The following is a 52,284-nucleotide window of genomic DNA, read 5'->3' as shown; positions in this document are numbered from 1 at the left end:
AGACAGCCCGTAGCCCCCGCTCCTGCTCCCATGCCCGTCCGTGGTCTTTGGTAAGCCGTCTGGTTACGCGATGAACTTATTTTACCGGCTTCTTTAATAGCTGGATTTAGTGTCTATATTCTCCTAAGCGTTGTGTTCACAGCGCTTTTTTAGCGATCGCCATTTATCCGCAAGTAATTAAAGTTCCCGTCGTCCCTCCAGGGCCCGAGCCAGGGTAACCTCATCGGCATATTCCAAATCTCCCCCCATGGGTAAACCAAAGGCAATGCGGGTAACTTTGGTAAAAGGTTGCAGTAATTTACCCAGATACAAAGTGGTGGTTTCCCCTTCCACGCTGGGACTAATGGCTAAAATCACCTCGGCAATTTCCGGCTGACTAACCCGATGTAATAGGGGCTGAATGGTCAACTGCTCCGGGCCAATGCCGTCCATGGGGGAAATTACCCCGCCCAAGACATGGTACTTGCCCCGAAATTCCCTGGTTTTTTCCAAGGCAATTACATCCCTGGGATCACTGACCACACAGATAACACTGTTATCCCGTTGGGGATGGCGACAAATGTCACAGACGGGCTCAGCGGATAAATGGAAGCATACCTGGCATTGCCCCACCCTTTTTTTAGCGTCGAGGAGGGCTTGGGCTAAGTTTTCTACCTCCGCATCGGGGCGCTTGAGGAGGTGGAGAGCAAGACGTTGGGCCGTTTTTGGTCCCACACTGGGGAGCCGTTGCAATTGTTCAATGAGACGGGCTAGGGGAGGAGTGTAAATGGCGCCAAGACCTCCTGGTGCGAGAGAAATTTTACTAATGGGGTCAAGTAAATAGCCGTAGAAACCAAGAGCTGATGGGCAATGGAATCGACGGCCATCTTCCACATATATTGTGCTACGCTATCGCCAATTATCGGCAAAACTTTCCGGGGTAATGTTTAATTCAGCGTAGATAGACCACCTGTTTGAACTTTATCCATTCCTTGTCCACCCGTATTTCCTATGCCTCAAACCAAAGCCCACCTGAGAGTGACTACCCATTCCTGGCCCGGAGGTTTTCTGGCTGGGGAAGTACGGGCCGGGAACTATGAATGGCAATTTCACTGGAATTTTCGGGGGGGCAAATTGCGAGTACAGCCTTCCCTTGGGCGATCGCTCATTTTTGAGCCCCTGGGACGTTTTTTAGAACGGAGTGATTATCAATTGGAGCCGGGGGGTGACTATGAATTCATTCTCCGCAGTCGGCTTTAGAGATTGCTTGAAAAGCCCCCTGGCCCTGAAGTTTTGGGGGAAACTGGAGAAAAATCCCCCAGAGTTGCGGTCGCCTTAGTGGGTAAGCTGAGACTTTGCCAACAGGCTCTAGGCTCGACTTTGTCTATTCAGGAAGCATAACAAAGTAGACGAGACCAGGTATGGAATAACCGGGCAGGAATTTTTACCACATGAGTCTTGTCTGAAGATGTCGGAAAAGTCTGGAATTGCCATAATCGCTTCCTGACCAAGGCTAAAGCATCCACTTGACAACATGGGCATGGCTTGAGCGTACTGGGTCTCTATAGATACCCCCAGCTGCAATCTGTTTTCCCCAGCAGCAGTCTATTCTACCGTCTAATCCCAACAGTAGCGTGCCAGTGGGGATAAACTCTGCCGGCCCCGTTGTTTATATCGTTAAACGCTCGTTGCTAGTCCCACATAACTGACTTAAAATTCTAAAATTTTAGAGGGGGTATTCCATAATTCAAGTTGTACTGATAGCATTGCCGACGGGATAGGGCATTTCTCCTTTTTTTTGAAATTGCCTACGCTGATATCGCCATTTTAGCTTCTCTTTTCTGATAGAAGAGCGATATCACAAAATTACTAAGGAGTTCTAATTGGGCCAAGACTTCCATCAGCATTTCCGTCATTGGACAAATATTCGCCATTTATGATCTTAGTCAAGATCGCAGTCTATTGTCCCAAGCAGATTAATACCGGTAAAACACCCCCTTAAAAATTGTCAGAAATAGTTTGGGTGGGGAACTCATTGGGGGGAGCAATTATGCCATTGGTGCGGCGGAACTGGTCAATCTCTTTGATTAAGGCTCCCTCAGATTTTTGGCTAATCAAATAAAACTTGAACTCCTGATCTTGGCTAAGGTAGGCTGCGTGGGCTGCACCATTCTCCACTAGGGGGCGGAAACTTTCATCCCGGGCTACATATAACTGGAAGAAAGGCACCATCACCGCAGAACCGTAGGCATGGAGCAAGTTAGGGTCGGGCAAGTTTAAGTTAACTGCTTCCACTGATTCCACTACGTTTTTGATGTTGGCATCAATTTTGGAGAAGTCCACATGAGCTTGCCCCTCCATCAGTGTTAGGTACTTGTCCCGGCTGGCTAGGCGAGGAAAAGAACGGGCCTGCTCCAACACAAAGGGGGTGGCGGGATCATAACTTCCCCCCAGCAGTAGCACAGGCACAGTTACCCGATGCAACCCTGATACGCCGAAGAGGGCACTATTGACCGGATTAGCCGCTAGCACCGCTACTACCCGGGGATCGCGAAAGTCGTAGTCAGACCTGGGCAGGGTCAAAGCATCGCACTGTAGTAGGAGGGCGGTATTCGGTACCCCTTGGCCAATGGTACACTCCGATTCTAAAAAGTCCCAATCAATGGTGGCTCCGGCCACGGCCAAAGCCCCATAACCACCAAAGGAGTGGCCACCCACCCCCACTTCCGTTAGGTTAAGGCGATCGCCAAATTCACTGGCATTACGGCGTTCCAACTCATCGATGACATAACTGATGTCCTTGGGTCGGTCAATAAATTCCGTGGGATAGTAACCTTGGCGAGAAGTGCGGTTGAGCAGAGCCTGGGCCTGGAGAATGTCACTACCGGGGTGTTGGGGCAGAGCCACTACAAAACCATAGGAAGCCATTTTTTCGGCGGCAACATCGAAATCTTCAGGGCGAGAGGCTAAACCATGGGAAAAAACTAAAACTGGAGTTTTACCCGGTTTCCAGCGTTGGGGACGGTACACATCCACATAAAAACGACGGTTACGACTTTGGTCAGTTAACCACCAGGTTTCCTTGGGAGCCACACCGTAGGGGCCCATTTCAGTGGGGTCAGGCAAGACGCTAAAGTCAATCTCCCCTTCTGAAGCGGCTTCAATTTCCGAGAGGGCAATCATTTTCTGGATAAAGTGTTGGGACGCATTGACTAACAGTTGGGCTGCCCTGGCCCTCTGTTCTACGACTTCCCCTTGGAAATGAATGTCGGTGGGATACTTCCTAATAAAATTGATCAGGCTTAATCCCCCCTCGGGATCCTGAGCAGCCTGGACGATCGCCGCCCGAATGCCATATTTGGAGTTAGCTCCCCAAGGCGCATTGAGAATAAACGCGGCCCGAGCTAAGGAATCTTCCCCCAGACTAGTGTTAAAAAAGTTGCTGAGCACAACGGGGTCCACCTCTGCCCGGAGCCCCATGATTTCCCTTAATTTGGTTAATTTTTCTTCGGAGGCTCCCACTAGGTTGAATAAAAAGCTGAGATTGGAGTCCACAGTGCCATCTTGCACAAATCGTTCCAGGGATTCCACCCGCACTGTCAACTTAATGGGCCCGTAGGTAAAAAAGATATTTTCTGCGGTTTTGCCCGGCAATTGGACGGCGATCGCCGTGAGAGTTCCCAAACAAATGGACTGCAACCAACGACGGAGGTTTGAGGGGAAGGTGACCATGGAAGTCATATTAGGATTAATAAGGGGCGGGAACAACCAAGTTGCTGGACTGGAGCAATAGGCAAGAAACCTGAGCTAATTCTAGGCAATTTTTTTGCCATTGCCCCTAACGTAAAGTTATTTTTTTCTTCGTTACCTTTTGTTACCTAAAATTCAACAGAGGCAATCTAGACTGGACCTTTTGTCACCGTTGCTCCGTCCACGGAATGGGGGATAATCTAGACGAGATCATTAGGGACCCTGACTATGCAAAAAGCCGACGAATTTGCCATCCACCTGTTTTTGGCCAATGGCCATCGGGAAGAAGTCCGCTTCATGACCATTCAAGATTTTCAAAAATGGTACAGCAACGAAGTTGTGCCCAAGCACGACTCCCAGGAATTTATCAGTGTGCCGATCAAAAATATTCAAGGCGAGTACATGGTGGTGCGACCTTCGGCGATCGTTGCCATCCGGGTGGAACCAATTTTCTTTGGCAGTGTGGAGCGCATGTAATCCATTGTGTATAATCTTGATACAGAATGGGGTTTTGCACTTCCCTTGATGCCCCCATTACCGTGAACGTGCATGGATCAGTCCCTAACCCAAGATCGTCCCCTAGCGGCAGTGTTTCGACGCTTAGGCAGTGAGTTGATGCCCCCGGTGGTGGAAACTTTTGATCGGAGTAAAACAATTTTTTTTCCTGGGGATCCGGCGGAACGGGTTTATTTTTTGCTCAAGGGAGCGGTTAAGTTATCTCGGGTCTACGAAGCAGGGGAAGAGATCACCGTCGCTCTGCTGAGGGAGAACAGTGTTTTTGGGGTATTATCGTTAGTTACAGGGCAACGTTCTGACCGTTTTTATCACGCAGTGGCTTTTACTCCGGTGGAGTTGCTGTCTGCCCCCATTGAACAGGTGGAACAGGCTCTCAAGGAGCATCCCGATCTCTCATTGTTAATGTTGCAGGGCCTTTCTTCCCGCATCCTCCAGACGGAAATGATGATTGAAACCCTAGCCCACCGGGACATGGGTTCTCGTTTGGTTAGCTTTTTGTTGATCCTCTGTAGAGATTTTGGTGTACCTGCCCCGGACGGCATTCGCATTGACCTCAAGTTATCCCACCAGGCGATCGCCGAAGCCATTGGTTCCACCAGGGTAACGGTGACCAGGCTCTTGGGGGATTTGCGGGAAGGCAATATGATCTCCATCACGAAAAAGAAAATTACCGTGCATAATCCCGTTGCTCTCAGTCAACAGTTTACCTAGCCACCCCCTATGACCAGTGCCTATATTCTGGTTCTTTCTGTCCTGGTCCTGGGCGGGATCATTGCTGCGCTGGGGGATCATTTAGGCAGTAAGGTGGGGAAAGCTCGCCTACGCTTGTTTACACTACGACCCCGACAAACGGCAGTGGTGTTGACAGTGATTACTGGTACCCTAATTTCCGCTTCCACCCTAGGTATTTTGTTCACTTTTAGTAAATCCCTGCGGGAAGGGGTATTTCAACTGGATGATATTTTGGGTCAGTTGAGGGTGGCCAAAGCAGAATTGGAGCAGGCTAGCCAAGCCAAAGAGGAGATTGAATCAGAATTGAGTGCAGTACGCCAGGAGCAAAAGTTAGTACAAGAGCGGAGTCGAGAGTTAGACCGTAATTACACCAGGGCATTGCAACTGTTGCGTCGGGTATCCCAGCAATCCCGAAATTTGCGCCAGGAAGTGACTAATCTGTCGGCGGAAAGGGCGGAGTTAAATCAACAAAAGGACTCCCTATTGGCGGAAGCCACGGAGCTCCAGAGTCAAGTGAAGTTGCGGGACCAGGAATTGTCCAAACGCCAGGAACGCATTGCTCAACAGGAGAAAGTCCTTGCCCGCCAGCAGGAACAGGTGAAGTCTTTGGAGCAGAGGTTTGCTTCTTTGGAAGCCCAGCGCCAACAACTACAGGCGGAAATCAATCAACGGGACACCAAAATTGATCAACTCGACCAGGCGATCGCCGCTAAAGATAATGACATCCAGGTGCGGGAAGAAAAATTACAGGGGCTAGAAACGGAACTCAGTTTTCTGCAAAGGGAAGTGGAAGAACTAGAGCGTTATTACCAAGATTACCAAGAATTACGGGGGCAACAAATTGCCATTCTGCGGGGTCAGTTATTGGCCTTTGGTGGCCTAAAGGTGGTAAGCACCGAAGCTGTCAGTGCTGCGGTGGACCAATTATTACGTCAGGCCAATCGCACCGCTCTGCAATTGGTCAAAACCCCCAATATGCCAGTGCCCGATGAACCCATTGTTCGGGTGACCACAGCCCAGGTAGATAGCATTAAAAACCAACTGCAACCAGGGCAGGAATATGTTATTCGGGTACTGTCGGCGGGGAACTATGTGCAGGAAGAAAGGGAAATTCGCGTCTTTTTCGACGTGGTGCCTAACCGTCAAGTTTTCCGAGAATCTGAAACCATTGCCACCATTTCTCTCGAATCCTCTGACTTTAGCGAAGTTGATGTCCAAAAACGGATTGATTATCTCCTCGCTGCCGCCCAATTCCGAGCTCGTCGGGAAGGCATTCTGGGACCCATTCAGGTGGAAGATGGACGCATTAAAACCCTAATTGATTTTATTGAACAACTCCGTCGCCAATCTGATAATCCCCCCAATGAGGTGCGGGCGATCGCCGCTGAAAATACGTCGGTGGTGGGACCGCTAAAAATCAGGATTATTGCCCTGAGGGGCAATGAAATTGTCTTTGAAAACTGATGGGCAAACCTGGACACCATCCCCTTGCGATCAAGAGCCGGACTAGCTACCAGAGGGTATTTTTCGGGTCAATCTGACGGTCATCCATGGAGGGGGTTCTGATCGGTGGCGGTGGTGGCGGCGGAACTGCTCTTCGCTCAGCAATACCCGGTGGCGGCGGGGCCTGGGCGGTGGTTAACTTTAAAAAAGCTTGACGTAGGAGGGGCAGACAGTTGTCCCAGGTGACCTCTTTGTTCACCGGCTCCAACAGATGGTAACGCTTGAGTAACTCTTGAATTTGCCCTAGGGTGCTTTCCGCGCCTCGATAGTTCACTTCAATTTCCGAAACAATTGGTTCCGAATTACGCAGAGGATCCCTTTCTACTGCGGCGATCGCCCGACGAACAGCGGAAGTCAACTCACTGCGATACTGGCGTCCCGCCACCCGCCTTTGTTCCTCCACTCCCTTAACACTGGAAGCATAGAGGGGAGGTAAACGATTGAGGGCATAGGTAGCCACCTCAGTTAGATTGAGATAATTTCTCAGATTTTTGGGGTAGAAACGCAGTTGCTTATCAATTTCCTCATAGACCAACGTTTCCATAACATTGACATGAACGCCGGGATTGATGGGGGCTGAGGACTCGGAGGCGAGAAAATCCATGGCAGAGAGTTGGGGAAAGTGACAACTAGACGAGAAAAAGTATCACAGAGGAGCGGGGGAAAATACAGGGCAAATACATTCCTGGATTCAAGTAGCACTCCGATTTTAGCTGAATTAAGGGATTCTCGGCGCAGTCATTCAACACAATTTAACTGGTGTGGGATAATGGGACACTGCGTCATTTACCTAGGCCCATTATGCGATTGTCCCAGATGCTCTTTGTCACCCTCAGAGATGATCCAGCGGATGCGGAAATCCCCAGTCATAAACTGCTGGTGCGGGCCGGGTTTATCCGTCGTTTGGGCAGTGGTTTGTACGCCTATTTACCCCTGATGTGGCGGGTGTTGGAAAAGGTGAAGCGCATTGTCCAGGAAGAAATGAATCGCACTGGAGCCCAGGAATGTCTACTGCCCCAACTGCAACCGTCGGAATTGTGGAAAATGTCGGGACGGTGGGACACTTACACTGAGTCCGAAGGCATTATGTTCGCCCTACGGGATCGGCTGGAACGGGAATTAGGCCTGGGACCCACCCACGAAGAAGTAATTACGGCGATCGCCAAGGAAATGATCCGTTCCTATCGTCAATTGCCGGTGAATTTATACCAAATTCAGACCAAATTCCGGGATGAAATTCGTCCCCGTTTCGGTTTAATGCGGGGGCGGGAATTCATTATGAAAGATGCTTATTCTTTCCACTGCGACGAAGCTAGTTTAAAGTCAACCTACGAGGCCATGGACCAAGCCTACAGAAATATTTTTAGCCGTTGTGGCCTAGACTTCCGAGCGGTGGATGCAGATTCTGGGGCGATCGGTGGTTCCGGCTCCCAGGAATTTATGGTGCTTGCGGATGCAGGGGAAGATGAAATTCTTTACACCGAAGATGGACTGTATTCCGCCAACATTGAAAAAGCGGTGTCCCTCCCTACGGATGCTAAACCGTCTCGTTTTAGTACCTATAAAAAAGAACCAACCCCTGACACTGCCACGATCGCCAAGATGTGCCAATGCTTGGGTTGTGATGCCAGCAATGTGGTGAAAAACGTTTTATATCAAGCGGTGTACAATGGGGGCAAAACGGTTTTGGTACTGGTGAGCATCCGGGGTGACCAAGAAGTTAACGAAGTCAAATTAACCAATGAGTTAACTAAATTAGCTTCCCACTACGAAAGCACTAATATTTTGAGCTTGACCGTTCCTGACGAAAAGGAACAACAAAAATGGGCGGCTAAATCTTTGCCTTTGGGCTATATTTCCCCTGGCATTAGTGATGATTACATTGCGAAAAATGCATCGGTAGCTGACAAATTTCTCCGGCTGGTAGATCAAACCGCAGTGGATTTAACTAACTTTGCCACCGGGGCCGATGAAGTTGACTATCATGTCACCGGAGCTAACTGGGGTAATGACTTTTCCCTCCCCAAACTAGTGGTGGATGTGCGTAAAGCCCTGGTCGGAGATCGCCCGGTCCATGATCCCAATGGTGAATTAAAAACTGCCCGGGGCATCGAAGTGGGGCACATTTTCCAATTAGGTACTAAATATTCCCAAGCCATGGGGGCTACTTTTACCAATGAACAAGGGGAAGAAAAACCTTTAGTGATGGGTTGTTACGGCATTGGGGTTTCCCGCTTAGCCCAGGCCGCCGTTGAGCAGAGTTACGACAAAGATGGCATTATTTGGCCCACGGCGATCGCCCCCTATGAAGTGGTCATTGTGGTCCCCAATGTGGGGGATGGGGAACAAATGCAGGTGGCCGAGCAAATTTACGCAGAATGCCAAGCCGCCGGGGTGGATGTCCTGCTCGATGACCGCAACGAACGGGCCGGGGTCAAATTTAAAGATTCCGAACTAATCGGCATTCCCTATCGGGTGGTTACCGGCAAATCCCTCAAACAGGGACAGTTAGAAGTAGTCAAGCGGGCCGATAAAAGTGTGCAAAATCTGGCGATCGCCACCGTTGTCCCGACCTTAGTCACCTCGATCAAAGCAGACAAAAAAGCTAGTTAAAATTACCTAGCTCCCTGGTCAGTCCAGTTGTAGAAATAGCACCCTTTGGCGTCAGCTCTTTAGGGAAAAATGCTATGGTCAATGTGTCTTGAATATCTTGAATCACTTTTTCCAGAGGGTAGGTTGTGATGAAATCTTTACTGCGGGGAATTGCCCTATCGGTGTCGGTGTTAATGGCCACAGGGGGCTATGGATTGACCACTTCAGCCCAGGTAGCTCCAGGGGATGACATACCCACCGTGGAAGAGGCCTTGGATACCCCTGATGTAGATGACATCACTGACCAACCCGACCAATTGGTCACCTGGGTATGTAAAAACGGCAGTAAAAGTGTTGCAGTAGAAGTTAAAGAACTGAAGGGTTGGCAAGAAACCGTCAACCCAGACCAAACTTGGGAATGCGAACAAAATATTCCCCCCGTTCAGCCTGATGATGCCACTTTTTCCTGTGAAACTAACGCCACCATGGGACTAATCACAGTCTTCTGGCTAGAAGGGAAAGGCGGTAAGGCAGAAATGACAAGCTGGATGAATAACTTAGCCAACAATCAAAATATGGTCTGTACCCACGGAGAAAGTAATCCCTTCTGGGAATAGGGTTTTCTTTTGCCATTGGCCTGAGCTTGGGGGGAAGTGGTTTTCGTCCTTTGGTAACAACTTCCCCAGCTCCAGTTTGTTAAAGTTAAGGCACTGACTATTAACAACTTTCCATGGCAATTCATCTGAAGGCATCACATTTAGGCGTGGCCGTGCTTCTACTCCTCTTCGGTGGGGCGATCGGTGCCGCTGGGGGGGGTTATCTTTTGTCTTCAGGCCAAAACCATTCCTCCCTCGATTCTCCTGTCAATACCAGCCCCCAAAGTCTGACTCCTGTCCCCGTCGAGAGTAATTACCGCAGTGCCCTCCCCCTGCCTCTGCCCCGCTCTGCCCAGGATGATCAGGAGTTAAATTTCATTGCCCGGGCGGTGCAAAAAATTGGTCCCGCAGTGGTCAGAATTGATGCGGAAAGGAGCGCTTCTCCCCAGAGTGGCCCCATGGGAGACCAACCTTTTTTCCGTCGCTTTTTTGGTGAAGAAGTCCCCGCCAACCCCGACCCCAGGGAACAGGGGACAGGTTCTGGTTTCATTTTGAGCCCTGACGGAGAAGTTTTGACCAATGCCCATGTGGTGGAAGGGGCCAGCACTGTTAAAGTGACCCTCAAAGATGGTTCTGTCCTGGAAGGCAAGGTAATGGGGATCGACACCATGACCGATGTGGCCGTGGTAAAAATTGAGGCGGAAAATTTGCCTGTGGTGGAAATTGGCCAGTCCGATCGCCTGCAGCCTGGGGAATGGGCGATCGCCATTGGTAATCCTTTAGGTTTGGACAACACTGTTACCGTTGGCATTATCAGTGCCCTGGGGCGTTCCAGTTCCGAGGTGGGGGTACCGGACAAACGGGTGCGTTTCATCCAAACCGATGCGGCCATCAATCCTGGTAATTCCGGTGGTCCCCTGCTCAACGCCAAAGGGGAAGTGATTGGGGTTAACACCGCCATCCGAGCCGATGCCCAGGGACTAGGATTTGCCATTCCCATCCAAACGGCCCAAAATGTGGCGGAAAATCTGTTTACCAAGGGCAAAATGGAGCATCCCTACCTTGGCATTCACATGGTTACCCTCACCCCAGAAATGACTAAACAGTTACGAGCAAGTGGGGAATTGCCAGCAGGGGTGACAGCGGACACAGGGGTTTTAATTGTTCAAGTCAGTCAAGGTTCTCCGGCGGCCCAGGCCGGGTTAGCCCCAGGGGACATCATTCTCGAAGTGGGGGGCATGGGGGTTAAAACCGCCAGTGACGTTCAAGAACGGGTGGAAGTGAGCCAAATCGGTGAACCCTTGGCGATCGCCGTTAAGCGTGGCCAAAAACCACAAATGATTGCGGTGCGACCGGGACCTTTTCCTGAAGACTTGGGCCAATAGAATAAGAACCTCATCAGTCCTTGGGATTTTTGGCAAACTAACGACTTTGGAAAATGTTTTGCACCATAGTTTGGGGTAAGGAAGCCGCCTGTCCATTCAGCTCATCCATTTCTCCACTGTCCAATTGCCAACCCAAGGCTCCCAGATTGTCCTGTACCTGCTGGCAGTTTTTTGCCCCTGGAATGGGCATGGTGCCCTGGCATATACACCAGTTCAATGCGACCTGGGCCATGGTTTTTTCCTGCTCCGTGGCGATCGCCTGGAGAGTGTTCAGTAAGGGCTTAATTTTGGGCAATAACCGCCGAAACAATAGGCCACGAATGCCTGGCGGGAAAGGCCCTTGGGGGCCATATTTGCCAGTCAACAGTCCTAGGGTGAGGGGACTATAGGCAATTAATTTAATGTCCAGTTGATCACAGAGGTCTTTCAAACCCAATTTACTAACGGGATCTGTGGAAAGCAAAGAATATTGCACTTGCAGACTGGTAATTCTAATGCCCTCATTTTGGCAAAAGTCATGGGCCTTTTGCAGACGTTTGGGGCCAAAGTTCGATAACCCTAAAGCTTTAGCGTCGCCCCGTTGACAGAGTTGAGCCAAACCCCTGAGCAGTGCCTGTTCTTGCCAGGGGGCATAGTTGGCAGTGGACCAATGGAGTTGCACCAGATCAATGGGTCGCTGTAGTCTTTCCCTAGAAGTAATGCCGGCCTTAACCATGGCCTGCGGTGTAAGTCGCCACGGGTAGGGAGCCAATTTGGTGGCCAGGCAAATTTTGTCCTGATTTGCTCCTCCATAGGCCTGGGAAAATTGCCCCAATAGTTTTTCACTTTGCCCTTGGAGTCGACCGGTGCCGTAGGAATCGCCAGTGTCAAAAAAGGTTATTCCCGCCGTCACACATTGCTCAAACACCCGTTGCAGTTCCCCGTCCATAGAGGGTTGGTAGCCCCAGAGCAACTTGTTACCCCAGGCCCAAGTGCCACACCCCATGGTGGGCCAAATGATCGGGGAAGGTTCCGTGGTGCTAACTGTCATCAGAAAAATGGGCTTGCAAGCTCGCCCTTGAGAGCAACTTCATTGTTTAGTCAAAATTAACGTTTGACTAACTTTTTGCGGGCCACTTTCCGCAGACGGATGGATTCCGGGGTAATTTCCACCAACTCATCGGGGCCAATGTATTCCAAAGCCCTTTCTAAGTTCATATCTTCCGGTGCTTGGAGTTGCACCAATTCATCCCCAGTGGCGGAACGGTGGTTAGTTAATTGCTTGGTTTTACAAACATTCAGTTCGATATCCTGGGGTCGGTTATGTTCACCGATAATCATGCCTTTATAAACCTTGGTACCGGGGGTAATGAAAAACACTCCCCGATCCTCAGCATTTTTCATGGCATAGAAGGTGGCCACCCCTTCCTCAAAAGCTACCATTACACCGTTATAGCGGGTTTCCAAATCGCCACTCATGGGACGGTATTCCAAGAAGCTGTGGTTCATAATGCCTTCCCCCCGAGTAATGCGGATGAAATCCCCCCGGAAGCCCAGTAGACCCCGGGCCGGAATGACAAATTCCAATTGGGTGCGACCGTTCACGCCGGTTTGCATATCCTGCATTTCCCCCCGCCGTTGTCCTAGGCGCTCGATGCAAGATCCGACAGCGGCCTCCGGTACGTCTAAAACTAAGTATTCCACCGGTTCACAGGGCTGACCATTTACTTCCCGATAAATCACCTGGGGCTGGGCTACTTGAAATTCATAACCTTCTCGCCGCATGGTTTCAATCAAAATGCCGAGGTGCAATTCTCCCCGACCGGAGACCAAAAACTGCTCTGCACTTTCCCCGTCTTCCACCCGTAGGGCAACGTTAGTTTCCAATTCCCGATTAAGGCGGTCCCGAATTTGACGGGAGGTGACAAATTTGCCCTCCTGTCCTGCAAAGGGAGAATCGTTGACCGAAAAGGTCATCTGCAATGTGGGCTCATCCACTTTGATCAGGGGTAAAGCTTGGGGTTCATCCGGGCAAGTCAAAGTCTCACCGATATTGGCATCGGCAAAACCGGCGATCGCCACAATGTAGCCAGCACTAGCCTCAGCCAACTCAACCCGGCTCAGACCTTCAAAGCCCAAAAGCTTACTTACTTTCCCCCTGGCAATGGAACCATCTTCTTTAACCAAAGCGGCCTGTTGCCCGGCTTTAATGGTGCCGTTATGGATGCGGCCAATGATAATGCGCCCCAAATAATCGGAGTAATCCAGGGTGGTCACCTGTAATTGCAACGGTTTGCTCGGATCGCCGGCCGGGGGCGGGACATGGTGCAAAATCGCCTCGAACAGGGGCTTCATGTCCTCCGATTCATCTTCGAGGCTTTCTTTGGCAAAGCCCGCTAAACCAGAAGCAAACAAAGTAGTGAAATCACATTGGTCATCGTCTGCCCCCAGTTCCACAAATAAATCAAACACCTTATCCACTGCGGTGTTGGGGTCAGCCCGGGGACGATCAATTTTGTTAACCACCACCAGGGGACGCAGACCCTTTTCGAGGGCTTTTTTGAGCACAAAGCGAGTTTGGGGCATGGGGCCTTCATTGGCATCGACGATTAAGACGCAACCGTCCACCATACCCAGTACCCGTTCCACTTCTCCTCCGAAGTCGGCGTGGCCGGGGGTATCGACAATATTAATTAACGTATCTTGGTAGCGGACCGCTGTATTTTTGGAGAGAATAGTGATGCCCCGTTCCCGTTCCAGGTCGTTGGAGTCCATCACGCACACCGGTACATCTTCCCCTTCCCGGAAAATGCCTGATTGCTTCAACAGAGCATCAACAAGGGTGGTTTTACCGTGATCAACGTGGGCAATGATGGCGACATTGCGGATGGGAAGAGACATAACGGGCAAGCGGCTTCAGGGTCCGCATTAACAATTTGTAATATTCAGTCTATCCTACCGTTGGCTTCTCTGGCGCAAACAGCCCCTAAAACTAAACCTAATCACCCGCAATGTATTTGTGTAAAAAGCTATTGGCTGCCAAAATATTTAACGGTTCAGTGAAACAGTAGCCCTGCATGAAAAAGCAATTGAGGCTATCCAAAATATTAATCTGTTCTTCCTGTTCGACCCCCTCGGCCACCACCTTCAAGTTGAAGGTTTTACCAAGACTGATCAGAGTTTCCATCATGGTCAAATTTGGAACATTATCTGGTTGTTCCAGCAACTGTGCCGTGAGGGATTTGTCAATTTTTAGCTTTTGGAAAGGCAAATCCTGGAGACAACGCAGGGACATATAATCCGTGCCAAAATCATCGAGGGAAAAGCCCACGCCATAGTTGTGCAAGTTAGTAATAATTTGTTGTGCCAGGCCAAAATCCTTCATCACAGTGGATTCTTGAATTTCTAACTCCAAATAATGGGTCTCCATCTTAGCCATGGCGATCGCCTCCATGACCATATTTTTGAGCAAAGGATGGTAAAACTGCTTTTCGGAAATATTAACGGAAACCAAAAAGGGACTTTGCAATTGCTCTTGCCACAGGACATTTTGTTGGCAAGCCGTTTCTAAAATCCACCGGGTGAGGGGCACCATAAATTCCGTTTGGTCACTCCAGGGCAAAAACTGGCCCGGGGGCAGTAGGCCCTTTTGGGGATGTTGCCAACGGATAAACGCCTCCATGGCCTCAATGGTCTTTTTGCGCCAATTAATCTGGGGCTGATAGTACAATTCCAACTCATGTTGTTCCAGGGCCCGCAGCAAGCGCTTTTCCACGATCGCCAAACGCTTCTGATCAGAATCAGAAAGTTCTGGCACTGGCTGGGGGGCATCGATGCGCACATCCACCGCCGTTTCGATATGGTCATCCGCCTCCCCTGCTCCGGGATTGGTGATTTGGGGTAACAACTGCTGTAAATTTTCCCTGATATGCTCAATTAAATCATTCACCTGCTCCCCATCCACCGGATAGAGGGACACCCCGTAGGTAATTTCCGGTTGGAAAGGTCTTCCCCCCGCCATCACCGGAGTTAGCACCGGTTTCATCAAGCGTCGGGCAATCCCCAACAGACTGTTCGTGTCCTGCACCTGGGACACCAGAAAAATAAACTCATCCTTATCCCAACGGGAAACAATATCTCCATTGCGCAAATTTGCCTTCAGCTTTTGCCCCGCTTCCTGCAGAAAAGCATTGGCCACCGCATCCCCTCGTTTGCGCTTGATGTCAGACCAATTATCAATTCGACAGAGCAAGACCCCTACCTGGGCATGGTGGCGGCGGGCATTGGAAAGGGCAATATTTAGGTATTCCAAAAACAGAGTCTGGTTGGGCAAATCCGTCGCTGTATCCAGATAGGACTGCTCATGGAACGTTTCATCATTGGAGCCGGCCAACAAATCAACCCCTTCCCTAGCGTTATAGCTAGAAGCAATCTGGGCAGAAACCGCCTCATTGTAGGGGGAAGTCTGGGGTAACATTTCCACCGGCTGGGAGGAAGAATCACCGAACCCCTCTCCGGTAACGTGGTAACTAGCATTGATACTACAGCCAAAATTAATTAGGTCACCATTTTTTAACTCATGGATGAGGCGTTTTTCCCCGTTCACAAAGACGCCGTTTTGACTTTTATTGCCTTCTAGATCCCCATCAATAATCCAAAAACATTCTTCGTTGGTTTTACTATTGGTCTTCCGCATCAGGGTGGCATGGTGCCGGGAAGCCTGCCGAGAATGGATCTGGATGCTAGTACCAGAATGGCGGCCAATAGAGTATTGCTGTTCGTCCAGGATTATAGTTCTTCTTTGATTGGCATCTTCTAGAACTAGTATGTGTTGCTTCATAGAGAATTAGGGAACTATCAATTCTAAGTTATGCCAGAGGATCAGCCTTGATTTTATTTTGACTTAAAAGTTCTGTCGCGGCATCAACTTTGAGGGGTTTACTGAACCAAAAACCTTGTATTTCCTGGCATTGTAGTTTTTGTAGTACTTCCAACTGCTGTTGGGTTTCTACGCCCTCACTAATTATGCGGATGCCCAATTTTCTCCCTAGGGTCATAATGCCAGTAACGATCGCCTCGTTGACGGGACTGTGGTCCAAATCCTTGATAAAGGACTGGTGGATCTTGACGGCGGGAATCTTAAACTGTTGCAAGCAGGACAGACTACCCAAGCCAACACCAAAATCATCGAGGGAAAGATTGACCCCCATGGCGGCTAACTGCTCGATGGCCCGACGGGAATAGTCGATGTTTTCCATAATGATGCTCTCAGTCACCTCAATGGTCAACCAGTGGGGCTCCAACTGATTCTCCTCTAGGATACTTTGAATATTGGAAATCAAGTCGGGATTTTGAAATTGGTTGAGGCAGAGATTAATACACACCGGCAAAGGGGGAACTCCCGCCGCTTGCCATTGCCGATTCTGTTGGCAGGCGGTTCTTAGAATCCATTCACCGATGGGCACAATTAAATCAGTTTTTTCCGCCAGGGGAATCAAATTAACTGGAGAAATTTCGCCAATTTCAGGGTGGTGCCAACGCAACAGGGCCTCCATGCCGGTAATTTCCCCCGTGTTGATCTGGAGAATGGGCTGGTAGGTCAGATAAAACTGTTGCTTGTCCAAAGCCTCGTAGAGGAGATTTTCCAAGCGAAAAAACAGGTTAGCTTTGGAGGCCGCCTTTTCGTTAAAGAAGGCAAAGGAGTCAAAGTGTTTTTCCTTAATCTGTTCCAGGGCGGTGTGGGAATTTTTCAGTAGGCTAGCCCCATCGCTACCGCCATCGGGATAAACGGCGATGCCCACCTTACCCTTAAGGTGAATTTTTTGTTTGGCCACATCAATGCCTTCCTCCAGCATGGCCAGCATTTCCTTAACGGTTTCTGTGAGGGCTTGATTATCCCCCGGTTCCTTGAGCAAAATGGCAAATTGTTTTCCCTGCCAGCGGCAGGCCAAGCCTTTCTTCTCCGTCCACTGGCTCAAGCGTTTGGCTACGGTTTTGAGGAGAATTTCCCCACACCCCAGTCCGAAGGCGTTGATCATCCGTTCATAGTTATAAAAATTGAGGAATAGGATCGCCAACCGACTCTGGTCTCGCTGTACTTTTGCCAAGGAGATCGCCAATTGTTCCTCAAAAAAAGCATGGTTAGGTAGCCCGGTCATGGGGTCGTAGAAAGTATGTTGGGCTAAACTATCTTCTGCTTGTTGTCGCCGGGTAATGTCAATTAAGTAACTACGAATAATTTGATTTTCAGTTAAATAATGAACGTATTGCTCATAGCATTCATCCCCATTTTTCACTTCTCGCAAAAGCAAATTGCCCCGGACGTTTTGGGCTTGGTTAAGCAGACCTTCCAGAACAGGATGGCTAACCCCCCGGTCATTGATATCCCGAAACTTAATGCTAGCGGGGGGATTTAGATAAACGATCTTGCCATTGAAATCAATTTCCACAATGGGATGGGGACTAAGCTCAGCAAAAGAAGAAAAACGCACCAAATCAGCGGAACTAGGGGCCAAACGGGAGGCTTCCTGTTCCTCTTCATTAATAATGGTAGATTTGCTGGTATATTCCCCTAAACTTTGGCGCGACAGGTCTTCAAAGGACATGGCCTCCAAGGGGTTGAACATAGCGATTTCCAAGGAAGTGGAAACGATGTAGTAACTAGCCTTGGACTGACTGCCAAATAGGATCACATCTCCATGCTGCAGGTCGTGGGATTCACTATCCTGACCATTGATAATCAGACCATTAGTACTGCGATTGCCTTCCAAATCCCCATCTAAAATCCGGTAGGAATAACTTTCATTTTGGGGGGTGGGTTTGATGCGAATCAGGGTGGCGTGATGACGGGATACCACCTGGTCGTAAATGACAATATCATTGCTGGATTCCCGTCCGATGGAATAGGTTGGTTCGTCCAAGGAAATAATACGACGGGCTTTTTGATCTTCGATCACAAATATATGTCGAAATTCAGGCAGGTTAGTCATAACAGCAAGGATGGGCGGATGGGCAAGGGAAATATTTATCTTGACCCGATGATGGAGACAAAATCTGGCTAAATTGCGACCCCACCTCTAGTTTGACATAACCCCTAGCGGTTTGATCGTACTTCTTAGGCAAACTTTATTAACGGTTTACTCGAGGTTTGGGCGGACCATCAATGAAGGCAAGTTGCGGTTAGTTTTAATGATGGGGATAAGACCTAGCTTTGGTGTAATTGTTTCTGTAAAAATTGCCCCATTTCCCGTTTCCGTAGGGGACGACTCAACAAAAATCCTTGTACTTCTTGGCATTGCAGTTGCCGGATCAGGCTGAGTTGGGCTTCGGTTTCTATCCCTTCGGCCACTAGACGATATTGGAAGCCCTGGCTCAATACAAGTATGGACTGGAGAATGGCCATTTCCTGGGGGGTACCCCGCAATTGGGCCATGAATCCTTGATGAATTTTGATGGCGGTGAGGGGAAACTGGGTGATAAAACCAATGCCCATTTGGCCGCGACCAAAGTCGTCTAGGGCAATTCTGACGCCAAAGGCTTTGAGGTCTTGGAGAATAGCCAGGGCTTTGGACGGTTGTTGTCGCAGGGTATTTTCGGTGATTTCTAGCTCCAACCATTGGGGATCCAAGCCGGTTTCCTCTAGGGTTTTGCCTACCATCATCACCAAGTCTTGGCGGTAAAATTCTCGCGCTGAGAGGTTAATGGCGATCGCCCGGGGGGGCAAACCATCTTTTTGCCAATCTACATTTTGTTGACAAGCGGTGCGAAAAATCCAATCGCTGAGTTCAAAAATGAGATTACTACGGGCGGCAATGGGAATAATTTTTTCGGGGGCAATCTCTCCCACTTCCGGATGTTCCCAACGGAGTAGGGCTTCCATGCCGGTAATCTCTCCACTTTGGAGATGAATTTGGGGTTGGTATTGCAGGGTAAGTTGGCGTTTGGCGATCGCCTGTTGGAGAAGATTTTCTAGGCGGGCTTGATGGAGGGCTGCGGTGCTAAACTTCGGATCATAGAACTGGTAGCGATTAAAACCAGTTTGGCGTAATTTTTGCAGGGCAGTATTGGCCCGGGAGAGTAAATCTTCGGCCCGGTTACCATCGTTGGGGTAAGCGGAAATGCCAATGTTGACATTAAAGATAATTTCCCGTTCCCGCACTGTTACGGGGTTTTTCAGACGATCTAAAATTCTTTCCGCTAGACGAATGGAATCCTGGGGACTTTTGATCTTGGCTAGAATAATCACTAAGGTGTTGCTATCCCATTGCCCGACGGTATCTCCGGAGCGCATACAATCGGCGATCGCCCCGTGGAAGGCAATAAAAACCTCATCCCCAAAGCTAAAGCCATAAGCCTGGTTAACGCGATTGAGAATCTCCAGGTGGATGAACATTACCCCCATGAGATGCTGATGGTGGGCCGCCGCATCGATGGCGAGGGAAAGCTCCTTCTGCAAATTGACTCGGTTGGGGAGTTTGGTAATGGGGTCATACAACGCCTGGTTGGCCAAGGTTTCTGAATAGCCCTGGCGACCCCGGGGGGTGCGCATGACAAAACAGTACACTTCCCTGTCTTCCCAGGGTTGGCGATAGACTTCCCCCTTCACCTGCACCGTTTGCCCCTCCCGATTGCGGTATTCCAGTTCCGGTACCGATAGGTAATCTTGGGTTTCCAAATTAATTAATAGTTCTTCGATCACTGGCCGTTCCGCGGCCATCAATTGATAAAGGGTGAGGTCTAGAACTTCCGGTTCTTCGTAGCCCAATAATTGGCAAAAAGCACTGTTGGCTTCAACCACGGTTTTGGTGCGGGCATCCACCAGTAGAAAACCTGTGGCCGTATATTCCCGATAGGCACGCAAACGATGGTGGAGGTCGTTCAACCCTTGCTCCATTTTGCGATACTCGGTTACGTCCTCGCTGTAGCACTGCAAGCGACTCCGGTCTGGCTCGAGGAAAACCCGCTGGTGGAAAATTTGTTGGCCGATGGGAATATCCCGCTCCAACTGCAAGCCCTCCCTGGTGAGGGATAAATTGGCGAGCCCTTGGATTAGGGGATGTTGGGACTGGATGGCCATTAATTCCGGAAATAAGGCTTTCGTTGCCCCGTTGGCGTAGAGTACCCGCCCTGCGGTGGTCAACTCAACAATTAACTGGGTACTATTTTCGCTCAGGGTGGCCGGCGGATGATGGCTTGGCCCTGGGGCACTGCGGCCCACATCCTGCAGTTCCTCGTTATAGACCACCGCCGTAGAAAAGGATGAATCTTCCTCTACTTCCACTGCTTCATGGTCAAACCCGGCCCCTTCTCCATACTCGTGGTCAGCCAGGGCAAAGTTGAGGGGATCCACGTAGGTTTCCCCCATGATCGGGTTGGCAGCCACCGATACTGGTTCGATTCCATAGGGTTGTTCCTCCGACTCCGTGGTCAAATTCATAATGTGGTAACTGGCTTTGGACTTGTTGCCAAAGCGAATTACGTCCCCGTGTTCCAACTCGTGGGAAAGACAATACTGACCATTGATCACTATGCCATTTGTACTGCGTTTACCCTGGAGATTGCCGTCAATTAGACGATAGGTGTATTGATGATTTTGGTAGTCGTTAACCCGGATCAGGGTGGCGTGGTGGCGGGAAACTTGGCGATCGTAAATGGGGATGGCACTAGCGGGGTCTCGACCAATGTCGTAGGTGTTTTCTTCCAGGGAAACGATGCGGCGAGACTTCTGATCCTCAATGACCAGAACGTGGCGGACAATGGAATCGTTACTCATGGGGGGCATGGCTCAGGGGATAGTTTTATTTAACTTGGGCAAGCTCGGCGGTCAACTTCAGGACCCGATCGCCTCTCAGTCCGGGGTTGGCACCACAAACACGCAACAGTGGGCATGGTGAAAGACATAGTTACCCACACTACCAAGGAGAATTTCGCTTATTCCCCACCGGCCCCGGTGCCCCACCACAATGATGTCACTGTTATCCTCTTTGGCTCGCTGGCAGATAATTTTGCCTGGACTGCCCAAAATTTGTTCCGCTTGGCAGTGGATGCCCAAACCCAATGCTTGCTGACGGCGCTTTTCCAGGGTGTCTAACCCTTCCTGTTCAAAGGTTTGCCATTGCTGTTGCCACACTTCCATAGTTAATTCATTGCCCACAGCAGGGTAAATTTCATCCATATTGACCGGGATGGGCAAAGGACTGCCCTCTTCTTCGGCGGACAACACATGGAGCAACAACAGGGAAGCCCCATAGGCCTTGGCTAGGGATAAACCTTTTTCTAAAACTTCTTGACCTGCAGGGGACAGATCCAAGGCGACGAGAATACGGTTGAACAAGGTAACCCTCCAAGGCTTTGAGCAGTGGGCAAAGATTTGCGCCTTATTTCCCACAGGACAGAATGCTTTTTCAATGCCCTGGTTTACATACATTGTAATCTTCGTGGGAGACGATTTCTTTTGGCTCTAGGCGATCGCCATCATCCTGACAAATTAGCCGGTAATGTCTAGTGACTGGAATACTGATCACTAGGCGATCGTGCCTAAGGCGTTTGCCATAAAATTCGCGGTAGTCGTTCTGTTCCGCTAACCCCGCCAGAATTTGCCTAGCCTTAATCACCACGTTGCGGGGGAGATGGGTCAAATCAATGGGATCTTCCTCAAAGGTAGCTTTCCAAGCGGCCCGGGACTGTTTCCTTTCCTCTTGGTCAATGTGTTTTTGCACACAGCGATGACATTCTTGGCCATAACCCTTATGGCCACAGGGAAAAGTTTTTTTACGTCTTGCCATGGTGTTTACAGTTGGGTGGAGGGTGAGCATCTGTAGAACAAACTGCTTGACAACCGCGCCCTAATCAATCACCTCCCCTCAACCTTTCTGGCGGCAATGCCAAACTTTGCCCACAGCCGCCGACATGGGGCGGTTTTTTTATAGCTTAGCGGCTAATCCCCGTGACGGAACAATGGCCCAAACCAAAGCCCTGGGTCAATGCTGCCATGGACTAAAGGCAATGGTCTTGCCCCTGGCGTCCCTCTTCATCACAGTTCGGGGGTCGGCCCTCCTTGCCAACGACTCAGGGGTACACAGTCGATCGCCAATTGATCCAAGGCCCTGGCTACGACAAAGTCCACTAGATCTGTCACGGATTGGGGGCGATGATACCAAGCGGGAATGGCGGGCACAATCCGGACCCCGGCTTCAGCCAAACTGGTGAGATTGCGCAGATGGATCAAACTGAATGGCGTTTCTCTGGGTACCACCACCAAGGGTTTGCCTTCTTTGATTTGCACATCCGCCGCCCGCTCCAATAGATCGGAACTCATGCCCACCGCTAGTTTAGCCACCGTGCTCATGCTACAGGGCATCACCACCATGCCGGCGCAACGGTAGGAACCACTGGCAATGGTGGCCCCCACATCTCCCCAACGATGACAAATAAGTTTTCCACCGGTTTCCACCCCAGCTTGGTGCCGCCAAAAGTCTGCCTGGGCGGAGGGTTCCCCTGGCATTTGAATATTTTGTTCCGCTTGCCAAACTTGGTAGCTGGCCCGGGAAGCCACCAGTTCGATGGTGTAGTCCGCCGTCAGTAAATGCTTGATGGCTCTGACGGCATAAATTAGCCCAGAGGCACCGCTGACCCCTAAAATCAAAGGTTGTGCCATGGTGTGTTGATTTTTAGTTAGTTTTTAACTGTTTCTCTTTACATATCTTTACAAACCAATCGACGTATTAGATCAGACCGTCCATTTCCAAGTCTTCAATCATCTGTAGTCCCCTGGCGTCCCCCAGTCGTAGTAGGGCGGATTTGGCATCTTCCTTCACGCCAAAATCTTCATCTTCCACTAGAGCTTCTAAGAGAGCATCGATCGCCGTGGCATAGACCACATTGGAGGGCAATTCCCGACACAGTTGCCCCACTGCCCAGGCACAATTACTGCGGACAGCGCCCATTTTGTCCCTCCTCAGACCCTCTATTAAAGGAGGAATGGTGGCAATAACATCTTCGTAGGCCAATTTGGCAATGTTGGGTAAACTGCTGGCACTCCAGAGACGCACGGCGGAAATGTCGGTTTTTAGAGCATGGATTAAAGGAGCTAAGGCCCGGCGATCGCCACAATTGCCCAGGGCCCAGACCAATCCTTTGCGGACATAACCGTTAAAATCCGTTTGCAAACTTTGAATGAGCGGTTCCACTATGGCCTGGTCAGTATTACGCCCCAACGCATAGGCCGCACTCACCCGCACCAGGGGACAGCTATCCCGTAATAAATTGATCAGCGGCTCCACTGCCCGGCGATCGGCAATTTCACAAAAGGCCCGGGCCGCCAGCATCCTCTGTGGGGCTTCCCTACTGGTAAGAAGCGCCAACATTTCATCGGGGTCCGGGGGTGGGGGGGCTACGTCGTCGTCCAATTGGTCCAGGGGATCAACCCAGGAGTCCTCCAGTAGCACATCATCTTGGTTACGCATAGCTCCATATTTTCGCACGAAATTTGACCCCCTTGGCTGGGGCACCGTGGCCTGCCTTGCTCCGGTTGAACCGGATATTATCTTGGGGTAACGGTTCGAAATTGCGCCAAGGCAACTATAGCTGGGCTAAAAAATTCTCGTCCAAATCGTAGCCCAACAGTTGAGCTAAGGACTTAAGACGGAACTGGGCCGGTAGTTGATATTTTTTTAACCAGTCCGCCAACACAAACACTTTGCCCATAACAAACAGATCCAAGGCTTCAGGATTGAACTGGATGCCATCCACCCGATGGAATTCGTGGGGCACCAGCATGGCCGCATAGCGGGTAAATTCCCCTGCTTGCCAATCTAAACAAAGGGGAAACCAGGGATAAAGACTATCTAGGCGAATAAACCAGAGGCGAACTTCGGGAATCTCCGATAATTCCCTGGGATCGCCTTCTTGCCTAGGAAATTGAATGTCAAACTGTACCCGTTTTTCGATGGTGGCCAGGGCAGATTCATCAATCCGATTCAGGCTCAGATCAATGGTCTGCTCCAGCCACGATTGCACTGGGGCCAGATCCAAATGACTCAATTGCTCTGGGGTAACGGTAATGGTGACCATGGTTTAAACCGCCCGTTTGTAGGCTTCATCCAACACTTCCGACAGGGTGGGGTGGGCATGGACATGGAAGGCCAATTCCCGCACTGATTTGCGGTCGGCGATCGCCTGGGCGGCCTCTTGGATTAGGTCCGATGCATGGATGCCAATGATGTGGGCCCCCAATAATTCCCCGGTGTCCTGGCGGTAGACCACTTTGGCAATGCCATCGGTTTCCTTTTCCGCCAAGGCCTTGGAATTACCTTTAAAATAGGTTTTGGCCGTACTAACCACAAACCCTTCCTTTTCCCCTAGTTCCTTGGCTTGGGCTTCTGTTAGGCCCACGTAGCTAATTTCAGGATGGGTGAAGGCCGCCGCCGGAATGGCCCGGTAGTCCACCTCAGTTTTGCGGCCGCAGATATTTTCCACGGCCACCACGCCCTGGCCAGAAGCGGCATGGGCCAACATCATTTTGCCCGTGGCATCCCCCACCGCCCAGAGATGGGGCACCGGCTTGCCATCTTTGGTCACTTGCATCTGATCGTTAACTTCAATGAAGCCCCGGCGATCAGTTTCTACTCCCACCGTTTCCAGCCCTAAATTTTTGGTGGCAGGAATGCGCCCCGTGGCCACTAGGCAGGCGTCCACTTCAAGGATTTCAACTACTTCTTTAGTCTTGGCATCGGTGAGTTCAATTTCCACCGGGGAGCCTGCTTTTATTTTGGTAGCAAAAACGCCGGTATAGGTTTCAATATCCCGGGATTTAATCAGCACCCGTTCGGCAATTTTGGCAATTTCCGGATCAAACCCCGGCATCAAGTCCGGCAGGGCTTCAATCATGGTCACTTCACAACCCAGAGCCGTGTACACGTCGGAAAATTCCAAACCAATGTAACCACTGCCGATGATGGCAATCCACTGGGGCAACGTTTCCAACTTCACCGCTTCGTCACTGGTAAAGACTGTTTTATGGTCAATTTCAATGCCGGGGGGGACAAAGGGTACGGAGCCTGGGCACAGCATGATCTCTTTGGCTTTGAGAATGCGGGTTTCATTGTCCCCCACCACCGTTACTTCCTGGGGGCCAGAAACCTTTCCCCAACCCCGGATGGTATCTACTTTGAGACGGGTAAGGCTATTGGTCAGGTCAGCTTGAATTTTACTGACAAGGTCGTTGGCATGGGCGGCGATCGCCTCTCTGGTGAAGGTAATGCCATTGACTTGGATGCCTAACTGTTGAAGATGGTCTTGGTCGGACATTTCCCGGACTCGACCGGAGGCAGCCAGGAGAGCCTTGGAAGGAATGCAACCCCGGTTAACACAGGTGCCCCCCATATCCTTGGCTTCGATGATGGCGGTTTTCAGACCACATTTAACGGCGTGGAGAGCGGCTCCGTGGCCCCCAACACCAGCGCCAATAATCACCAAATCGTAATCAAAATCCTGACTCATCGTTGCTTGCACCTCAATCTGTCAAGACTTTAGTTTAGGGGCTAAGGGCAACCTCTGGAAAGTTGACCCCCGCCTAGGCGATCGGCCATCATCTTCGATTAGTTCGACCCCAGTCCATCAGAAATACCAGCCTGCCGCAATAACGCCCTTAACCGTTCATTTTCCTGCTCCGCCAGCTTAGCCCGCTCCGAAAATTCTATTGTTGTCAAAAAAAGATTTCCTTGGGGATCGTAAATTTCCAACTGTTCTTGGGTGAGGACAAAACGTGTTCCTAAACAGGGGCTGACCCAATCATTAATAGTTTCAATCACGACCAAATTTTCTCCCTGTCGCACATATCCCGTAAAGTCAACCCGTTCGGGATCATAAATGTAGTATTCTTCTACTCCATGTCGGTCATAAAAAACCAATTTTTTTGCCATTTCCTTCAATCTATTACCCGGCGATAAAATTTCAAACACTACCTGGGGGGCAATATTCCCTTCTTGCCACTGTTGGTAGGAACCCCGCTCCCCCTTGGGGCGACCAAAAACTACCATCACATCAGGGGCAACCCGTATTTCTGGGTGTCTTTCCACCGGATACCATAATAAATCTCCCGCTACAAACACATCTGGATGATCTCGAAAAACACATTCTAAATTTTCTTTAATCAGTACAATCCAACGGAACTGTAGGGTATTATCTGCCATTGGTTGTCCATCACTATCGGGATAAATAATGATTTGGTCTAGGGCGGCGGTCATGGTCTGGGGCTCCAAACGCTCAGATGTGGCCCGATTCTAACACCCCATCAAAGTTTGCCATTTTCATCGATTTTTCCTTCTCGCTACTGGCCAAACCGCTATTTTGACCTTACCTGCAGCATTGCTCCCCAGGCTTGGCTACGCCAGCAGTTATCCATGATAACCCGATCGCCAATGGGGCAAGTTGAGGACTTAAAGCAGGCTCGGCTTTCAACAGGAGAAGACTCCCGACCATTCCGTCAGAATGGCAACATATTGAACCACCGGGAGCTTTGTACAATGGGCCCTGGATCCGTAATTGGAAAAAACCGAAAATTATGCTAAGCCGTGTTGCTGACTCCGTTTACTGGCTAAACCGCTACATCGAACGGGCGGAAAATATTGCCCGCTTTGTGGACGTGAACCTTTACCTAATGTTGGATTTGCCCTACGGCGCCCAACAGCAATGGGAGCCTTTGGTCATGACCACTGGGGATTTGGGCTTTTTCAAACAGCATTACGGCGAAGTTACCAAGGCCAATGTGATCAAATTCCTCACCTTCGACCAGCATTATTCCAACTCCATCCTTTCCTGTCTGAACATGGCTAGGGAAAATGCCCGCTCCATTCGGGAAATTATTTCTTCGGAAATGTGGGAGGAAATTAATCGCTTTTACCTCATGGTCAAAGAAGCGGGCGATCGCCCTCCGGCTAACATTGCCGACTTTTTTGCCCGGGTGAAACTATCTAGCCATCGCTTTGCCGGTATTATGGACGCCACCATGACCCATAACGAAGCTTGGCACTTTGGCCAGATGGGGCGCCTGCAGGAAAGGGCTGATAAAACCGCCCGCATTTTGGATGTGAAGTATTATTACCTGCTGCCTTCGGTGGAATGGGTGGGTACTCCCCTGGACCAGGTGGAATGGATTGCCCTACTCAAATCCGCCAGTGCCTACGAAATGTATCGCAAGAGTCAGCGGCGTATCACCCCCGCCAACGTGGCCAGTTTTTTGATTTTGCACCAAAAATTTCCCCGTTCTATCCACTTTTGCTTACTCCAGGTACAGCGGTCACTGCATGAAGTTACTGGTACTCCCCAAGGTTCCTGGCGCAATGATGCAGAAAGGGCCCTGGGTCGGCTTTGTGGAGAAATGGGCTACATCACCATCGAAGACGTTATTAGCCAAGGGCTACACGAATTTTTGGAAGAAATCCAAGCTAAAGTGAACGAAGTCGGGGTTAAAATGGCCCAGACATTTTTTGTCAATGAGCCAGTGCTATCGCCGGCGCCAGTGCAAAGTCAAAGTCAGACCCAACAGCAATCCCTAGCGAGTTTTTAGACCCATTACCCATCCGGTACAGGTTGGTCAGCGCTCAAAGTGGGCACCACAATATAACCCGTACTTGCATCGCCTAGCACCCAGTTCCGTTCCCGGCCCCAGTACCACCAATAGGCACCAATGTAGGCACAGATTAGACTATCCCATTGGTCTTCCTGGCGTTTTAGTTCCTTGCCGTTCAGTGTTAACAGCGATCGCCAAGGCTCCATGCCAGGGGGAAGGGTAAGGTCCAGGGCCGGCGTTAGTTGGGGCAAAACATTTTCAATGTGGGACTGTAACTCCAGCAAACCCTGCCTTTTTTGGGCTAGGTTCCCTTTTTTGTATTTGATGATCCGCTCTAGCTGAAAAAGTTGCACCATGGCGGGATGGGGAAACACTTCAATTTGGTAACGCCCTTGCCGTTGGGGCTCTATCTGCGGGGCATGGAGAAAACCCCGTTCTTCTAGCAATTTACCCACTTCTGTGGTTCTTGCCGCAAAAGGTCTAGCCAAATTAGCTGGATAACAACCCGCATGGTACTTGCCAAAATATTTGTGGGTTAGGCGATCGGGCAGCCTTGTCCCCCCGACATTGGGAATAATTGTGGGGGCATCCACCGCCACCATGGCCCCCTCCGGGGCGGTTAACCCCTCATCTAGCCAAGCAAAAATATCTGCCAAGCTCAACCGACAGGTAATGTCCTCCACCCAAAGGCGATCGCCAGCAGGGGCTGATTCCAGCCGTAAACGACATAGTCCACTCTCCCCAGAGCTCCAACCTAAATCAATGCCAATAAATTTCATCAAATGAACACTCGCAAATATTTGCCAAAAAACTTGCCAAGGGCCACAGGGGAGGACTAAGATTAGATTCTGTGAAATTCGGGGCGTAGCGCAGCTTGGTAGCGCACCACTTTGGGGTAGTGGGGGTCGTGGGTTCAAATCCCGCCGCTCCGATTCAACTGAAAAGCCTTCTCCAGGAGCAAATTAGCTTAGGGGAAGGCTTTTTGCTGACTACCTGTTAGAAGCCGAATCTGGGCAAGGGAATGGATACCGGCAAACTGGGAATGGGGGGAGAGTAGCTCGCTCCATTGGTGGAACAACTCAGCCCCGGTAACAAATTGGAACACATACTTTGCAAGGCTCCATCGGGAGTGATGGGTATGCTGAAGCCATTGAACAAACTGCCACTCAACAGGGCTACTAATTCTTCCGGGGTCATGGGAATCACGGAACCGATGATGCCTTCCAACACACTGACCTTTTCCCCCGCTTTAACCTGGGTTGTTTGCCCTGGGTTTTCCGGATCACTAACCAACACAGCTCCCTCCAGAACCTTAATTTCCCCCGATTGACCTTTATTTCTTTCCATCACATACACCGTGCCGGTCACCGCCACACTGACCCCCGCCATGCAACCATTGACCGGGCCACTAGCCAGTAATTGACCTCGTTCCAGCTCTACACATTGACCCACAATCACACTGGCATTTTCGCTCAATCTCCCCGCCGCTCCGTTATTGAACAAGATACCGGCTCTGGATTTTTTGGTCACTATCACCTGGCCAAATTCTGCTTGATCATCCACTTTTGCCTGGATTTCCTCGATGTAAACCTGGGGACCGTCAATGATTTCTTGCACCACCGCTTGGCTGATTTGAGCTTGGCTGGGGGCCACGGCCCATCCCAGAGCCAGTAACGGGGCAGAAGCGCTGAGGGCACTTATTTTAAGAAGTTTTAAGCTGGGGGAGCTAGGTAGGGTAATCATGGCATAGCACCGGGAAAGGGTCAGTGGGGGAACGTAAAATTGGTTAGGGGACCAAGGAAGTAGATTTCTCTCTGGGTCTAAACAAGATAGGAAAATTTTTCGCCTCTATCTTAGCTGTTCATCAACATATTTTATTGGAGAAAAAGTGGTCATGGCAGTACGTTTTTTGTTCAACTTGGCCTTTGCTGCTGTGGCCACAGCTTGCCTTTTAGGGGGTACGGAATGGCGCCAAATATCTTCAGCCCAGTCCTCCCCAGGGGCCATCTTGGATGGAGAAAATAAAACCACGATCGCCACGGCCCAGCAATATTTTAATCAAGGTCTTAAGCATTATCAGCAGGGTAGCCTAACAGATTTTCAAGTGGCCCAAAGTTCCTGGGAGCAGGCATTGGCCCTCTGGCGCCAGGAAAATAATTTACCCCAGGTGGCGGTCACTTTAAATTTTCTTTGTTTGGTTCAGCGTCAGTTGGCCCCACCGGCGGTGGCTTTGGCTTGTTATCAAGAGTTATTAACCGCCGCCCAAACCTTGGAGGATACCCAAACCGAGGCTAATAGTCTGGTGGCGATCGCCCAGTTGCAATTACAACAGGGTAGTTACCAGGAGGCCTTTGAAAGCCTAGAAAAGTCTTTAGCGCTTTGGCAAGAAGCCAACTTTAAAACCGGGGAGGTGATTAGTCAGAACGAATTAGGGCAAATGTATTTTATCTTGGGGGCAACGGCCCAGGCTGAGTATTTTTATAACAAGGCTTTGGAGCAGGCCCAATCCTTGGGAAACCGAGGTAATATCGCTGGTATTGAACATAATTTAGCGCAGGTTAAATTCACCAGTGGGGATATAAAAGGGGCTTTAGCCCTGGAAGAAAGTGCTTTCCAACATTGGCAAAGTTTGATCAACGACCTTGGCGATCGGGCCACACCGGATCTTGTGCGGGGGCAGGCGGCGGGATTAAATAATCTTGCTTTTATGCAAGTGCAAAATCAACAACTTAATACGGCCAAAGAAAACTATCAAAAAGCGTTGATTATCTGGCAACAATTGGGGGATAAAAATGGGGAAGCCAGTAGCTTAAATAATTTGGGTTATCTAGCCTTTTTGCAGGGGGATTTACCCACAGCGCTCGATTACTATCAACGGGCTTTAACCCTAAGACAAACGACTGGCGATCGCCTGAAGGAAAGTTTAACTCGCTATTGGTTGGCGGTGGCTTGGAAGCAACAGGGAGAAGTAGAGCAGGCCATGGCAGAAATTGAAAAGGCAATTTATTTAGTGGAAAACCTGCGGCAAGCCATTGGCAACGATGATCTAAGGACCAGCTTTTTGGCATCCAAACAAGATTATTATCAGTTCTATATTGATCTGTTAATGGAACAACATCAACGGGAACCTAATCAAGGCTGGGACGGAAAAGCTTTGGTGGCCAGTGAATCAGCCAAAGCTAGATCTTTGTTGGATATTTTAGCCCAAACTCCGGGGAAAATTACCAAGGGAATTTCTTCTCAGTTGTTAAACGAAAAAGAAACCATTGAACGACAACTCAATACCCTACAGGAAAATAAAATTAAGTTATATAGTTCTAATTATGATCCGCAAAAACAAGCAGAACTAGACCAGACCATAACGGATCTATTGCAACGGTATGACCGAATTTTAGGGCAGATTGAACGACAAAACCCCGACTACAGCGCCCTTACCCGTCCCCAACCGTTGAACTTGCCCCAAATCCAAGCCCTCTTAGACGATGAAACTCTGTTGTTGGAATATGCCCTGGGGAGAAAGCGTAGTTATCTCTGGGTGGTGGGTCAATCCAGTCTGCGGAGTTACGTGCTTCCCAAGGCCGACCAGTTGGACGAAGCCATTAAATCCTTTCGTCAATCTTTTTTGGAGCCCACCCAGCGCATTCGTCGCCCCCTGGCCGTTAGCCAAGGAGCCCAGTTATATGGCCAGTTAATTCCTGATCCGGCAGTGATTGCAGGAAAAAGATTACTGATTGTGCCCGATGGTGTATTGCAATATCTACCCTTTGGGGCCCTGGTGACAGACAATCCCCCCAACCAGCCCCCCACCTATCTAGTCGATCGCCACGAATTGCTCACCATGCCTTCCGCTTCCACCCTAGGCATTCTGCGGCAAAATACGGCCCAGAGGGAACCGGCCCCCAATTTGCTGGCCGTGTTTGCGGATCCAGTATTTACCGCCAGCGACGAAAGGTTAGGCCCGGCGATCGCCCGTCGTCCGGAAAATTTGCCGGTGGATTTGGAACTGTCCGCCAGGGATGCGGGGGTTTATTTTGACCGACTCCCCTACACCGAACAGGAAGCCGAGCAACTGATCGCTCTCTTTCCCCCGGAAGCAAGTTTAAATGAATTAGGTTTTGAGGCCACCAGGGCCCGGGTTTTTGCCGACACCATGGAGCAATACCGTTTTATTCACTTTGCCACCCATGGCATTCTCAACAGCAAAAATCCCCAACTGTCGGGACTAGTGCTTTCCCTGCTCAATCCCTCCGGGGAGCCGATCAATGGCTTCGTGCGTTTGTACGATATTTTCAATCTCAACCTACCAGCGGATTTAGTGGTGCTCAGTGCTTGCCAAACAGGGCTTGGTCAGGAAGTGCGAGGTGAAGGACTGATTGGCCTGACTAGGGGGTTTATGTATGCCGGGGCTGCCCGGGTAGTGGTCAGCCTTTGGAGTGTGGACGACGAAGCCACCGCCCGTTTGATGACGGAATTTTACCGGGGTTTACTGCAACAGCAAATGGCCCCCGCCGCCGCTCTGCAATGGGCCCAGCAAAAATTAAAGGAAGACCCCCGTTTTGCTTCCCCCTATTATTGGGCCGGTTTCACCCTCCAGGGGGAATGGCAAAATTTGCACCCCAGTGGTCAGTTGGCCAAGGGCACGTCCCCGGCTTCATCGGTACCGACAAAAATAATTGGCACATCGCTGAATTGATCCAGTCCCACGGAGCCTAACAATTCCACCAACTCTTCCCGTTGTTCCGGCAAACTGGCCACAATCATGAGGGTGTCTTGCCAAATGCCCTGGTTGGCATAGAGGGTAGCCTTGCCCAGGGGCTCATTGGTTTCTTCAATCTCCTCTGTTACCTCAACGCTCAACTCCCGGTGTACTAGTCCCGCTTCCACGGCACTGCCCACCACTTGGTTATCGATGGTGCAATTAACGGCAAATGCCCAGGCATATTCGCCGCCCGGTTCCAGCGCTACATCTGTGGGAACGGCGATCGCCAAAATAGTTTCTCCTTCTGGCACTGCTACGGTTTGGCTATGGATTAATTCCCCGGCCCCATCTACGAGGACAAATTCCCCTTCCACCCCTCTGTTAGCTGGTACATAAACAAACAGACTAGGGTTAGCCGTGGCGGTAAACGTATCTTGACTGGGAGCAACTATTCTGAGGTTGGTGTTGGCCTGGGTAAAACAACTGCCGCCCCTAGTGCCTCCCCCTCCGGAGCTTTGGGTGGTGCCTCGATCGCCAGCTTGGGGGAATTTCAAGCTAACTAGGGTTTCTTCTGGGGTCAAACCAAAGGACAAATCATCAACGCCAGAAGCAATAGTCTGGGGGGCAGTCACCGTAAAGGTTAGGGCACTGGCTAAAAAAAGATGGAAAGGATGATTAACCATGGCAAATTTAGGGATTGAGGACTTATTGTTCCAGCTTAGCCTAGGTCTACCCAGGGCAACGAGGGGATGTTCGGTGGCAGGACTGACCAGTGAAAATTCTCCTTGGCTGGAGGCTAAGGGGTCTGCAGTGGAGCAAAAACCGTTTAAGGACGATAAATTCCCACTTTTGGTACTATTTGGGGGCCAGGGGGCTGATAATTGCAGCCAAAACCATAATCCCCTAACCACATTAAGCCGTGACGAATATTCTCCGTTCCCCCCTCAGCAAAATATTGCCATAGGGAGTGAACTGCGGTGAGGGGCACCGTGGACTGGTCCATCAGGGATGGATCCGGGCGATCGTCCCCCGGCAAGACAAATAGTTTCAACTCTGGTTTGGTTTGCGTTAGTTCCCCCAACACTTCTAAGCCGTAGGGCCAATAACTTTTTCCCCCCAACAGCCGCACCACAATCACCTCCGCATGGCTCAACACCCGATCGCCGTAGTCATCGAGGGAAAAGGACTGTTGTAAATTAAGCAAATTACAAACCCGCAGGGAGGGAAAATTTCCGGGCAACCGGGACCACACCCTGGCGATCGCCTGAATGTCAGTGTCGGCGGCGGTTAAAAAAATTAGTGGGGCCGGAGTTTGCTCAATGACAATAACCCCTTCCATGGTCGGGGTCCAGCCACCGGGAAGACTAGCAAGGCGATGCATAATAGTTGAAAATATATGGAAATAAATCTATGAACTAGCAGGGACTAGCAAAATAATTTTCTTAAAAAAACCTTAGATCTTTAAAAATACTTAGATTTTGACGAGTTAGGCAAAAACCTAGGCATGATAGAAAAAGAAATCCATGGGGCTTGGTCCTTGAATGCCGCTGCCCAGTCTACGTTCAATTCGGCATGCTACCTGCTTTTTCCCCCATTTTCCGTCGACTTTTACCTGTTGTCACCTTTGAACGCTTGCTCCGTTTTTGGCGTACCATGGCCCAACAAACAGGGGATGGGGTGCAGTGTTTTGTGGGGGATTTACCCAGCAGTTTGAAACCTTCCCCTGGACCATCGGTGCTTGATGCCGAGGTCGACCACCGTTTTGCACTCCTCGTTAGTCCAGGGCAATGGGCTTTATTGGAAGGAGAACAAATTTCCCCCCATCATTATGCGGTGTCGATCACCTTTGCCCAGGGCATCATCGAAGATTTTATCAACAAGCAAAATTTGCCCGTCGTAGCAGAGGCTATGCCCCACCGGCCAGAGGAACAGTCTGGTCCCAGCATCGCCGAACAATTGACCCTGGGTCTACTGGAAATTCTCAACAGTGACAGCACCAGCTTTTCCCCAGAGCCTTCCCTCCAGGACAGTCTGCAGGCCAGCCAGGTAAAAGTGCTCAGCCAAGTCATTGCCCAGATTCGTCAAAGCTTAGACTTGGCGGAAATTCTCAATAAAGCCGTGACGGCGGTGCAGAAATTTCTCTTTGTCGATCGCCTAGTTATTTACCAATTCCATTACCATCAGCCATCCCTTGCTTCAGTGGGGGAAGAGTCAACATTGGCCCCCAAGCCCCGCCAGCAATATGGAGAGGTAACCTATGAAGCACGGCGATCGCCAGAAATTGACACCATGCTGGGAATCATGACTGAAAATGATTGTTTTTCCCAAGTCCTCAGTTACGAACAAAAATACCTCAAGGGCGCTGTGGTGGCGGTCAATGACATTGAAAACCACTACTCTTCTTCCTACTGTTTAGTCGGACTGCTGCAACGCTATCAAGTACGGGCTAAATTAGTGGCTCCCATTATCGTTGAAGAGCAGCTTTGGGGTTTGTTGATTGCTCACCAGTGTCACCATCCCCGGCAATGGTTAGATAGCGAAAAGAATTTTTTGGGTCAAATTGGTGAACACCTAGCCGTGGCGATCGTTCAGTCCCTACTGTACAGTGAAGTGCAAAATCAGAAAAATAACTTTGAAAAACGGGTAATTGAACGGACCAAGGAATTGCGGGATACGCTCATGGCAGCCCAGGCTGCCAACCTCCTTAAAAGTCAATTTATTAATAATATTTCCCACGAATTACGTACTCCATTAACTAGTATTATTGGTCTTTCTGGCACCCTATTGAGGTGGTTTGACCATCCCACCTCTTTGCCACCGGCCAAGCAACAATATTACCTGCTGAATATCCAAGAAAATGGCAAAAAATTGTTGAATCAGATTAATAACATTATCCAACTTTCCCAGCTTGAATCTGGTCAAACAGCCCTCAACATTCAATCCTTTTCCCTACACACCCTAGCCCAGACCGTGATCCATTCCCTAATGGGGGTAGCGGTTAAGCAACAAATCAATTTAGAGCTAGACTACCAGATTAATTTAGGCCAGGATCAATTCTGCGCTGACCAGGAAAGGCTCGATCAAATTCTGACCCAATTACTCAACAATGCACTGAAATTTACCCCGGCGGAAGGCACAGTTATCCTCCGCATTTGGAAAGAAAAGAACCAGGCTATTTTTCAGGTGGAGGATACAGGCATTGGCATCAATGAACAACAGTTGCCGGTGTTGTTTGAAGCCTTTAAGGTAGTTGGAGACAGCTACACTAGCTTTTATGAAACCGGTGGGGTGGGCCTTGCTTTAACTAAACAGTTGGTGGAGCTCCATGGCGGTTACATTGAAGTGGAATCCAGCCCAGGACAGGGGACAATTTTCACCTCCATAATTCCCCAACAGAGTTTACCCCTAGCCACCAAGGGACCAGTCCAGGATAAGTTGGATGCGGTTATGCCCTTTAATTCCAGTGTGATCGTCATTGAACAGGATGAGGAAATTGCCACACTGATTTGTGAATTATTGACTGTGGCTAACTACCAAGTCATCTGGTTAATTGATACTACCAATGCCCTGCAACAGGTAGAACTGTTACAACCGGGTTTGATTATTGTGGATGGGGATTTTGCCGATGTCACGGAAGTAACCAGGGGAATTAAAAAGTCCCGGCGCATTAGTAAAGTTACAGTTTTTTTGTTGAGTGAGTCCCTATCCTCAGCGGAGTGGCAAGCGTTGTCCCAAAAGGGCATTGATGATTACTTGCTTAAACCTCTCCAGCCAGAATTACTTTTGCAACGGGTGCAGAGCATCCAACAGGAACCTCTCCGCTAAATTTGTTGATGGTTAGTACTTTGTCTGTGGGCAGATGATTTTTGGGGTTTCCATCCTCGAAATACCGGTAACATATTAAGATTGAGGGGAGTTGCAGGAAAACCGATGAGTAAATTTGATAGCGGATTACCCAGTGTCCGCCAAGTACAGCTTTTGATCAAGGATCAAACCCCGGTGGAAGTCAAACTACTAACGGGGGATTCCATCTTCGGTGTTATTCGTTGGCAAGATAGCGATGGCCTAGGGCTAGTCGATGACTCGGAACGTTCCACCATTGTGCGCCTAGCGGCGATCGCCTACATCACCCCCCGCCGTTAGGAATTAATAATCCAGTCAAAGCAATGAATGGCCAAAGATATGATTAAACAACATTGTTAAACCATGTTTTTGTGGCCCGTTGATAGAACTAAGCTAATCTCCATGGCCGGCACCTGTCCCAGAACTCTGTCCTTTTTTCCTCCCAAAGTCAGCCCTTCCACTCCGAATTAACTCCCCCATGAGCATCCAAGAAATCTTCGCTAAAGCCGTCCAGGATGGATACCTTACCCCCGCTATGGAAGCAGAAGTGGGTCGTCTTTGTGAAAGTGGGGTGGATTTGGATCAAGGGGAATACGAAGCGCTTGATCGCCTGATGGCGGCCCTATTGGCCGGGGATGTGGTGGCCATGCCCCACAAACAGTTTATTAACGTCATGGAAGAAATGGTTCTGACGGAGGTGGTTTCCCAGGTGTCTAAGTATCAGAAAACCACGGAAAAACAACCTGATATTGCCGACATTGCCGCCTATGCCCTCAACCGCTTACCGCCTCTGTACGCCACCTCCGAAGAAGGGGCCGAATATCAACGTCAACGGGCCTCCGAAGAACTGGAATTTCTCATCCAACAACAGGTGAAAGAAGGGCTGGGTCGATACTTTGATCGTCCTCAAATCGCCGACCGTAAGCCCCTAGAACCATTGGTTAAGCAGGATTTGATTAGCCAAATGGCGCTCTTGCTAGAAGCCTTAGCCCAGGACTAGCCACACCATGAAACCGGGGCCATGGCGGTGAACTACGATAAAGTTAGTACAAAGTAGTGAGAAATTTAAGGAAACCTAGGCGACTGAGGAGTTAGTCCAGTGGTTCGATTGGATTAGAGCAAATCAAGAACTGCCATAGGGCAGGGAGAGGCCCTAGGTTCCCGGCCATAGGATTGATCTATCCGTCGATGGCTATCCTTGGCATGGTAATGATTAGTTGGCCTGCTGTGGCCGATTCTGCCCTAGTTTATTCTCCCCAACTATTCTTTTACCGTTCCATGGCAGCCCCGGCTGATGCTGTGAATTAATTGGGCTTAATTCGAGATGGGTTTTCGTCGCTATCAAAGTTTTGCTGCTTGGATTCTAACTGTTGTTCTCACCACCACTGTTACCGTCGGGGTTGCGTCTCCAGCGGGGGCCCAATCCTGGATGAATTTATTGCTCCAAGGGCTACAGGTGATTCAACTTTCCAATCTTTCTGACCAGCAGGAAGTACGGTTGGGGCAACAGATTAATCAGCAACTCTACCAACGGGGAGAATTTCGTCCCCACGGCGATCGCCAATTGCAGGGTTACATCGACGAAATTGGCCAACGGTTAGCCCGCACCAGTAGCCGACCCAATATTCCCTACACATTCCAGGTGGTGGATGACCGCAGAATTAACGCCTTTGCCACCATGGGGGGGTTTGTTTACATTAATACTGGCCTGATTGCCGCCGCCGAAAATGAAGCCGAGTTAGCCAGTGTCATCGCGCACGAAATTGCCCACATTGCTGATCGGGACGCCGTAACTAGAATGCGGGATGTGGGCCTTTCCCAGGGATTAATTTCCGCCGCTGGTATGCGGGAAAATAACATTGTCCAAATGGCAATGCAACTGGGCTTCAATCTGCCCATGAGCCGGGAAGATGAATTAAACGCCGATGCCATGGGGTTAAGGAATCTAGTGCGGGCAGGCTATGCCCCCGCAGGCATGGTTAGTTTTATGGAAAAACTACAGCGACAGAGTGGCGCCGCTCCAGAGTTCCTCAGCAGTCATCCCCTCACCCAAAATCGCATTACCTCACTGCAGAGGAGCATTCCGCCCCAATACCTTTACCAAGGGGATGGGTTGGACTCCCAAGCCTATAGCCGCCGCATTGGCCGTCAGGTCCCCACCCTCCGTTAGGGTAATTCCTCTAGCAAAACAGTGAAGGTGACGGTGGACCCCAATCCTTCCCCCATGCTAAAAAAAGCCACCTTGCCCCCCATTGTTTCCACCAGCTTTTGGGAAATTACCAGTCCCAATCCTGTACCTCCATAGGCTTTGGAATGGGAGCCATCAATTTGAACAAATTTTTTAAATAACTTGGACTGTTGCTCCAGGGAAACCCCAATCCCCGTGTCTGCCACGCTCACTTTTAATAATCCTGGTTTTTGCACCCCTTCCCAAACTACAGTGCGAGGTACCACTTCCACCGTCACTGTGATACCCCCTTCATGGGTAAATTTGAGGGCGTTGCCGACAATATTCAGCATCACCTGCAGCAACCAACGCTGATTGCCGTAAACCGCTAGGGGTCTTTGGGGAGGAGCCGTTAGGCAAAAGCTGAGGCCCTTATTTTGGGCTTGGGGTAGGGCAAAATTTTCCGTCGCCTGGAGTACTTCACCAAAATCCACCACTTCCAATTCAATGCCCACTCGCCCCGCTTCAATTTTGGCTAGGTCGAGGATGTCGTTAATTAAATTCAGCAGCAATAGGGCAGACTGGTAAGCTTCTTCGATAAATTCATGCCTTTCTGCTTCAGAATCTGCCATGTCATCTAAAATTAGCCGCAAAAAGCCGATGATGCCATTTAACGGGGTGCGGAGTTCGTGGGTGGTGCTGGCCAGGAATTCACTTTTGAGTCGGGATGCTTCCTCCGCCGCTTTGGTGGCCTGTCTTAATTCTTGGTAGAGGGTGGCATGGGCGATCGCCGTTCCGGTTTGCTCGGCCAATTCCTGGAGCAGGGCTTCCGTTTCTGGATGCCAGGGGCCGGGGGCTGGGCTCAGTTGTTGCAAACAGAGATAGCCATTGGCTTGGTCTTGGTAGAGGGTAGGGAAAATCCACAGCCCCGCCAAATCCTCCCCTTGAAACTGGATATCGTAGAGGGTGAGGGGTTGGTGTTGCTCAAATAGCCGCCGCCAAATTTCACTTTCCTCCGGCACAATCAGGTTGGTGAACGCCGCTACCGTAGGCTGGCAAAATTCCGCTTCAATCTGTAGGTGACGACTTTGGGTATCTCTGGTCAACAACAGGCAACGGCTTACCCCCAAGGTAGAACCAATACTATCCACCGCCTCTTGCCAAATGGTTGGCAGATGGAGGCTATTGCGTCGGATCCTTTTGGCGATCGCCGTCAGTTGGGAAATAACAGGGGGGTGCAGAGGATCCAAAGAAGAAAATCTGAGGGTGGATTCCGTTAAATCGCTCGGCTGTCCCATGTCAAAAAGTGGTTAAGTGATGGAGTCAGGGGAAGAAATAGCACAACCAACCATGGAGTCTATCTCTCCCTGAGAAAGCCAGAAAAATTAGTCGTTCCACTCTCCCCGGGGGGGAACAGGGGGATTGCGGCGTAAGTTGCGGGTTAGCTCATCATCCCGTTGTTTTTCCCCCCTTAGCCATTGCTTCACAGCCATTTCAATTACCCGATTCGGCTCATTGGTCAAATGCTGAATTTGATCCATCAGATCCGAGTCCAACTGAATGGAAACTTCTATTTTTTCAGAGTCCCGAAGCGAGGCGGAGGTATTATCATTCATGGCTTTAGAAACGAGGTCTTCACCAATTATACTATCCCATCAGTTTCAGGCCAGGCGGATATAATATATGGAACTTCAGGAAAAGTTACCAATTGGGAAAATCCATCCAGATTGAACAATTTTTGTAAACTTCCTGCCGCCTCCAAGTTATCAACGCCAGTTCCATAACTCTGCCATGTTAGACGCCGTTATTATTCTCCTCTCCATTTTCACCTTTGCAGGGGTCGGCTTCGCCGTGGTGGATCTGTTACCGGATTCCGTACAGATGCAGATTTCTAACATGGACGCCCTGCGATGGCTGGCGGCAGGATTCATGTCCATTATCGGCTTGGCGATCGGGCTAGTGGCCCAAACTACCTATCGCAGATTGGAAAACCAGATTCGTCAAACTCCCATTGAAACCATTCTCACCAGGGCAGTGGGTTTGGTCATTGGTTTGTTGATTGCTAACCTCATGCTTGCCCCCATCTTTCTGTTACCCATTCCAGGGGAATTTTCGTTTATTAAGCCCACCCTGGCAGTGTTTGGCAGTATTATTTTTGCCTTTCTTGGCATTAGTTTGGCCGACACCCATGGCCGCACCTTCATGCGCCTCATTAACCCCAATAGTATTGAAACCATGTTGTTGGCCGAGGGCACCCTCAAACCCATCGCGCCCAAAATTGTTGATACCAGTTGCATTATCGACGGCCGCATTGAACCCCTATTGGCCACCGGTTTTATTGAAGGTCAGGTATTAGTGCCCCAATTTGTCTTGGCGGAACTGCAACAATTAGCCGATGCGAGCAACGACCAAAAACGGGTGCGCGGCCGGCGGGGCTTGGACATTCTGGGCAGTATCCAGGCAGATTTTCCCGAAAGCATTGTCATTCATTCTGCTGATTATGACGACATTGCCACCGTGGACGCCAAACTAGTCCATTTGGCTCAGGAAATCAATGGCATTTTACTGACCAATGATTACAACCTCAGCAAAGTTGCCAATTTGCAGAAAGTACAAATTCTCAACGTTAACGATTTAGCCCAGGCAGTGCGCCCCATTTACCTGCCAGGGGATTCCCTCGCATTAAAAATTGTCAAACAAGGCAAGGAAGCTTCCCAGGGAGTAGGTTATCTAGAAGATGGCACCATGGTGGTGGTGGAAGAAGGACGCAACCATGTGGGCTCAGAACTGCAGGTCATTGTCACTTCAGCTTTACAAACCTCCGCTGGTCGGATGATTTTTGCCAAAACTCCTTCAGTACTAGCTTCGTAGGCGCACAATCCCCCTTCCTCGGGCAGGGCAAAAACTATTTTCAGTGGCATTTGCCTGTTTAGATCAGCCTTTGCCTAGGGAGCGTCCTGCCATTGGGGAGCCAAGGTAATAAAATCAAAAACCTCTGCCCCGGGGTGACAAGTGACACAGGTATTGCTTGTTACCTCCTCTGGCATAGGAACCCTTGGGTGTAGAGCCTTAAAAAAGCGTGATTTCTCCGCATAGAGGGGAACTGGAGTATTGGGAGGCAATGGTCGAGAGAAGGTACTCACATAATCCCAAATGAGTAACTGGGTCAGACGATTAATATTAGGGATGCTGACCCCATAATGAACATCCGGACGGCGCAAAATTTCCTGCCAGGACTCCAGGGGCAACACTTCCGGTGGCAGAGCAATGTGACAGCCAGTGCAGGTTTCAATATAGGACTCAAAACCGGGCAGGTAACGGGTCGGAATCGGATCAACGGAACGGGGATTGTCAGGAATAACTGGGGGCAAATTCTGTGGAATGCTTGCCTGGGCTATTAAGCTATCCTTCGGTTGGCCATGGGGAGCCCAGGTCTGGGCCATCGCCCAACCACCACTAAGGGAAAGGAAAATGAGAACTAATCCTGTCAGAACCACTGGCCAAATTCGCATGGTTGTTTCCGATTACACCAATCCATCAATTAAGATCATTTGTCCGGGGACATGGTCCGAAGACCCCACAATTTTAGCAGTCCCCACCGGCACACCGTTTTTTCCCCTCTTCTCTGAGCCCAAGATCCATAGCTGTGCCTGCTTGGAATTTAGAAAAGAATAGGGCAGAGATTTTACGTCTACGGCCATATAGCTAAGCGGCAGATCCGCCATAAATCTTAATTGCCCCATTCCGGAAAGTCAAAACCCAAGATTTATTGGCCCAAGGGAGAAAGAAATAGATTTGTTATTTACTAGAGCCCTGTCCAAAGCGCCATTGTATGCCTGCGGAGAAGCGAGTGCCCGGCTCCGCCAGTAATTCTCCCAAATCAAGCTGACTGGTGGCATTGGTGCCCATTAAATCGATCGCCAAGTTTTCCAAAGGGAATAGTCTTAAACCGGCTGACCATACCAGTCTTTCACCAGTCACAAGGGGAGTCACTTCCGCAATTAGTTGTATGACAGGGGAAATCTGATAATTCGCCCCTAACCCCAAACCCACCGGAGTTTTGCCACCAGTAATTGCAGCCTTGGGAGAAAATAGCAAAGCTAATTGATTATTGACTTCATACATAAAGGGAAATTCAAGCATAAAATATCCTTGTTCTGCTTCACTGATATCACGACCACCAGTCAAACGGCCACTGATTGAGAGGGGATCCCCATCGGCTTGGTTTAAAAATAAAAGCTTGCCCCCTAAACGCCATTGGGTCGCTGTTCCCTGGGATGAGTCTATAACTGATTGGGTGTCAAAACCACCAATGGAAGAAAGGAGCAACTCCATTTGGAAATTTTGCAAAACGCTGTAAAAAATTCCTCCACCCACACTGCCCCCCGTATCCGCTGTAAAACGTATGCCGAAATCATCGGTGGGAAAAACGTAGGGAGTTGTGAGGGTAAACCAGTCAAACAATAGTCTTTTTTGCCGGTCGGTATAGTCAACATGATGAACCTCTTTGCCCAGGGGGGCTATTTTGAACTGAGCTCCCAGCAAAATTTCATTAGCAGCGGTGGGTAAAGTTAAAACACCGGTAGCCGGGGTACCGCCAAAGGCGTTGGTTAAGCTCAATTCAAAACCTACAGCTTTACTAAATGCATAACTAGCACCGAAAGACCAAATGGGAGTTTTAGATATTTCCCTAGATGTGTTGATAGAATTGCCGCCCGATAGGGGAACCACGGTATTGCCAAAAAGAGAAAGTTGCTCGGAAACACGCCAATTTGCTCCCAATCCCACGCTAAAGACCGTGCCGTAAAAAGGAACGCTATTGAGACTATCAGAAAAGATATTAACTGCCGGTGTAAAAGTAACCTGAAATTGTTCACTCAAGTTATAAGAAATGGGGAGTTGTACGGTCCCGGCAACAGTTCTACTCAAGGTGGGAGAAGTGGCATTATTGAATAGTCCAGGGCCACTATAAATTTGAAATTGCTCAATGGAACCTAGGACGCCGATACCCCAATTTTCATCGCTGTAAATGTTGTATTTTAGGTTAGGACCCGTGGATTGATATAACTGCTCGATAAAAGATCCATTAACAGCGTTGTAGGTCGGGTCGTCATTGTACATAAAAGACCAACCGACTTGGAGGTCATTGATTAGTCCCCAGTCAGCATAAATAAAATAGGTTTGATTACCCGTACCTGGCCCACCAAAGGTTTGGGTCTGACCAAATGTGCCCAGTACTTGTCCCTGCAAAAGTTGGTTGGCTGTGGGCAGGTGTAATAGTCTTAAAGGTTGGCGTAATAAAGGTGTGGTAATTTCAGGCTGTTTTTGGGGAGATTCTTCCGCCCCTTGCTCTCGGATAAATTCAACACTGTCAAGGGTTTCGGTTTCTATGATTTCAACTTCTGTTGTTTCTATTTGATCAGTCTGAGCTACTTCTATTTTTTCTTGACTACTATCGTTTTCTATTGCTGTTTCTATAATTTCAGTGGTACTTTCTTCGGGAGAAAATGTGGGGTCAATGGGGCCAGTAATAATCTCGAGTTTGTCAGTTTGGGTAAGGTGAGAAGATTCTGTAACTGTTGTTTCTACACTTGTTCCTTCTGCTCCTTCTCCGCCGATCGCCGTTGCCTCAGAAAGCATTAAAGTTTCTTCAGCTGATAATTCTCCTTGACTAACCTCCTCCCTAACTTCAACTTCTAGGGTTTCCTCTGTGCTGGCGATCGCCATAGGGGCTAAGAGTAAACCTTGGCTATGGGAGCGGACGGCCCAACTTTGTTCCTGGGCATTAAGACTAACTTCCACCACACCCCGGTCTAATTGTTTAATTTTGAGGCGACGTTTCATCAGAGTGCCATCGGGGCCGGCATTGTCCTGGTTGATGGGGATGGAATCGGCTAGTTTTACTCCTTCTACCACTAGAGCTAAACGATTGGTGCGAGGATCTAAGATCAGCTCAGCGGCGGTTTGTTGCCCATTAATATGCAAAATTACGTTATCAACGGTGAGAGTAATGGCTTGGAGAACGGCAAAATTATCTTCCTCTTCTTCGACAATTAAAATGGAACGATCGCCGGATTGACTGGGACGTTGGCTAACCAGGGTTGCTGGGAAAAGAGGAGTAGTCGAACTGTAATAGTTGTTTGAAGTGAAGATAGGGAGAATTTTTTTGTTGGAGACCAATGATAGGTCAGCCAAAGCCGGCGGAGAACTGATACTATGGTGATCCGTGTCGCTACTCCAGGCTCCGAGCATTAACCATGCCCCTAGTAGACCAAGCGCCTGAGTTGGTTTTTTGAAAGCCATGTAATTATTCCTCACTCAAAACTCACACCCATCAGAAGACATAATATCCCTATTTTTTAGAATACGTATTAATTTCGGCCAAAGCTGGAAATAAATGTTTTCTTTAAGTTTGTTTGACGGCGATCGCCACAAAGCCACGGATTTCTCTTCATTATTCTCAATTTTTTGCTTGTAATTTTCTATGTCCCTTCCCATCGTCGCCATCATCGGCCGCCCCAATGTGGGTAAATCCACCTTCGTTAATCGTTTAGCCGGCAACCAGCAAGCGATTGTCCATGATCAGCCAGGCATCACGAGGGACCGTACCTATCGTCCAGCTTTTTGGCGAGACCGGGATTTCCAAGTGGTAGATACGGGAGGGTTAGTGTTCAACGATGACAGCGAATTCTTACCAGAAATCCGAGAACAGGCTAACTTGGCCCTAGCGGAAGCGAAAGCGGCCATTTTTGTGGTGGATGGACAACAGGGTCCCACCGCTAGCGACGAGGAAATTGCCCAGTGGCTCCGGCAACAATCCGTCCCGGTAATTTTAGCGGTAAATAAATGTGAATCCCCTGACCAAGGTGCTATTCAAGCGGCGGAATTTTGGCATTTGGGGCTGGGGGAACCTTACCCCATGTCGGCCATCCACGGTAGTGGCACAGGAGATTTACTCGATGCTCTGTTGGAATATTTGCCCCCCACCCAAGAGGAGTTGGAGGAAGATGAGATCAAAGTGGCGATCGTCGGCCGTCCCAATGTGGGTAAATCCAGTTTGCTCAACGCTTTAACTGGAGAACAACGGGCCATTGTTAGTCCAATTTCCGGCACCACCAGGGACGCCATCGATATGGTGGTGGAACGCAACGGCCAAAAATATCGCCTGATTGACACTGCCGGCATTCGGCGGAAAAAGAATGTGGACTATGGCGCAGAATTTTTTGGCATCAACCGGGCATTTAAGGCTATTCGTCGGGCCGATGTGGTCTTATTTGTACTGGATGTTTTGGATGGGGTAACAGAACAGGATCTGAAATTGGCGGGGCGCATCATTGAAGATGGCCGGGCAGTCGTACTGGTGATCAATAAATGGGATGCGGTGGAAAAGGACTCCTACACCATTTACGAACATCGGGAGCAGTTGATGGCTCGGCTTTATTTCATGGATTGGGCCGAAATGATTTTTGTCAGTGCCCAAACCGGCCTACGGGTACAAAAAATCCTTGATTGTGTGGATATTGCCGCCCAGGAACATCGCCGTCGGGTCACCACCGCCGTGATCAATGAAGTGCTGGAAGAAGCCGTTAGTTGGCATTCTCCCCCCACCACCCGCCAGGGTAAACAGGGCAAAATTTATTACGGCACCCAGGTTTCTACCCAACCACCGGCGATCGCCTTATTTGTGAACGATCCCAACCGGTTTAACGACAATTACCGCCGCTATATTGAAAAGCAATTTCGTAAACAACTGGGCTTTTTCGGTTCCCCCATCCGATTATTCTGGCGGGGTAAAAAAGTGAGGGAAGTGGAAGGTAGTCGTAACCGTGCCACCAAGGTCTAAGGCTTAAAATGGTTGACCCTTTACAGGTTGACTTGCAAGGTTTTAGTCTGCTCTCAAATCGCCCCTAAAAGTTCCGGTAATATTGGGGAACTTGTATCTGGTTTCCAACTAATTTCCTGGCCAGTTTTTATTGGATAAACCTCACTAGGCTCCACCATTGTCTTGATTTTGCCAAGTACTACGCCAGGCCAATTCCGCCTTGGCCGTTACCTGCTGTCGCTCTAACTGACGATACTGCTTTTCCAGTTTGGTCAGATCCTTTAGATAGGTGTGAATTTGTTTACGAATTAAACCCAAATTAACGTCACTAAATTCGAGATCTTTCAGCCGTAAATTCAGGGCTGTCAAACGACTAATTTGTCCCCGTTTAGACCGCTGAATCAATTCCTCTATGGCTTCTGGGGAGAGGTCTTCATCGTCATCGTTTTCCGTATCTTCTTCGCCTTCGTCAGTGGAGGGTGGGGAGACATTTTCCGACTCGGGCTTTTGGGCTTTTTCAATCAATAAATTGACCACGTGGGGCATCTTTTCTCGGTTGGGGGCTAGGCGGTCATCTTCCGACTGTAGGGCCATTTCGAGAATGTGTAGGGGAAGATTGGGGGGAATAATTTTACTGGCAGTGAGCAAACGATTAATGTTCATTGACAGGGCCACCACGCTGCGGTGCAGGATTTTTTCGACCTGTAAATGCCATTTTTGTAGATCCTCGGGGGTTTTGATCACCGTGGGTGCTTTCTCCTCCGTGGCTCCCATTCCTTGGGGCAATAGCATTTCTAGGGATAGGCCTTCTTTCTGTAAAGCTTGGCTGAGAAAGTCTTTGATTTCCTGTAGGTCTGGAACATTGCTATCTTCTGATTTTTTCTCTTCTGGGTTATCTCCATCGTTCCCCAATAGGATCAATTCCTCGGCGTCCTCTGTATTCCCCTCCGGTTCCGGCACAATCTGCTCCTGGCGGGAAGAGTCCAAAAAAATCCCTTCCTTTTCCAGGTTTGCTAGCAGTTGATCATAAAACTTGGCGATCGCCGTGCGTAATTGGCTCTGAAATTTGTGGCGGGGACTATAGTCTAGCTGGAGAAAAGCATCGGGATAAATTTGCGTACAAATCTGATAAACGGCATAGACCCCCTGTTGCTGGAGAATTTGCCCCAGGCGCTGGGCATACTGGTCATAGGTGGCAGCAAAGTGATGCCCCAGGATCGCCGTTTGATTTTCAATCTGAGTTAACTGCTCACGGATTTTAGGGATAGAACGGGTCATGGATACTAGTCTAACAACAGAGCGAGGCAATAGGACTAGATTTTATCCCAGTGACCAAACAGATCAGGTCGTATAATCCGCATTGATCCGTACATAGTCGTAGCTCAAATCACAGCCCCAGGCAGTACCCTGGCCCGAACCGGTGCCCAGATCCACTTGAATTAACACTGTGTCCTGCTGTAAATAAGCTCCAGCGGCGGCCTGTTTGAGATAATTGCTGGCGGCGGAACGGTCAAAGGGTAAGGGTTGCCCCTGGTCCATGAGAACGTAATCCCCTAATTTAATCCGTAGATTATTTTGGTCAAACTTGACTCCGGCTCGCCCCGCGGCCCCGGCAATGCGCCCCCAGTTGGGGTCCCGGCCAAAAATAGCAGATTTCACCAAGGAGGATCCGGCAATGGTTCTGGCCACGGCCCTACCGGCTTGGTCGTCGGGGGCCCCAGTGACTTGAATTTCGATCAAACAGGTGGCCCCTTCCCCATCCCTGGCGATCGCCTTGGCCAAATGTTGGCAAACAGCGGTGAGCATGGCTTCCAATTTCTCGGCATTGGGGCCCATTTCCGTAATGGCGGCGGTGCGGGATTCCCCATTGGCTAAGGCAAACAAACTGTCATTGGTGCTAGTGTCCCCATCTACCGTCACTTGGTTAAAGGTTTTTTGGGTGGCTCGGCTCAGCATCTGTTGCCAGAGGGCAGTGGAAATGGCCGCATCACAGGTGACAAAGGCCAGCATGGTGGCCATGTTGGGGTGAATCATGCCGGATCCCTTGGCAATGCCCCCCATCCTTACCGGTCGACCGTCAATTTTCGTTTCCAGGGCGATGGTTTTGGGCACCAAATCTGTGGTCATAATTGCCTTTGCGGCCTTGTCGCCGCCATTGGGGGCAAGGGATTGGATTAATGGCGCAATACCCTGGCGTAACTGCTCCATTTTGATCCGTTGGCCAATGACCCCAGTGGAAGCCAGCAGAATACTTTCGGGGGAAATGTTTAGTCCCTGGGCCAACAGTTGGGCCGACTCCACCGCATCGTCCCAGCCCTGTTTGCCGGTGCCGGCATTGGCTTGCCCGGAATTGACCAAAATAGCTCTGGCACTGGCCTTAGCCTGTAACCGTTGGCGGCAATAGTCCACACAGGCCGCCCGCACTTGACTGGTGGTAAAAACTCCGGCGGCGATCGCCTCAGTTTCGGAGTAAATCAGGGTTAAATCCGGGGAACCGGACGGTTTTAGCCCCGCCGTGATGCCTGCCGCCTTAAAACCTTTGGGGGCGGTGATGTTGCCCTCAATTACCTGCCAGTCAGCCATAGGAAAAGCCTGCCACATTCTCAAACTCAGAGGTCAATCATAGCAGTTCTGCTTGGGGTTAATTATTGGTCATTTAACCCTGGTCAGGAATTGCTGATTTTCTAGTCAATTTTCCCTCGCCCTCACCTGAGGATGGGATCAATAGCCCAATAATTGGCGAATTTCTGCTGCTTTTTCCAATTCCCCTTGGCGATCAAGCAAATTAATCGCTTGGATCATGTCCTCTAGGGATTCTTCCACTGCACCCTGCTCTGACCGAATGCCAGCCCGGAGAATAAATGCATCGGCATTGGAGGGATTGAGGCGAATGGTACGGTTTAAATCAGCCAAAGCCCGTTCGTAATTGCCCACCATGGTATAGGAGAGTCCGCGAAAATAATGGGCCTCTTCAGAACGGGGATCAAGCTCTATGGCCCGGTCAAAATCGGGAATGGCTTGGCGGGGTTGCTCTAACCCCAATTGGGCTTGGCCTCGACAGATCAAAAGATCTACATCCTGGGGATCAAGCAAAATTCCCTGGCCACAATCATCGATCGCCCCTTGGTAATTATTCAGTACTCCGTGGACGTTAGCTCGATTGAAATAAATGGCTGGATCGTTGGGGCTCAGGGCAATGGCCTGGTCAAAGTCCGCCAAGGCGGCGGTGTACTGTTCGATCACCATATAGGCTACCCCCCGCAAATTATAGGCATCGGCATTCTGGCCATCGGTGTCGATCACCTGGGTAAAAATGGCGATCGCCTTAAGGGGGGAACCATTTTCCAGTTCCGTAAATCCCTCCAACAACTTTTGTTCTATGGCAACGGCGGAATCCCTTTCCTGGGCAATAAAGGGAGGAGTCAGGGCCGCCCGACTAGGTAAAACTCCCCCTAGGCCAGGGCCCAAGGCACAAAAACCGACGGTGGCGATCGCCGTTAGGGAAAGGAAAAGGGGACGAGGCAAACAAATCATGGCAGGCAACACTGGGCGGAGGAAGAAAAAATGTCTCCTTTATTTAATGATGATTTAAAGACTGAAATTAATCCCGCTTTTTGTTGACAAAGTAAGGATTTTTAACAAATTTTCACAGTCGTCAATGATAGAAAAATTTTTACCCTACTCCCCCCGGAGCAAAAAGCCAGTTTTGCCCAGCCGTGCTATGTTGTTTTGTTGTCTGAAAACTGAGCCATTGTGCACCGCCATCCATCGCATCATTAATAGTTAAATTGTATGATTGCCCATCGCCGTCAGGAGCTAGCCCAGCAATATCACCAGGCCCTACACCAGGACGTGTTGCCCTTTTGGGAAAAATATTCCCTTGATCGCCAGGGGGGAGGTTACTTTACCTGTCTAGATCGTCAAGGCCAGGTTTTTGACACAGATAAATTCATTTGGTTACAAAGCCGTCAGGTATGGCAATTTGCCGTTTTTTATAACCGTTTGGAACCAAGGCCCCAATGGTTAGAAATTGCCCGCCATGGTGCTGATTTTTTAACTCGCCACGGCCGAGATCAAGACGGTAATTGGTATTTTGCTTTGGATCAGGAAGGCAGACCCCTGCGTCAACCCTATAACGTTTTTTCCGATTGCTTCGCCGCCATGGCCTTTAGTCAATATGCTCTAGCCAGTGGAGAGGAAGAAGCCAAGACCATTGCCCTCCAGGCTTACAACAACGTTCTACGGCGTCAGCATAATCCCAAAGGTCAATACGAAAAGTCCTACCCAGGCACTAGGCCGCTCAAATCCCTAGCGGTGCCGATGATTTTAGCCAACCTCACCCTAGAGATGGAATGGTTATTGCCCCCCACCACAGTGGAAGAAGTGTTGGCCCAAACCGTCAAAGAAGTAATGACGGATTTCCTCGACCCGGAAATAGGATTGATGCGGGAAGCGGTGACTCCCAATGGAGAATTTGTCGATAGCTTTGAAGGGCGTTTGCTTAACCCAGGGCACGGTATTGAAGCCATGTGGTTCATGATGGACATTGCCCAACGCTCCGGCGATCGCCAGCTACAGGAGCAAGCAATTGAAGTGGTGTTGAACACCCTGGAATATGCCTGGGACCAAGAATTTGGCGGCATATTCTATTTCCTCGACCGCCACGGCCACCCTCCCCAACAACTGGAATGGGACCAAAAGCTCTGGTGGGTACATCTGGAAACCCTGGTTGCCCTAGCCAAGGGTCACCAAGTCACCGGCCAAGAAAAATGCTGGCAATGGTTTGAGCGGGTCCATGATTACGCTTGGAGTCATTTCGCCGATCCTGAGTATGGGGAATGGTTTGGCTACTTGAATCGCCGAGGAGAAGTGTTACTCAACCTCAAAGGAGGTAAATGGAAAGGCTGTTTCCACGTACCCCGAGCTCTGTGGCTCTGCGCCGAAACCCTCCAACTTCCGCTTGGTTAATTAATTGTTCTTTAATACCTACATTCCGCACATAGTACACCTTCGTCTGAAATCGAGTACGACGGCAAGCCTATTTCGGGGTTTGCCTCTTGACTCCCAGTCAATCAATACTAGAAAACTACGCTATTTGTAGTGTTTTCCCGAAAATTTAGTAACTATTGGTAGAGCCTGCGGAATGTAGGTTTTAAGGATCTTTGAGATAACGGCGATCGCCTAGAGAACAGCTACTGGGTTAATACAGTTTGCATGATAATGTTCTGATTATTCGTTTCGCTGGGACTATGTTTGATGGGATTGGCGATCGAATTCAATCTTCTTCCTGTGAATTTTCAGCGTCATTAATTAGGGCAATAAGTTCTTGGGTTAGATTGAAAAAATGACTTTTGTTAAATCCCCGACTCCACTGGCTCAAAAGTTTGATGAATTTGAGGAATCTCTTCCTTTGAAATGGAAATACCAGATCTTCACGGTTTTTATTTTCATGCCAGCATAGGAAATTTTCAAGGAATTTTTTTAGATTGATTATTTCTTCAGTAGTAAGTTGAGGCTGAAACAAACGCCATTTTAATTCGACTTCATGACGTTTTTCATGGCATTCTCGACATAAGCCTAACAAGGTTTGATCAGGATATTGCCAAGGATAACGTCCATAACGATAGTAACAATGATGGATTTCTAGTGTTTTATTAGTTGCTCCACAATTTTCGCATATTTCTGTACAACGCTCTAGAATTCTTTCTCTTTTTTTTTGCCATCTTTTATCTGAAAGTAATGTCTGATAGCTGGGGTTAATATAGGATGGTTTATGATAATTATCTATGGGATAAAATCCACATATAGCTAATTAGGATAATTATGAGACGTTAGGCTATGCAGTAATCTTGAATAACCTTATCTATGCTAGTACCAGGAGGTGCGTGCATTCTCGCCCTCTTTAATGCACTAAAGTCATGCTCTATATCATTCAAATCTGGAGAATAAGTTGGCAAAAATAACACAATGTGTCCTGCAGACTCTACTATTTCCCTAATCCTTATTTTTCGATGAATGGGGGCATTATCCATAATCAACACCGACGTCATTGTCAATGCTGGTATTAAAAAGAATTCAAGCCATCCTTCAAAACCTGTTGCATTTAAGCTTCCGCTGAATAACATCGGCGCTATTAAGTCTTTTTGCATTT

General features: G+C 49.5%; 42 protein-coding genes, 1 tRNA gene and 1 pseudogene. 17 read left to right on the top strand and 27 right to left on the bottom strand.

The window, feature by feature from the left end; all coding sequences use genetic code 11:
- Positions 1 to 177: 177 nt before the first annotated feature.
- A pseudogene (gene recR / locus IQ217_RS11280) lies at positions 178 to 875 on the bottom strand (recombination mediator RecR).
- Between the two features lie 115 nt (positions 876 to 990).
- Between recR and IQ217_RS11275 the strand changes: the two are divergent.
- Entirely contained in the window at positions 991 to 1,239 is a 249-nt protein-coding gene (locus tag IQ217_RS11275; RefSeq protein WP_190598731.1) for a DUF3146 family protein, read from the top strand.
- A gap of 738 nt (positions 1,240 to 1,977) precedes the next feature.
- Here the strand turns inward: IQ217_RS11275 and IQ217_RS11270 are convergent.
- Positions 1,978 to 3,711 carry an alpha/beta hydrolase gene (locus IQ217_RS11270; protein WP_228016751.1) on the bottom strand — a complete coding sequence of 578 codons (1,734 nt, stop codon included), beginning with the start codon at positions 3,709 to 3,711 and terminating at the stop codon, positions 1,978 to 1,980.
- 246 nt (positions 3,712 to 3,957) lie between these two features.
- Here IQ217_RS11270 and IQ217_RS11265 point away from each other — a divergent pair, with 246 nt between their 5' ends.
- The 3 genes from IQ217_RS11265 to IQ217_RS11255 all read left to right on the top strand — a co-directional run bounded on the left by IQ217_RS11265 (position 3,958) and on the right by IQ217_RS11255 (position 6,441).
- Positions 3,958 to 4,206 carry a hypothetical protein gene (locus IQ217_RS11265; RefSeq protein WP_162328209.1) on the top strand — a complete coding sequence of 83 codons (249 nt, stop codon included), beginning with the start codon at positions 3,958 to 3,960 and terminating at the stop codon, positions 4,204 to 4,206.
- A 72-nt stretch (positions 4,207 to 4,278) separates the two neighbouring features.
- Positions 4,279 to 4,956 carry a global nitrogen regulator NtcA gene (gene ntcA / locus IQ217_RS11260; protein ID WP_010872636.1) on the top strand — a complete coding sequence of 226 codons (678 nt, stop codon included), beginning with the start codon at positions 4,279 to 4,281 and terminating at the stop codon, positions 4,954 to 4,956.
- 9 nt (positions 4,957 to 4,965) lie between these two features.
- The gene (locus IQ217_RS11255; RefSeq protein ID WP_190598732.1) at positions 4,966 to 6,441 is read left to right on the top strand and encodes a DUF3084 domain-containing protein; all 1,476 of its coding nucleotides are present in this window, start codon (positions 4,966 to 4,968) and stop codon (positions 6,439 to 6,441) included.
- 46 nt (positions 6,442 to 6,487) lie between these two features.
- On the opposite strand, the gene IQ217_RS11250 is transcribed toward IQ217_RS11255, so the two are convergent.
- Positions 6,488 to 7,084, bottom strand: coding sequence for a late competence development ComFB family protein (locus IQ217_RS11250; RefSeq protein WP_194020011.1), 597 nt, complete (start codon positions 7,082 to 7,084; stop codon positions 6,488 to 6,490).
- 197 nt (positions 7,085 to 7,281) lie between these two features.
- Here IQ217_RS11250 and proS point away from each other — a divergent pair, with 197 nt between their 5' ends.
- From proS to IQ217_RS11235, 3 genes are all read left to right on the top strand, one after another.
- Entirely contained in the window at positions 7,282 to 9,093 is a 1,812-nt protein-coding gene (gene proS, locus IQ217_RS11245) for a proline--tRNA ligase (RefSeq protein ID WP_194020010.1), read from the top strand.
- A gap of 128 nt (positions 9,094 to 9,221) precedes the next feature.
- A complete protein-coding gene (locus tag IQ217_RS11240) occupies positions 9,222 to 9,689 on the top strand; it encodes a hypothetical protein (protein WP_199309744.1) in 468 nt (155 codons plus the stop codon).
- A gap of 113 nt (positions 9,690 to 9,802) precedes the next feature.
- Complete coding sequence (locus IQ217_RS11235; RefSeq protein ID WP_194020009.1) at positions 9,803 to 11,053, top strand: HhoA/HhoB/HtrA family serine endopeptidase; 1,251 nt, start codon at positions 9,803 to 9,805, stop codon at positions 11,051 to 11,053.
- Positions 11,054 to 11,090: 37 nt separating this feature from the next.
- Here the strand turns inward: IQ217_RS11235 and IQ217_RS11230 are convergent, their stop codons facing one another.
- The 12 genes from IQ217_RS11230 to IQ217_RS11175 form a co-directional block, all read right to left on the bottom strand.
- Positions 11,091 to 12,083 (bottom strand): aldo/keto reductase, encoded by a 993-nt coding sequence (locus IQ217_RS11230; protein WP_194020008.1) that lies wholly within the window; start codon positions 12,081 to 12,083, stop codon positions 11,091 to 11,093.
- 56 nt (positions 12,084 to 12,139) lie between these two features.
- A complete protein-coding gene (gene typA, locus IQ217_RS11225) occupies positions 12,140 to 13,933 on the bottom strand; it encodes a translational GTPase TypA (protein ID WP_190598738.1) in 1,794 nt (597 codons plus the stop codon).
- A gap of 97 nt (positions 13,934 to 14,030) precedes the next feature.
- Positions 14,031 to 15,872: an EAL domain-containing protein gene (locus tag IQ217_RS11220; protein WP_190598739.1), complete on the bottom strand. Its 1,842-nt coding sequence runs from the start codon at positions 15,870 to 15,872 to the stop codon at positions 14,031 to 14,033.
- 28 nt (positions 15,873 to 15,900) lie between these two features.
- A complete protein-coding gene (locus IQ217_RS11215; RefSeq protein WP_338117496.1) occupies positions 15,901 to 17,988 on the bottom strand; it encodes an EAL domain-containing protein in 2,088 nt (695 codons plus the stop codon).
- A gap of 248 nt (positions 17,989 to 18,236) precedes the next feature.
- Positions 18,237 to 20,804, bottom strand: a complete 2,568-nt coding sequence (locus IQ217_RS11210) for an EAL domain-containing protein (protein WP_228024035.1) — start codon at positions 20,802 to 20,804, stop codon at positions 18,237 to 18,239.
- Between the two features lie 75 nt (positions 20,805 to 20,879).
- Positions 20,880 to 21,365: a universal stress protein gene (locus tag IQ217_RS11205; RefSeq protein ID WP_190598742.1), complete on the bottom strand. Its 486-nt coding sequence runs from the start codon at positions 21,363 to 21,365 to the stop codon at positions 20,880 to 20,882.
- Positions 21,366 to 21,435: 70 nt separating this feature from the next.
- Positions 21,436 to 21,816 (bottom strand): DUF7682 family zinc-binding protein, encoded by a 381-nt coding sequence (locus tag IQ217_RS11200; protein ID WP_190598743.1) that lies wholly within the window; start codon positions 21,814 to 21,816, stop codon positions 21,436 to 21,438.
- A gap of 248 nt (positions 21,817 to 22,064) precedes the next feature.
- Positions 22,065 to 22,688 carry a flavin prenyltransferase UbiX gene (locus IQ217_RS11195; protein WP_194020005.1) on the bottom strand — a complete coding sequence of 208 codons (624 nt, stop codon included), beginning with the start codon at positions 22,686 to 22,688 and terminating at the stop codon, positions 22,065 to 22,067.
- Between the two features lie 67 nt (positions 22,689 to 22,755).
- Positions 22,756 to 23,514, bottom strand: coding sequence for a HEAT repeat domain-containing protein (locus IQ217_RS11190; protein ID WP_347338265.1), 759 nt, complete (start codon positions 23,512 to 23,514; stop codon positions 22,756 to 22,758).
- A gap of 97 nt (positions 23,515 to 23,611) precedes the next feature.
- On the bottom strand, positions 23,612 to 24,103 hold the full coding sequence (locus IQ217_RS11185; RefSeq protein WP_194020004.1) for a CRR6 family NdhI maturation factor: 492 nt from the start codon (positions 24,101 to 24,103) through the stop codon (positions 23,612 to 23,614).
- A gap of 3 nt (positions 24,104 to 24,106) precedes the next feature.
- Positions 24,107 to 25,531 carry a dihydrolipoyl dehydrogenase gene (gene lpdA / locus IQ217_RS11180; RefSeq protein WP_194020003.1) on the bottom strand — a complete coding sequence of 475 codons (1,425 nt, stop codon included), beginning with the start codon at positions 25,529 to 25,531 and terminating at the stop codon, positions 24,107 to 24,109.
- Between the two features lie 98 nt (positions 25,532 to 25,629).
- Positions 25,630 to 26,277, bottom strand: coding sequence for a Uma2 family endonuclease (locus tag IQ217_RS11175; RefSeq protein ID WP_194020002.1), 648 nt, complete (start codon positions 26,275 to 26,277; stop codon positions 25,630 to 25,632).
- Positions 26,278 to 26,594: 317 nt separating this feature from the next.
- Between IQ217_RS11175 and IQ217_RS11170 the strand changes: the two genes are divergently transcribed.
- A complete protein-coding gene (locus IQ217_RS11170) occupies positions 26,595 to 27,599 on the top strand; it encodes an alpha-E domain-containing protein (protein ID WP_190598749.1) in 1,005 nt (334 codons plus the stop codon).
- 5 nt (positions 27,600 to 27,604) lie between these two features.
- Here IQ217_RS11170 and IQ217_RS11165 read toward each other — a convergent pair whose 3' ends face one another.
- The gene (locus IQ217_RS11165) at positions 27,605 to 28,381 is read right to left on the bottom strand and encodes a DUF429 domain-containing protein (protein ID WP_194020001.1); all 777 of its coding nucleotides are present in this window, start codon (positions 28,379 to 28,381) and stop codon (positions 27,605 to 27,607) included.
- 79 nt (positions 28,382 to 28,460) lie between these two features.
- Between IQ217_RS11165 and IQ217_RS11160 the strand changes: the two genes are divergently transcribed.
- Positions 28,461 to 28,534, top strand: a tRNA-Pro gene (locus tag IQ217_RS11160).
- A 64-nt stretch (positions 28,535 to 28,598) separates the two neighbouring features.
- On the opposite strand, the gene IQ217_RS11155 is transcribed toward IQ217_RS11160, so the two are convergent.
- A complete protein-coding gene (locus tag IQ217_RS11155) occupies positions 28,599 to 29,345 on the bottom strand; it encodes a FecR family protein (protein WP_190598751.1) in 747 nt (248 codons plus the stop codon).
- Between the two features lie 151 nt (positions 29,346 to 29,496).
- Between IQ217_RS11155 and IQ217_RS11150 the strand changes: the two genes are divergently transcribed.
- Complete coding sequence (locus IQ217_RS11150) at positions 29,497 to 32,295, top strand: CHAT domain-containing protein (RefSeq protein ID WP_228024036.1); 2,799 nt, start codon at positions 29,497 to 29,499, stop codon at positions 32,293 to 32,295.
- Here IQ217_RS11150 and IQ217_RS11145 read toward each other — a convergent pair.
- Positions 32,226 to 32,984 carry a DUF928 domain-containing protein gene (locus IQ217_RS11145; protein ID WP_194019999.1) on the bottom strand — a complete coding sequence of 253 codons (759 nt, stop codon included), beginning with the start codon at positions 32,982 to 32,984 and terminating at the stop codon, positions 32,226 to 32,228. The two genes, IQ217_RS11150 and IQ217_RS11145, sit on opposite strands and share 70 nt — an antisense overlap.
- A gap of 143 nt (positions 32,985 to 33,127) precedes the next feature.
- Positions 33,128 to 33,682, bottom strand: a complete 555-nt coding sequence (locus tag IQ217_RS11140; RefSeq protein ID WP_194019998.1) for a cobalt chelatase — start codon at positions 33,680 to 33,682, stop codon at positions 33,128 to 33,130.
- 191 nt (positions 33,683 to 33,873) lie between these two features.
- Between IQ217_RS11140 and IQ217_RS11135 the strand changes: the two genes are divergently transcribed.
- The 4 genes from IQ217_RS11135 to IQ217_RS11120 all read left to right on the top strand — a co-directional run bounded on the left by IQ217_RS11135 (position 33,874) and on the right by IQ217_RS11120 (position 38,314).
- Positions 33,874 to 36,126 (top strand): hybrid sensor histidine kinase/response regulator, encoded by a 2,253-nt coding sequence (locus IQ217_RS11135; protein ID WP_194019997.1) that lies wholly within the window; start codon positions 33,874 to 33,876, stop codon positions 36,124 to 36,126.
- A gap of 105 nt (positions 36,127 to 36,231) precedes the next feature.
- Positions 36,232 to 36,444 (top strand): Hfq-related RNA-binding protein, encoded by a 213-nt coding sequence (locus tag IQ217_RS11130; protein ID WP_190598756.1) that lies wholly within the window; start codon positions 36,232 to 36,234, stop codon positions 36,442 to 36,444.
- A gap of 178 nt (positions 36,445 to 36,622) precedes the next feature.
- Complete coding sequence (locus IQ217_RS11125) at positions 36,623 to 37,144, top strand: late competence development ComFB family protein (RefSeq protein ID WP_190598757.1); 522 nt, start codon at positions 36,623 to 36,625, stop codon at positions 37,142 to 37,144.
- A gap of 324 nt (positions 37,145 to 37,468) precedes the next feature.
- Positions 37,469 to 38,314 carry a M48 family metallopeptidase gene (locus IQ217_RS11120; protein WP_194019996.1) on the top strand — a complete coding sequence of 282 codons (846 nt, stop codon included), beginning with the start codon at positions 37,469 to 37,471 and terminating at the stop codon, positions 38,312 to 38,314.
- Here IQ217_RS11120 and IQ217_RS11115 read toward each other — a convergent pair.
- Both IQ217_RS11115 and IQ217_RS11110 read right to left on the bottom strand, forming a co-directional pair.
- On the bottom strand, positions 38,311 to 39,609 hold the full coding sequence (locus IQ217_RS11115) for a GAF domain-containing sensor histidine kinase (protein WP_190598759.1): 1,299 nt from the start codon (positions 39,607 to 39,609) through the stop codon (positions 38,311 to 38,313). The two genes, IQ217_RS11120 and IQ217_RS11115, sit on opposite strands and share 4 nt — an antisense overlap.
- Positions 39,610 to 39,696: 87 nt before the next feature.
- Positions 39,697 to 39,927 carry a hypothetical protein gene (locus tag IQ217_RS11110; protein ID WP_190598760.1) on the bottom strand — a complete coding sequence of 77 codons (231 nt, stop codon included), beginning with the start codon at positions 39,925 to 39,927 and terminating at the stop codon, positions 39,697 to 39,699.
- Positions 39,928 to 40,102: 175 nt separating this feature from the next.
- Here IQ217_RS11110 and IQ217_RS11105 point away from each other — a divergent pair, with 175 nt between their 5' ends.
- Positions 40,103 to 41,182 carry a PIN/TRAM domain-containing protein gene (locus IQ217_RS11105; RefSeq protein ID WP_194019995.1) on the top strand — a complete coding sequence of 360 codons (1,080 nt, stop codon included), beginning with the start codon at positions 40,103 to 40,105 and terminating at the stop codon, positions 41,180 to 41,182.
- Positions 41,183 to 41,256: 74 nt separating this feature from the next.
- Here the strand turns inward: IQ217_RS11105 and IQ217_RS11100 are convergent, their stop codons facing one another.
- Together IQ217_RS11100 and IQ217_RS11095 are read right to left on the bottom strand one after the other, a co-directional pair.
- On the bottom strand, positions 41,257 to 41,823 hold the full coding sequence (locus IQ217_RS11100) for a hypothetical protein (protein WP_190598762.1): 567 nt from the start codon (positions 41,821 to 41,823) through the stop codon (positions 41,257 to 41,259).
- 286 nt (positions 41,824 to 42,109) lie between these two features.
- On the bottom strand, positions 42,110 to 44,614 hold the full coding sequence (locus tag IQ217_RS11095) for a hypothetical protein (protein WP_228024037.1): 2,505 nt from the start codon (positions 44,612 to 44,614) through the stop codon (positions 42,110 to 42,112).
- Positions 44,615 to 44,795: 181 nt separating this feature from the next.
- On the opposite strand from IQ217_RS11095, the gene der reads away from it, so the two are divergent.
- Positions 44,796 to 46,154 carry a ribosome biogenesis GTPase Der gene (der, locus tag IQ217_RS11090; protein WP_190598764.1) on the top strand — a complete coding sequence of 453 codons (1,359 nt, stop codon included), beginning with the start codon at positions 44,796 to 44,798 and terminating at the stop codon, positions 46,152 to 46,154.
- 144 nt (positions 46,155 to 46,298) lie between these two features.
- Here der and IQ217_RS11085 read toward each other — a convergent pair whose 3' ends face one another.
- The 3 genes from IQ217_RS11085 to IQ217_RS11075 form a co-directional block, all read right to left on the bottom strand.
- Entirely contained in the window at positions 46,299 to 47,411 is a 1,113-nt protein-coding gene (locus IQ217_RS11085) for a hypothetical protein (protein ID WP_194019993.1), read from the bottom strand.
- 63 nt (positions 47,412 to 47,474) lie between these two features.
- Positions 47,475 to 48,734: a bifunctional ornithine acetyltransferase/N-acetylglutamate synthase gene (gene argJ, locus IQ217_RS11080; protein WP_228024038.1), complete on the bottom strand. Its 1,260-nt coding sequence runs from the start codon at positions 48,732 to 48,734 to the stop codon at positions 47,475 to 47,477.
- Positions 48,735 to 48,854: 120 nt separating this feature from the next.
- On the bottom strand, positions 48,855 to 49,667 hold the full coding sequence (locus IQ217_RS11075; protein ID WP_228024039.1) for a tetratricopeptide repeat protein: 813 nt from the start codon (positions 49,665 to 49,667) through the stop codon (positions 48,855 to 48,857).
- A 258-nt stretch (positions 49,668 to 49,925) separates the two neighbouring features.
- On the opposite strand from IQ217_RS11075, the gene IQ217_RS11070 reads away from it, so the two are divergent.
- The gene (locus tag IQ217_RS11070) at positions 49,926 to 51,101 is read left to right on the top strand and encodes a n-acyl-d-glucosamine 2-epimerase (RefSeq protein ID WP_194019990.1); all 1,176 of its coding nucleotides are present in this window, start codon (positions 49,926 to 49,928) and stop codon (positions 51,099 to 51,101) included.
- Positions 51,102 to 51,964: 863 nt separating this feature from the next.
- Here the strand turns inward: IQ217_RS11070 and IQ217_RS11065 are convergent.
- Positions 51,965 to 52,284: transposase (locus IQ217_RS11065; protein WP_194019989.1), on the bottom strand; the 320-nt coding region annotated here is incomplete at its 5' end.

It is taken from the genome of Synechocystis salina LEGE 00031 (genome assembly GCF_015207985.1).
GTDB classification, from domain to species: Bacteria; Cyanobacteriota; Cyanobacteriia; order Cyanobacteriales; family Microcystaceae; genus Synechocystis; species Synechocystis salina.
This window is presented reverse-complemented; position numbering and strand designations above follow the sequence as displayed.

Coding starts and splice junctions, on each gene's coding strand:
- IQ217_RS11265 (WP_162328209.1), top strand. CDS start 3,958: ATGCAAAAAGCCGACGAATTTGCCATCCACCTGTTTTTGGCCAATGGC.
- IQ217_RS11130 (WP_190598756.1), top strand. CDS start 36,232: ATGAGTAAATTTGATAGCGGATTACCCAGTGTCCGCCAAGTACAGCTT.
- IQ217_RS11115 (WP_190598759.1), bottom strand. CDS start 39,609: ATGGGACAGCCGAGCGATTTAACGGAATCCACCCTCAGATTTTCTTCT.
- IQ217_RS11275 (WP_190598731.1), top strand. CDS start 991: ATGCCTCAAACCAAAGCCCACCTGAGAGTGACTACCCATTCCTGGCCC.
- IQ217_RS11255 (WP_190598732.1), top strand. CDS start 4,966: ATGACCAGTGCCTATATTCTGGTTCTTTCTGTCCTGGTCCTGGGCGGG.
- IQ217_RS11135 (WP_194019997.1), top strand. CDS start 33,874: ATGCTACCTGCTTTTTCCCCCATTTTCCGTCGACTTTTACCTGTTGTC.
- IQ217_RS11085 (WP_194019993.1), bottom strand. CDS start 47,411: ATGACCCGTTCTATCCCTAAAATCCGTGAGCAGTTAACTCAGATTGAA.
- proS (WP_194020010.1), top strand. CDS start 7,282: ATGCGATTGTCCCAGATGCTCTTTGTCACCCTCAGAGATGATCCAGCG.
- typA (WP_190598738.1), bottom strand. CDS start 13,933: ATGTCTCTTCCCATCCGCAATGTCGCCATCATTGCCCACGTTGATCAC.
- IQ217_RS11155 (WP_190598751.1), bottom strand. CDS start 29,345: ATGATTACCCTACCTAGCTCCCCCAGCTTAAAACTTCTTAAAATAAGT.
- IQ217_RS11230 (WP_194020008.1), bottom strand. CDS start 12,083: ATGACAGTTAGCACCACGGAACCTTCCCCGATCATTTGGCCCACCATG.
- IQ217_RS11250 (WP_194020011.1), bottom strand. CDS start 7,084: ATGGATTTTCTCGCCTCCGAGTCCTCAGCCCCCATCAATCCCGGCGTT.
- IQ217_RS11240 (WP_199309744.1), top strand. CDS start 9,222: ATGAAATCTTTACTGCGGGGAATTGCCCTATCGGTGTCGGTGTTAATG.
- IQ217_RS11140 (WP_194019998.1), bottom strand. CDS start 33,682: ATGCATCGCCTTGCTAGTCTTCCCGGTGGCTGGACCCCGACCATGGAA.
- lpdA (WP_194020003.1), bottom strand. CDS start 25,531: ATGAGTCAGGATTTTGATTACGATTTGGTGATTATTGGCGCTGGTGTT.
- IQ217_RS11165 (WP_194020001.1), bottom strand. CDS start 28,381: ATGAAATTTATTGGCATTGATTTAGGTTGGAGCTCTGGGGAGAGTGGA.
- argJ (WP_228024038.1), bottom strand. CDS start 48,734: ATGTGGCAGGCTTTTCCTATGGCTGACTGGCAGGTAATTGAGGGCAAC.
- IQ217_RS11150 (WP_228024036.1), top strand. CDS start 29,497: ATGGCAGTACGTTTTTTGTTCAACTTGGCCTTTGCTGCTGTGGCCACA.
- IQ217_RS11220 (WP_190598739.1), bottom strand. CDS start 15,872: ATGAAGCAACACATACTAGTTCTAGAAGATGCCAATCAAAGAAGAACT.
- IQ217_RS11145 (WP_194019999.1), bottom strand. CDS start 32,984: ATGGTTAATCATCCTTTCCATCTTTTTTTAGCCAGTGCCCTAACCTTT.
- IQ217_RS11175 (WP_194020002.1), bottom strand. CDS start 26,277: ATGACCGCCGCCCTAGACCAAATCATTATTTATCCCGATAGTGATGGA.
- IQ217_RS11235 (WP_194020009.1), top strand. CDS start 9,803: ATGGCAATTCATCTGAAGGCATCACATTTAGGCGTGGCCGTGCTTCTA.
- ntcA (WP_010872636.1), top strand. CDS start 4,279: ATGGATCAGTCCCTAACCCAAGATCGTCCCCTAGCGGCAGTGTTTCGA.
- IQ217_RS11105 (WP_194019995.1), top strand. CDS start 40,103: ATGTTAGACGCCGTTATTATTCTCCTCTCCATTTTCACCTTTGCAGGG.
- IQ217_RS11070 (WP_194019990.1), top strand. CDS start 49,926: ATGATTGCCCATCGCCGTCAGGAGCTAGCCCAGCAATATCACCAGGCC.
- IQ217_RS11200 (WP_190598743.1), bottom strand. CDS start 21,816: ATGGCAAGACGTAAAAAAACTTTTCCCTGTGGCCATAAGGGTTATGGC.
- IQ217_RS11120 (WP_194019996.1), top strand. CDS start 37,469: ATGGGTTTTCGTCGCTATCAAAGTTTTGCTGCTTGGATTCTAACTGTT.
- der (WP_190598764.1), top strand. CDS start 44,796: ATGTCCCTTCCCATCGTCGCCATCATCGGCCGCCCCAATGTGGGTAAA.
- IQ217_RS11095 (WP_228024037.1), bottom strand. CDS start 44,614: ATGGCTTTCAAAAAACCAACTCAGGCGCTTGGTCTACTAGGGGCATGG.
- IQ217_RS11210 (WP_228024035.1), bottom strand. CDS start 20,804: ATGAGTAACGATTCCATTGTCCGCCACGTTCTGGTCATTGAGGATCAG.
- IQ217_RS11100 (WP_190598762.1), bottom strand. CDS start 41,823: ATGCGAATTTGGCCAGTGGTTCTGACAGGATTAGTTCTCATTTTCCTT.
- IQ217_RS11185 (WP_194020004.1), bottom strand. CDS start 24,103: ATGGTCACCATTACCGTTACCCCAGAGCAATTGAGTCATTTGGATCTG.
- IQ217_RS11125 (WP_190598757.1), top strand. CDS start 36,623: ATGAGCATCCAAGAAATCTTCGCTAAAGCCGTCCAGGATGGATACCTT.
- IQ217_RS11170 (WP_190598749.1), top strand. CDS start 26,595: ATGCTAAGCCGTGTTGCTGACTCCGTTTACTGGCTAAACCGCTACATC.
- IQ217_RS11075 (WP_228024039.1), bottom strand. CDS start 49,667: ATGATTTGTTTGCCTCGTCCCCTTTTCCTTTCCCTAACGGCGATCGCC.
- IQ217_RS11195 (WP_194020005.1), bottom strand. CDS start 22,688: ATGGCACAACCTTTGATTTTAGGGGTCAGCGGTGCCTCTGGGCTAATT.
- IQ217_RS11270 (WP_228016751.1), bottom strand. CDS start 3,711: ATGGTCACCTTCCCCTCAAACCTCCGTCGTTGGTTGCAGTCCATTTGT.
- IQ217_RS11110 (WP_190598760.1), bottom strand. CDS start 39,927: ATGAATGATAATACCTCCGCCTCGCTTCGGGACTCTGAAAAAATAGAA.